Annotated in this window: 61 protein-coding genes and 1 tRNA gene (2 of these 62 running past the window's edge); 48 read left to right on the forward strand and 14 right to left on the reverse strand. The window is 48.1% G+C overall.

The features are described from left to right. The 3 genes in view from MUB35_RS00280 to MUB35_RS00290 are tightly spaced (at most 17 nt apart) and all read right to left on the reverse strand, a layout consistent with a single transcriptional unit that may run on beyond the window. On the reverse strand, window positions 1-28 hold the 5' end (the start) of the coding sequence (locus MUB35_RS00280; RefSeq protein WP_103731598.1) for a V-type ATP synthase subunit I. Its footprint begins 1,922 nt before the window's first position; 28 of the gene's 1,950 nt are visible here — the first part of the coding sequence; it begins with the start codon at window positions 26-28; its stop codon lies beyond the left edge, outside the window. 17 nt (window positions 29-45) lie between these two features. Beyond that, window positions 46-1,086, reverse strand: a complete 1,041-nt coding sequence (locus MUB35_RS00285; RefSeq protein WP_033142693.1) for a V0D/AC39 family V-type ATPase subunit — start codon at window positions 1,084-1,086, stop codon at window positions 46-48. A 4-nt stretch (window positions 1,087-1,090) separates the two neighbouring features. Further along, a complete protein-coding gene (locus MUB35_RS00290; RefSeq protein WP_033142694.1) occupies window positions 1,091-1,402 on the reverse strand; it encodes a hypothetical protein in 312 nt (103 codons plus the stop codon). A gap of 258 nt (window positions 1,403-1,660) precedes the next feature. Here MUB35_RS00290 and trmB point away from each other — a divergent pair, with 258 nt between their 5' ends. From trmB to MUB35_RS00335, 9 genes are all read left to right on the forward strand, one after another. After that, window positions 1,661-2,314 carry a tRNA (guanosine(46)-N7)-methyltransferase TrmB gene (gene trmB / locus MUB35_RS00295; protein WP_244805674.1) on the forward strand — a complete coding sequence of 218 codons (654 nt, stop codon included), beginning with the start codon at window positions 1,661-1,663 and terminating at the stop codon, window positions 2,312-2,314. A gap of 79 nt (window positions 2,315-2,393) precedes the next feature. After that, a complete protein-coding gene (locus MUB35_RS00300) occupies window positions 2,394-2,537 on the forward strand; it encodes a hypothetical protein (RefSeq protein WP_156120879.1) in 144 nt (47 codons plus the stop codon). Between the two features lie 70 nt (window positions 2,538-2,607). Continuing rightward, on the forward strand, window positions 2,608-2,925 hold the full coding sequence (gene trxA, locus MUB35_RS00305) for a thioredoxin (RefSeq protein WP_018595538.1): 318 nt from the start codon (window positions 2,608-2,610) through the stop codon (window positions 2,923-2,925). Window positions 2,926-3,091: 166 nt separating this feature from the next. Beyond that, window positions 3,092-3,164: transfer RNA gene (locus tag MUB35_RS00310), tRNA-Lys, on the forward strand. A 159-nt stretch (window positions 3,165-3,323) separates the two neighbouring features. Continuing rightward, on the forward strand, window positions 3,324-4,118 hold the full coding sequence (locus MUB35_RS00315) for a SagB/ThcOx family dehydrogenase (RefSeq protein WP_054350433.1): 795 nt from the start codon (window positions 3,324-3,326) through the stop codon (window positions 4,116-4,118). A gap of 16 nt (window positions 4,119-4,134) precedes the next feature. Continuing rightward, window positions 4,135-4,680: a TetR/AcrR family transcriptional regulator C-terminal domain-containing protein gene (locus MUB35_RS00320; RefSeq protein WP_033142696.1), complete on the forward strand. Its 546-nt coding sequence runs from the start codon at window positions 4,135-4,137 to the stop codon at window positions 4,678-4,680. A gap of 136 nt (window positions 4,681-4,816) precedes the next feature. Beyond that, window positions 4,817-6,184 carry a radical SAM protein gene (locus MUB35_RS00325; protein ID WP_148391914.1) on the forward strand — a complete coding sequence of 456 codons (1,368 nt, stop codon included), beginning with the start codon at window positions 4,817-4,819 and terminating at the stop codon, window positions 6,182-6,184. Window positions 6,185-6,212: 28 nt separating this feature from the next. Further along, the gene (locus tag MUB35_RS00330) at window positions 6,213-7,184 is read left to right on the forward strand and encodes a lysylphosphatidylglycerol synthase transmembrane domain-containing protein (protein ID WP_186970988.1); all 972 of its coding nucleotides are present in this window, start codon (window positions 6,213-6,215) and stop codon (window positions 7,182-7,184) included. 94 nt (window positions 7,185-7,278) lie between these two features. After that, window positions 7,279-8,304, forward strand: coding sequence for an SDR family oxidoreductase (locus MUB35_RS00335; RefSeq protein ID WP_103731595.1), 1,026 nt, complete (start codon window positions 7,279-7,281; stop codon window positions 8,302-8,304). A 97-nt stretch (window positions 8,305-8,401) separates the two neighbouring features. Here MUB35_RS00335 and MUB35_RS00340 read toward each other — a convergent pair whose 3' ends face one another. Next, window positions 8,402-8,848, reverse strand: coding sequence for a GatB/YqeY domain-containing protein (locus tag MUB35_RS00340; RefSeq protein WP_033142700.1), 447 nt, complete (start codon window positions 8,846-8,848; stop codon window positions 8,402-8,404). Between the two features lie 357 nt (window positions 8,849-9,205). Further along, complete coding sequence (locus MUB35_RS00345; protein ID WP_033142726.1) at window positions 9,206-9,844, reverse strand: trimeric intracellular cation channel family protein; 639 nt, start codon at window positions 9,842-9,844, stop codon at window positions 9,206-9,208. A 214-nt stretch (window positions 9,845-10,058) separates the two neighbouring features. On the opposite strand from MUB35_RS00345, the gene MUB35_RS00350 reads away from it, so the two are divergent. From MUB35_RS00350 to MUB35_RS00360, 3 genes are all read left to right on the forward strand, one after another. Next, on the forward strand, window positions 10,059-11,243 hold the full coding sequence (locus tag MUB35_RS00350; RefSeq protein WP_186970987.1) for an ATP-binding protein: 1,185 nt from the start codon (window positions 10,059-10,061) through the stop codon (window positions 11,241-11,243). Window positions 11,244-11,427: 184 nt separating this feature from the next. Continuing rightward, complete coding sequence (locus MUB35_RS00355; protein WP_186970986.1) at window positions 11,428-11,979, forward strand: hypothetical protein; 552 nt, start codon at window positions 11,428-11,430, stop codon at window positions 11,977-11,979. 145 nt (window positions 11,980-12,124) lie between these two features. Further along, window positions 12,125-13,444, forward strand: a complete 1,320-nt coding sequence (locus MUB35_RS00360; protein WP_103731319.1) for a sodium-dependent transporter — start codon at window positions 12,125-12,127, stop codon at window positions 13,442-13,444. A gap of 57 nt (window positions 13,445-13,501) precedes the next feature. Here MUB35_RS00360 and MUB35_RS00365 read toward each other — a convergent pair whose 3' ends face one another. Next, window positions 13,502-15,103 (reverse strand): helix-turn-helix domain-containing protein, encoded by a 1,602-nt coding sequence (locus MUB35_RS00365; protein ID WP_103731320.1) that lies wholly within the window; start codon window positions 15,101-15,103, stop codon window positions 13,502-13,504. Beyond that, a complete protein-coding gene (locus MUB35_RS00370; RefSeq protein ID WP_186970985.1) occupies window positions 15,078-16,904 on the reverse strand; it encodes a sensor histidine kinase in 1,827 nt (608 codons plus the stop codon). The genes MUB35_RS00365 and MUB35_RS00370 overlap by 26 nt, the downstream gene beginning before the upstream one ends. A 192-nt stretch (window positions 16,905-17,096) precedes the next feature. On the opposite strand from MUB35_RS00370, the gene MUB35_RS00375 reads away from it, so the two are divergent. The 6 genes from MUB35_RS00375 to MUB35_RS00400 all read left to right on the forward strand — a co-directional run bounded on the left by MUB35_RS00375 (window position 17,097) and on the right by MUB35_RS00400 (window position 23,825). Further along, on the forward strand, window positions 17,097-18,362 hold the full coding sequence (locus MUB35_RS00375; RefSeq protein WP_207727851.1) for an ABC transporter substrate-binding protein: 1,266 nt from the start codon (window positions 17,097-17,099) through the stop codon (window positions 18,360-18,362). An 84-nt stretch (window positions 18,363-18,446) separates the two neighbouring features. Continuing rightward, window positions 18,447-19,304: a carbohydrate ABC transporter permease gene (locus MUB35_RS00380; protein ID WP_033142728.1), complete on the forward strand. Its 858-nt coding sequence runs from the start codon at window positions 18,447-18,449 to the stop codon at window positions 19,302-19,304. A 10-nt stretch (window positions 19,305-19,314) separates the two neighbouring features. After that, on the forward strand, window positions 19,315-20,169 hold the full coding sequence (locus MUB35_RS00385; protein ID WP_033142704.1) for a carbohydrate ABC transporter permease: 855 nt from the start codon (window positions 19,315-19,317) through the stop codon (window positions 20,167-20,169). A gap of 23 nt (window positions 20,170-20,192) precedes the next feature. After that, window positions 20,193-21,302, forward strand: a complete 1,110-nt coding sequence (locus MUB35_RS00390; protein ID WP_148391909.1) for a glycoside hydrolase family 172 protein — start codon at window positions 20,193-20,195, stop codon at window positions 21,300-21,302. Between the two features lie 10 nt (window positions 21,303-21,312). After that, window positions 21,313-22,548 carry an ABC transporter substrate-binding protein gene (locus MUB35_RS00395; protein WP_148391908.1) on the forward strand — a complete coding sequence of 412 codons (1,236 nt, stop codon included), beginning with the start codon at window positions 21,313-21,315 and terminating at the stop codon, window positions 22,546-22,548. Window positions 22,549-22,652: 104 nt separating this feature from the next. Continuing rightward, window positions 22,653-23,825, forward strand: a complete 1,173-nt coding sequence (locus tag MUB35_RS00400) for an NAD(P)-dependent malic enzyme (protein ID WP_186970984.1) — start codon at window positions 22,653-22,655, stop codon at window positions 23,823-23,825. 97 nt (window positions 23,826-23,922) lie between these two features. Here the strand turns inward: MUB35_RS00400 and MUB35_RS00405 are convergent, their stop codons facing one another. Then, a complete protein-coding gene (locus MUB35_RS00405) occupies window positions 23,923-24,984 on the reverse strand; it encodes an acyltransferase family protein (protein WP_186970983.1) in 1,062 nt (353 codons plus the stop codon). Window positions 24,985-25,190: 206 nt separating this feature from the next. On the opposite strand from MUB35_RS00405, the gene MUB35_RS00410 reads away from it, so the two are divergent. Further along, the gene (locus MUB35_RS00410) at window positions 25,191-26,582 is read left to right on the forward strand and encodes a CapA family protein (RefSeq protein ID WP_103731325.1); all 1,392 of its coding nucleotides are present in this window, start codon (window positions 25,191-25,193) and stop codon (window positions 26,580-26,582) included. 56 nt (window positions 26,583-26,638) lie between these two features. Here the strand turns inward: MUB35_RS00410 and MUB35_RS00415 are convergent, their stop codons facing one another. Further along, window positions 26,639-26,887, reverse strand: coding sequence for a hypothetical protein (locus tag MUB35_RS00415; RefSeq protein WP_033142708.1), 249 nt, complete (start codon window positions 26,885-26,887; stop codon window positions 26,639-26,641). A gap of 136 nt (window positions 26,888-27,023) precedes the next feature. On the opposite strand from MUB35_RS00415, the gene cysK reads away from it, so the two are divergent. The 3 genes from cysK to ybaK are packed head-to-tail and all read left to right on the forward strand — an operon-like array spanning window position 27,024 to window position 29,825. Next, on the forward strand, window positions 27,024-27,953 hold the full coding sequence (gene cysK / locus MUB35_RS00420) for a cysteine synthase A (protein WP_186970982.1): 930 nt from the start codon (window positions 27,024-27,026) through the stop codon (window positions 27,951-27,953). A gap of 20 nt (window positions 27,954-27,973) precedes the next feature. Then, window positions 27,974-29,317, forward strand: coding sequence for an MATE family efflux transporter (locus MUB35_RS00425; protein ID WP_054350441.1), 1,344 nt, complete (start codon window positions 27,974-27,976; stop codon window positions 29,315-29,317). 13 nt (window positions 29,318-29,330) lie between these two features. Then, a complete protein-coding gene (ybaK, locus tag MUB35_RS00430) occupies window positions 29,331-29,825 on the forward strand; it encodes a Cys-tRNA(Pro) deacylase (RefSeq protein WP_054350442.1) in 495 nt (164 codons plus the stop codon). A 95-nt stretch (window positions 29,826-29,920) separates the two neighbouring features. Here the strand turns inward: ybaK and MUB35_RS00435 are convergent, their stop codons facing one another. Next, window positions 29,921-30,535: a GDSL-type esterase/lipase family protein gene (locus MUB35_RS00435; RefSeq protein ID WP_033142712.1), complete on the reverse strand. Its 615-nt coding sequence runs from the start codon at window positions 30,533-30,535 to the stop codon at window positions 29,921-29,923. A gap of 265 nt (window positions 30,536-30,800) precedes the next feature. Between MUB35_RS00435 and MUB35_RS00440 the strand changes: the two genes are divergently transcribed. The 12 genes from MUB35_RS00440 (at window position 30,801) to MUB35_RS00495 (ending at window position 41,064) form a co-directional block, all read left to right on the forward strand. Beyond that, window positions 30,801-31,310 (forward strand): prepilin peptidase, encoded by a 510-nt coding sequence (locus tag MUB35_RS00440; RefSeq protein ID WP_186970981.1) that lies wholly within the window; start codon window positions 30,801-30,803, stop codon window positions 31,308-31,310. Then, window positions 31,307-32,314: a hypothetical protein gene (locus MUB35_RS00445; RefSeq protein WP_186970980.1), complete on the forward strand. Its 1,008-nt coding sequence runs from the start codon at window positions 31,307-31,309 to the stop codon at window positions 32,312-32,314. The genes MUB35_RS00440 and MUB35_RS00445 overlap by 4 nt, the downstream gene beginning before the upstream one ends. Further along, on the forward strand, window positions 32,298-33,491 hold the full coding sequence (locus MUB35_RS00450) for a CpaF family protein (RefSeq protein ID WP_244805675.1): 1,194 nt from the start codon (window positions 32,298-32,300) through the stop codon (window positions 33,489-33,491). The genes MUB35_RS00445 and MUB35_RS00450 overlap by 17 nt, the downstream gene beginning before the upstream one ends. After that, the gene (locus tag MUB35_RS00455; RefSeq protein WP_052099551.1) at window positions 33,481-34,218 is read left to right on the forward strand and encodes a type II secretion system F family protein; all 738 of its coding nucleotides are present in this window, start codon (window positions 33,481-33,483) and stop codon (window positions 34,216-34,218) included. The genes MUB35_RS00450 and MUB35_RS00455 overlap by 11 nt, the downstream gene beginning before the upstream one ends. After that, complete coding sequence (locus MUB35_RS00460) at window positions 34,208-35,443, forward strand: type II secretion system F family protein (protein WP_186970978.1); 1,236 nt, start codon at window positions 34,208-34,210, stop codon at window positions 35,441-35,443. The genes MUB35_RS00455 and MUB35_RS00460 overlap by 11 nt, the downstream gene beginning before the upstream one ends. A gap of 41 nt (window positions 35,444-35,484) precedes the next feature. Beyond that, the gene (locus tag MUB35_RS00465) at window positions 35,485-35,652 is read left to right on the forward strand and encodes a Flp1 family type IVb pilin (protein ID WP_033142075.1); all 168 of its coding nucleotides are present in this window, start codon (window positions 35,485-35,487) and stop codon (window positions 35,650-35,652) included. A gap of 10 nt (window positions 35,653-35,662) precedes the next feature. Next, window positions 35,663-37,069: a DUF5702 domain-containing protein gene (locus tag MUB35_RS00470; protein ID WP_186970977.1), complete on the forward strand. Its 1,407-nt coding sequence runs from the start codon at window positions 35,663-35,665 to the stop codon at window positions 37,067-37,069. 24 nt (window positions 37,070-37,093) lie between these two features. After that, entirely contained in the window at window positions 37,094-37,939 is an 846-nt protein-coding gene (locus tag MUB35_RS00475) for a hypothetical protein (protein ID WP_186970976.1), read from the forward strand. Then, a complete protein-coding gene (locus tag MUB35_RS00480; protein ID WP_186970975.1) occupies window positions 37,940-38,380 on the forward strand; it encodes a hypothetical protein in 441 nt (146 codons plus the stop codon). Window positions 38,381-38,392: 12 nt separating this feature from the next. Next, a complete protein-coding gene (locus tag MUB35_RS00485) occupies window positions 38,393-38,818 on the forward strand; it encodes a hypothetical protein (RefSeq protein ID WP_186970974.1) in 426 nt (141 codons plus the stop codon). Between the two features lie 61 nt (window positions 38,819-38,879). Further along, on the forward strand, window positions 38,880-40,253 hold the full coding sequence (locus MUB35_RS00490; protein ID WP_186970973.1) for a DUF6382 domain-containing protein: 1,374 nt from the start codon (window positions 38,880-38,882) through the stop codon (window positions 40,251-40,253). Between the two features lie 220 nt (window positions 40,254-40,473). Beyond that, window positions 40,474-41,064 carry a rhomboid family intramembrane serine protease gene (locus tag MUB35_RS00495; RefSeq protein WP_054350755.1) on the forward strand — a complete coding sequence of 197 codons (591 nt, stop codon included), beginning with the start codon at window positions 40,474-40,476 and terminating at the stop codon, window positions 41,062-41,064. A gap of 25 nt (window positions 41,065-41,089) precedes the next feature. Here MUB35_RS00495 and MUB35_RS00500 read toward each other — a convergent pair whose 3' ends face one another. Beyond that, complete coding sequence (locus MUB35_RS00500; protein ID WP_103732468.1) at window positions 41,090-41,815, reverse strand: sensor histidine kinase; 726 nt, start codon at window positions 41,813-41,815, stop codon at window positions 41,090-41,092. 160 nt (window positions 41,816-41,975) lie between these two features. On the opposite strand from MUB35_RS00500, the gene MUB35_RS00505 reads away from it, so the two are divergent. Together MUB35_RS00505 and MUB35_RS00510 are read left to right on the forward strand one after the other, a co-directional pair. Next, window positions 41,976-42,383, forward strand: coding sequence for an HIT family protein (locus MUB35_RS00505; RefSeq protein WP_033142069.1), 408 nt, complete (start codon window positions 41,976-41,978; stop codon window positions 42,381-42,383). Between the two features lie 20 nt (window positions 42,384-42,403). Next, window positions 42,404-42,961, forward strand: a complete 558-nt coding sequence (locus MUB35_RS00510; protein WP_033142068.1) for an RNA polymerase sigma factor — start codon at window positions 42,404-42,406, stop codon at window positions 42,959-42,961. A 1-nt stretch (window position 42,962) separates the two neighbouring features. On the opposite strand, the gene MUB35_RS00515 is transcribed toward MUB35_RS00510, so the two are convergent. Beyond that, window positions 42,963-44,030, reverse strand: coding sequence for an undecaprenyldiphospho-muramoylpentapeptide beta-N-acetylglucosaminyltransferase (locus MUB35_RS00515; RefSeq protein WP_054350461.1), 1,068 nt, complete (start codon window positions 44,028-44,030; stop codon window positions 42,963-42,965). 97 nt (window positions 44,031-44,127) lie between these two features. Here MUB35_RS00515 and MUB35_RS00520 point away from each other — a divergent pair, with 97 nt between their 5' ends. The 9 genes from MUB35_RS00520 to MUB35_RS00560 all read left to right on the forward strand — a co-directional run bounded on the left by MUB35_RS00520 (window position 44,128) and on the right by MUB35_RS00560 (window position 50,943). Then, window positions 44,128-45,081, forward strand: coding sequence for a DUF4367 domain-containing protein (locus MUB35_RS00520; RefSeq protein ID WP_186970972.1), 954 nt, complete (start codon window positions 44,128-44,130; stop codon window positions 45,079-45,081). A gap of 22 nt (window positions 45,082-45,103) precedes the next feature. Then, a complete protein-coding gene (locus MUB35_RS00525) occupies window positions 45,104-45,604 on the forward strand; it encodes a DUF6147 family protein (RefSeq protein WP_207727850.1) in 501 nt (166 codons plus the stop codon). 128 nt (window positions 45,605-45,732) lie between these two features. Beyond that, on the forward strand, window positions 45,733-47,340 hold the full coding sequence (locus MUB35_RS00530) for an MBL fold metallo-hydrolase RNA specificity domain-containing protein (protein ID WP_033142065.1): 1,608 nt from the start codon (window positions 45,733-45,735) through the stop codon (window positions 47,338-47,340). 194 nt (window positions 47,341-47,534) lie between these two features. Next, window positions 47,535-48,965: a type I glutamate--ammonia ligase gene (glnA, locus tag MUB35_RS00535; RefSeq protein ID WP_186970971.1), complete on the forward strand. Its 1,431-nt coding sequence runs from the start codon at window positions 47,535-47,537 to the stop codon at window positions 48,963-48,965. A 66-nt stretch (window positions 48,966-49,031) separates the two neighbouring features. After that, entirely contained in the window at window positions 49,032-49,304 is a 273-nt protein-coding gene (locus MUB35_RS00540; protein WP_054350464.1) for a DUF6171 family protein, read from the forward strand. A 15-nt stretch (window positions 49,305-49,319) separates the two neighbouring features. Further along, entirely contained in the window at window positions 49,320-49,703 is a 384-nt protein-coding gene (locus MUB35_RS00545) for a DUF6483 family protein (RefSeq protein ID WP_054350465.1), read from the forward strand. 85 nt (window positions 49,704-49,788) lie between these two features. Beyond that, on the forward strand, window positions 49,789-50,112 hold the full coding sequence (locus MUB35_RS00550; RefSeq protein WP_033142061.1) for a PadR family transcriptional regulator: 324 nt from the start codon (window positions 49,789-49,791) through the stop codon (window positions 50,110-50,112). Then, window positions 50,099-50,710, forward strand: a complete 612-nt coding sequence (locus MUB35_RS00555; protein WP_103731832.1) for a DUF1700 domain-containing protein — start codon at window positions 50,099-50,101, stop codon at window positions 50,708-50,710. The genes MUB35_RS00550 and MUB35_RS00555 overlap by 14 nt, the downstream gene beginning before the upstream one ends. After that, window positions 50,707-50,943 (forward strand): hypothetical protein, encoded by a 237-nt coding sequence (locus MUB35_RS00560; RefSeq protein ID WP_054350468.1) that lies wholly within the window; start codon window positions 50,707-50,709, stop codon window positions 50,941-50,943. The genes MUB35_RS00555 and MUB35_RS00560 overlap by 4 nt, the downstream gene beginning before the upstream one ends. Window positions 50,944-50,952: 9 nt before the next feature. On the opposite strand, the gene MUB35_RS00565 is transcribed toward MUB35_RS00560, so the two are convergent. Together MUB35_RS00565 and MUB35_RS00570 are read right to left on the reverse strand one after the other, a co-directional pair. Continuing rightward, the gene (locus MUB35_RS00565) at window positions 50,953-51,579 is read right to left on the reverse strand and encodes a response regulator (protein ID WP_054350469.1); all 627 of its coding nucleotides are present in this window, start codon (window positions 51,577-51,579) and stop codon (window positions 50,953-50,955) included. Between the two features lie 10 nt (window positions 51,580-51,589). Continuing rightward, a complete protein-coding gene (locus MUB35_RS00570) occupies window positions 51,590-52,675 on the reverse strand; it encodes a sensor histidine kinase (protein ID WP_186970970.1) in 1,086 nt (361 codons plus the stop codon). A 201-nt stretch (window positions 52,676-52,876) separates the two neighbouring features. Here MUB35_RS00570 and MUB35_RS00575 point away from each other — a divergent pair, with 201 nt between their 5' ends. The 3 genes in view from MUB35_RS00575 to MUB35_RS00585 are tightly spaced (at most 11 nt apart) and all read left to right on the forward strand, a layout consistent with a single transcriptional unit that may run on beyond the window. Continuing rightward, on the forward strand, window positions 52,877-53,809 hold the full coding sequence (locus tag MUB35_RS00575; protein ID WP_186970969.1) for an ABC transporter ATP-binding protein: 933 nt from the start codon (window positions 52,877-52,879) through the stop codon (window positions 53,807-53,809). 11 nt (window positions 53,810-53,820) lie between these two features. Further along, window positions 53,821-54,960 carry an ABC transporter permease gene (locus MUB35_RS00580; protein WP_033142055.1) on the forward strand — a complete coding sequence of 380 codons (1,140 nt, stop codon included), beginning with the start codon at window positions 53,821-53,823 and terminating at the stop codon, window positions 54,958-54,960. After that, window positions 54,947-55,017, forward strand: partial view of an ABC transporter permease gene (locus MUB35_RS00585; protein ID WP_244805676.1) — the start only. It continues 1,141 nt past the right edge of the window; only the first 71 of its 1,212 coding nucleotides appear in the window; it begins with the start codon at window positions 54,947-54,949; its stop codon lies beyond the right edge, outside the window. Before MUB35_RS00580 ends, MUB35_RS00585 begins: the two co-directional genes overlap by 14 nt.

A 55,017-nucleotide genomic window follows, 5' to 3' on the forward strand; every position in this document is an offset into this window, starting at 1 on the left:
TGCTCAAGAATTTCATTTTCTCAATCATGTCAATTACCTCCGAGGTTAGTTTTTGTGAATATAATCCAGCGTCTCAGCCGGGGACAGTCCGTAGCGGATACACTCTATGGCAGTGGTGAGCCGGTCTACTTCGTGTTCCTTGTGATAAAAATAGGAATAGATCATAATAACTGAGTGCGGATATTTTCTTGCTTCTGATTCCAGGATGTTCCTGAGATTCAGAGTGTAGTATTCTTCCAGGTTCTCCGGCGCAAGTTCCGGATAACGTTTTTTATAAGCAGTAGTATCCAGCACGCGGCGGAATTCTTCATTGTCCGCTGCCTCAACCAGTGCGGTGATCTCTTTGTGGGAGAGCTTATAGTGCACAGGTATGAGCAGTGCGTAGATATCAGCCGGGGCCATATGGTAATACCTGCGGGAACGATAGATCCACTGCAGGTTGAGCATATCGAATTTATTGCCGTAGGCTTTGATGATCTCTTGCAGATCTCTTTTTTTGAACAGCTTATCTTTCACTGACCAGATATTTGCAAAGTAATACTGGTCCAGCGCCATGCCGTAATCAAAAAGGAGCGGTGTATATTCTTCCCCGATTTTTGACAGAGGAGAGTAATATTCCGTACCTTTCAAACTGTTTACAAATTCTTCAATTGTATTTGCTTGGGTAAGCTTTTCCAAATCCAGTTTGGAATGCCGGTCAAAGAAATCTTTGAACAGCGACAGATCCAGCCCTTCCCGGGTCTTGTCAAACACCCTTCTGAGGCATTCCTTCATAACGGCGATCTCGTACCGCTTAAAGTACAGAGCCATAAAGGTGCGCTGGGAGGGATTGGCGAATTTGTAAATCTTAGCAAAGTTCTGATGGATCGTGTGGGTAAGCAGCTTTTCGATGTCACCCCTGTGGAGGGAGTTTTCATCCAGGTCAGTCCACAGTTCTTTGAATCCGGGCTGCTTTTTTAAGTAGGCAACCACCTGGGGAACAGATTCCAACTGAGAAATTTCCTGATACTGCTTTTCCGTCATGAGCTTGCTCTGCATGGCACGGATCTTGGTTGAAAGACCGCTGTAAGATAACAGGGTTCCCATAACATCACATCCTTAATATTTTGTCATACAGTTTCTGAGCCATCTCTTCGTGATGCGCTTCATAATACTTTTCCATTTTATGCAGGATTTCATCCGTCTCCGCCTTCTGGTTTTCCAGTTCTTTCTCCATGCTGACCTCCAGGTTCCTGCGGATGGACTCCAGTTCTTTGGCAGTCTGCCGGTCTACTTCCTCGTCAAAGGCTTTGATCTGGGCATCATTTTCTTCGGAAAGCCTTTTTTTCTGGACGGCAACGTCCTCCATGATCCGGGAAGCTGCGGCTTCTATTTCTGCCAGTTTGCTGATAACATCTTCCATAGATTTTCCTCCTTGTGTCTTCTTTATATCATACACCTTTTTCAGAAAAAATCCATAGAAATCTTCATAATTTTTAAGCTAATTTATACAAAAGATATAATTATTATGGTGGTTTTTCTCGTGTTTTTTGGCGAATTTTGCGGTAATCTTTGACAAAACAAAAAGTTTTCAGTTATACTGAAGGAAGGCGGAAAAAGCCGGCTCTGGGGCCGGCGTGCTTCGTCTGCAAGAAAGACAAGGAGAAAGGCTGGATATAAAATGCGTTTGAGAAACATACCCGGGGCAAAGGATGCCATTGCCGAGAGCGCTTATGTGATACAGAATCCTCAGGAAAATGCAGGAAAGTGGCATGAGATATTTCAAAACGGAAATCCTGTCCATATAGAGGTCGGCATGGGAAAAGGCCGTTTTATCATGGATATGGCGGCGAAAAATCCACACATTAATTATGTAGGGATTGAAATGTACGACAGCGTTCTTCTGCGGGCGCTCCAGAAAATGGAGGAGCGGGAAACAGAGGCAGAGGCGCTGAAAAATCTGTTTTTCATGAGAATGGATGCCAGGGAGCTGCCGCTTGTATTTAATCGGGGAGAAGTGGACAGAATATATTTAAACTTTTCCGATACGTGGCCCAAGGAGCGCCACGCAAAGAGAAGGCTCACTTCAAGGCAGTTTCTGGAGCGCTATGATGCTGTTTTGGCAGAGGGCGGCACAGTGGAGTTCAAGACAGACAACAGAGACCTCTTTGATTTCTCTGTGGAGGAGGTAAAGGAAGCCGGCTGGAAACTATTGGCCTGCACCTATGACCTGCATCACGATGAGGAACTGAGCCGGGGAAATGTCATGACTGAGTACGAGGAGAAATTTTCCTCTATGGGGAATCCCATACACAAGCTGGTCACAGCCAGATAGGGATGCAGAAGCCGGGTTTCGGTCCGGGATTTTCGTCATATGATATAGAGAAGCAGTTTTACCTGAAAGGAAGTATCCTATGGCGAAGAAGAAAAACATGCAGAACTCCCTCTTTGAATGGGCATATACAAACAGGAAAGCGGGCAGCAAAACTGCTGATATTTTAAAATCAGTCGGAGAAGTGGAGAAGCTTTTAAGTTCAGCTGGAAAGAAGAAAAAGTGATCTAATGGGGAAAAACAGTAAAAACTACTATAAGAAAGCGTAAGAGCGCTTAACCGGAAAGGAGAAAATCATGGTTGAAGTGATTACGGAACAGAATTTTGACAAGGTTGTGATGGGGGCGGATCTTCCTGTACTGGTGGATTTTTATGCAACCTGGTGCGGCCCGTGCAAACAGATGGCACCTGTGATCGAGGAGCTGTCAGAGGATCTGGAGGGCAAAGCCCTCTTCGGCAAGGTCAATGTGGATGAAAATATCAATCTCGCGCAGAGATATAAAATCATGCAGGTCCCGACCTTTCTGTTCGTCAAGGACGGTAAGGTGATGAGCCGGGAGACCGGTGGAATCAGCAAGGAAGAACTGGCAGAGGAACTTGGGGTGTGGCTGTAAAGCCGCCCCCGGCCTGCGGCCGGCAGTCGAAAAAAGGCAGAAAATGCGTTAACGAACTGCAGTGTTACATGTATATGATAAAAAACATAAAAAAATGTAAAAAAGATACTTGCATTTTTCCAGTATATCGCTTATAATATGTCTTGCGTTACAAAATAAAGCGTATGCGCCTTTAGCTCAGTTGGTAGAGCAGTAGACTCTTAATCTATTTGTCCAGGGTTCGAGTCCCTGAAGGCGCACTAAAAAGCACTGTTTTTGCAGAGTTGGAGCTGCGGGGACGGTGCTTTTCTTTTCGTGTTCTGCCCAGCGCTGCGTAGAGTCCGGGTTTGGAAACGGATTGTGCAGATGCAGGATCTTTGTTATAATATAGAGCAAAAAGGACTGGGAGGATGATGGGTATGAAGGATGAGACAAAATATAAGATCATGCAGAACCGGGAACTGCTGAAAGCCTACAATGTTTCCGATGTCAATGCTGAGGCCACAGACCAGGAACAGAAGCTTGCGGCAGCGCCTTATGTGAAGGATAAAAGGGGCGGAGAGACCATAACTCTCACAACGGATTTTGACGGCATTGCAGGCAGTATGGACCTGTACGGGCTTCTTAAGAACAGGGTGAGCCGGAGAAAATACAGCAGTGAGGCGCTCACGTTAAGAGAACTGTCTTTTCTTTTATGGGCAACCCAGGGGATCCGGAAAGTGGTGGGGAAGAATAACTTTGCCACATTCCGTAATGTTCCGTCAGCCGGTTCCCGCCATGCCTTTGAGACCTACCTGTTTGTCAGTCATGTGGACGGGCTTGACAAGGGGATTTACCATTATCTTCCCATGGAACATGCGCTGGAAGTGTGGGATGGGAGGCAGGATTTTGAGGAAGAACTGACCCATGCGCTCTGCGGGCAGCGATTTGCGGCGTCTGCGCCTGTGACTTTTGTATGGAGCGCGGTTCCATACCGGATGGAGTGGCGGTATGGGCTGAAGGCTCATAAGTATATCCTTCTGGACGCAGGGCATGTGTGTGAGAATCTGTACCTGGCATGTGAGGCTGTCGGCTGCGGAACCTGTGCTATCGGCGCCTATGACCAGGATGCCCTTGACGAGCTTCTGGGCTTTGCCCCGGGGCCCTCCGCGGAGACTGATTATGAATGTGCCGTGTATGCGGCAGGTGTGGGTAAGGCTGTGACGGAGGAGTAGGCAAAGGGGGAGTTTTATGTCGGAATCGTATATTACCAAAAATGCCCTGGCTGCGTCCATGAAAAAGCTTATGGAGGAACGGGATTTTTCCAAAGTGACTGTGGCTGATATCTGTGAAGGCTGCGGGATGAACCGGAAGAGCTTTTATTACCATTTTAAAGACAAATATGAGCTGGTGAACTGGATCTTTTATGAGGAGTTCCTGAAAAACATGGATGTGAGCCGCTATAAGACATCGCGCGATATCCTGGAAGATCTGTGCAAATATTTTTACAGGGAGAGAACCTTTTATGAAAATGCGCTGATGGTGGAGGGACAGAATTCTTTCAGGGAATACCTGTTTGAGAGCATGCTCCCGGTGATCAAAACCCAGACAAAAGATCTGTTCCGGGACAGAGAATACAATCTGTTTTTTGTGTATTTCTTTTACGAGGCGTTTTTGGCTGCTATTATAAGCTGGCTGCGTGACGGTGAGAAGATACCGCCGGATGAGTTTCTGAGACAGCTTCATGCCATCCTCATAACGCTGGCAGAAAATTTCATAGAGGAGAGCAGAGAGTGAGAGCGGGCCTGATAAGGCCTGCTTTTTTTAGACATTTTTCGCTGGGTGTCCCAAAATGTGACAGTGTGAAAATTGTGGCCAATGACGGATAATTACCGGGGCCATATAATCATATTCATACAAGGAGGGATTATGTATGAGTAAAATAACACACGCAGCTACAAGAGCGGCTTTCGGAACTGCCATTGACGGAGTTCTGAAGTATGTCAGCAGGGACAGGAAAGAACATATGATGAAGCTGGTGGACCTGTCTGAGAAATTTTTGGGAGACACCTTCCGCCAGCAGACTTATGATGGTGCCAGAAACCTGATTCTGGAGGATGGGAAGTGGATGCAGTTCATTGACAGGGCACTGAGCGAGCTGGACCCTCATGTGCTGAAGACGACTGCGCTGAATCTGGGATTTGAGGCGGGATTTGCAGGGTTTAAGAAGACCAGGGAGCTTTCAGAGAAGCTGGATACCAACATACCCTGGATCATTCTCATGGACCCCACAAGCGCCTGCAATCTCCACTGTACGGGGTGCTGGGCCGCAGAGTACGGCAATAAACTGAATCTGACATTTGAGGATATGGACAGCATTATCACCCAGGGAAAAGAACTGGGGATCTATTTCTATATGATGACAGGCGGGGAACCGCTGGTGCGCAGAAAGGATATTATCCGTCTGTGCGAAAAGCACAGTGACTGTGCATTCCACGCTTTTACAAACGCCACGCTGATAGACGAGGAATTGTGCAGGGAAATGCAGAGGGTAGGGAACCTGTCTCTGTCTATCAGCCTGGAGGGATTTGAGGAGGTCAACGACGGAAGAAGAGGACAGGGTATCTACAAAAAAGTGCTGGATGCCATGGATCTGCTGAAAGCCCACGGGCTTATCTTCGGAACCTCTATCTGTTATACCAGGAACAATGTGGACGTGGTAAGCTCAGATGAGTTTTTGGATCTGATCATTGAAAAGGGCTGCCGTTTCACCTGGTATTTCCACTATATGCCGGTTGGAAATGACGCAGCCACAGAACTGCTCCCCACTCGGGAACAGAGGGAATATATGTACCACAGGGTACGCGAGATTCGAGCAAAAGAGGGAGGGAAACCTATTTTTGCCATGGACTTCCAGAATGACGGCGGGTATGTGGGAGGCTGCATCGCAGGGGGAAGGTTCTACTGCCACATCAATCCCAACGGAGATATGGAACCCTGTGTGTTTATCCATTATTCGGATGCCAATATACACAATAACACCCTGCTTGAATGTTTTCAGCAGCCCATTTTCCGGGCTTACCGCCGGGGCCAGCCTTTCAATGAAAATCACCTGCGCCCCTGCCCCATGCTGGAAAATCCGGAATGCTTAAAAGCCATGGTTGAAGAAACAGGCGCCAGATCCACAGACCTGCAGTCCCCGGAGAGCGCGGAGCATCTGTGCGAAAAATGTATGCCTTATGCAAAGGATTGGAAGGATAAGGCAGACGAACTGTGGGAGAACAGGAAAAGCAGAGGTTAATCAGGCGAAATTGCAAGTGGTGAGGCAAATGGCAAAAAGAAAATATATAAAATATGGCATAGTGGTTTTGATAACAGCTCTGCTGGTGTTTTATTTTCGTGATTCCTGGGGAGAAACTGCCCGGGAGATCATGCATACTCCCTTAAAAAATGTTCTGGCCGTCACGGGTCTCTCCACTTGCTTTTTCTTAATAGATGGGAGAATCATACAAATGCTGGCAGGGCGCACAAAACAGGAATTCTCTGTGCGGCAGGGAATCGGCTGTGCCTTCTACTGCGCACTTTTCAGGATGGTTACGTTCGGAAGCGGTACAGCCGTGGCCGAGGTGTTTTATCTGAACAAGAAAAAAGTATTGCCCGCAAAGGCCAGTTCCGCTGCGGTCGTGCAGTACACGGCCCAGAGAATCGCAGTCGGAGTCTACGGCACTGCGGGCTTTCTTTTCCTCTCCCTGAAGAACAGGCAGCTCCTGGGAAAATACCATACATATCTTACTGCCGGAATCGGAATCTGCATTCTGATCGCAGCCGTGCTGCTGACCATCAGTGTATCGAAAACCGCAGCAGGATGTATCTTTCAAGCAGCGGATAGAGCAGCCGCAAAACACCCCAAATGGAAGGAAAAGCTTGAAAAAGCCAGAGAGCAGACGGAAATTCTCCAACAGGAAACAAGAGATCTGTTTCTCTATGACAGAAAAAGACTGGCTGAAATTTTTCTATGCAGTCTTGCGAAAATGACATGCTGGTATCTGATTCCCTGTGTCATGCTCTGCGGACAGAACGGAATTTCCTTTGACACAGTGCTGCCTCTGACTGCAGTTTCTTACATGCTGTCAGGCGTGATTCCCGTGCCTGGGGGCTTTGGGTCTGTGGAAGGCATATTTTATCTTCTTTTTTCACCTCTGACCGGACAGGGAGCGGTATTGTCTGCCATTCTCATATTCCGCTTCGCGGTGACATTTTTTCCGGCCCTTATAGGTGCCTTCGTCTTTTTTACCGAGTAATGCTTGTGTGCCGCGGTTTCCCGGGATATAATAAAACTTACAGACCGGGTGTACATCAAACCGGTAATTTTATGATTCGGGAGGACAAAGAGAGATGAGAGTGCTATTTATCGGAGGCACCGGAACCATCAGCATGGCGATTACCAGAAGGCTGCTGACAGAGGGACACAAAGTGTACCTGCTGAACCGGGGAACACGAAACGGGGAGCTGCCTCCGGGAGCCATCGGGCTTACGGGAGATATTGAGGATGAGGAGCAGATAGGCAGGCTTACAGAGGGCATGAAATTTGACGTGGTGGCAGACTTCATAGCATTTGTGCCGGAGCACGTAGAGCGTGATTACAGGATGTTTAAGGGAAGGACCGGACAGTATATATTCATAAGCTCCGCGTCCGCATACCAGAAGCCCCCTTCTGACTACAGAATGACAGAGGGAACCCCGCTTGCCAACCCAAAATGGCAGTATTCCAGGGACAAGATCGCCTGCGAGGCGTTTCTTATGGAGAAATACAGGGAAGAAGGATTTCCCGTGACCATAGTACGTCCAAGCCATACTTATGACGAGCGCAGCATCCCTATGGGACTTCACGGCGACAACGGAAGCTACCAGGTAGTCAAACGGATCAAAGAGGGAAAACCGGTGCTGATACCGGGAGACGGAACATCACTTTGGACGGTTACCCACAACTCCGATTTTGCAAAAGGCTTTGTGGGCCTTATGGGAAACATCCATGCCATTGGCGAGGCAGTTCAGATCACCTCAGATGAGACTCTGACCTGGAACCAGATCTATCAGACAGTTGCGGACGCACTGGGCGTACCGCTTCATCCGGTGCGCGTCTCCAGTGATTTCCTGGATGCCTGCAGCGATTACGACTTCAACGGCAGCATGATGGGGGATAAATCCAACTCCGTGGTATTTCTAAATGACAAACTGAAACGCCTGGTACCCGGCTTCACAGCCGTAAAACGCTTCGACCAGGGTGTCCGGGAAAGCCTTGCCTACATTGCATCCCATCCGGAATGCCAGAAAGAGGACCCGGAATTTGACGCCTTTTGTGACCGGGTAGTGGAAGCCCTGGAACGTGCAAAAGACTACGTGAGAAAAGGAATCTCATAAAACAAGGGACAGACATACCGGATAATTGTAAAATCACCGGTACGTCTGTCCCATTTTCTTCCTGATCCATAACCATTCGGCCGCCTGAACAGCTGCCTTAATTCATCATACTTCCCAACACCTGGTTCACCAGCTTGCCGTCTGCGATTCCCTTTACTTTCGGCATCAGGACCTTCATGATCTTTCCTTTATCCTTACCGGTAGGAGCCTCAATCTCCAGCTCTTTCAACACACCGGCGATCACTTCCCTGATCTCCTCCTCGTTCAGCATTTTCGGAGCAAATTCTTCATAGACAGCAATACGCTTTGTACACTCATCAATAATTTCACTTCTATCTGCAGGAGTCATTTCCAGAGTTTCTTTTGTCTGTTTGATCTCTTTTAACACCACTTCATTCTCTTCCGCCTCAGTCAGGTCTTCTCTCTTATCAATGGCTTTATTTTTCAGAGCTGACAGCAGCATGGACAAAGAATCCTTACGTTCTTTCTCACCGGCTTTCATAGCAGCGACCATGGCTTTTCTTACTTCATCAATTTTACTCATTGTCGGAATCTCCTTTTCATTTTTTATAACGCGCAAAACCTATCGCGTTCCCGTCCAATAGTATACCACTATCATTTCCCTCTTTCCACATTTTTATTTATAATGTCAGACGATGAGAATCGTCAAGATGTTTTTATCTTTTTATCTTTTATACCTCCCGCAGATGGTGTCAGGGATGTCGGGGCGGTGTCTTCCTTTGACAGACATTGCGGCAGTGAACCGGAAAATCCACCGTTTACGGAAACTTAGGCGCGACGGCTCTTCCGGAGCGTCTTAGTTGCAGTTAACGGTTAGTTGGAGGTGAACGGAGCTGGCTGTCAAAGGAAGACACCGCCCCGGCATCCCGTCCGCCCTTCTTCATCTAACCCGCAGCAAATTCCACCTAAAATAAGCCGCCAGCAGCCGAATCACCACCGTAACGATCAACCCCAAAATAACCCCCGCCGGCTCCCCCATAGAATCCCTGCACACAACACATACAATCCCGCCGGCAATAGAAGCACACGCATAAATCTCCCTTACCAGAATATAAGGCGTCTCCCCTGCCATAATATCCCTCAGCACGCCCCCGCCGACACCTGTGAGCACACCCACAAACACAAAAAAGAACGTATTATTATCCGTCACCACACTGGCTGCTGCCTGAATCCCCACCACCGTGAAAATCCCCAGCCCCAGAGTATCACACAGCATCATCACGTTATCATAATACTTATTCTTAGCCCTTGATTTAAGAATCTCCGGATTCGTATAAGTAATAGCAAAAAGCAATGTAGAAGTCAGTATGGCAAAAAGCACATACACCGGCTTGGCAAATGCGGTAGGCGGAGTGATTCCCAATATAATATCCCGCATCATACCACCGCCCACCGCCGTGGTAGCTCCCAGAATATTAACCCCGAAGATATCCATTTTTTTCTCAATGGCGATCATTGCCCCTGATGAGGCGAAAGCCACTGTGCCTATTATTTCCAGTACAAAGATAAAGGTATCCATATTTTCCCCTTTGAAATATATTTTATTATCCATTATACGATAAACATATAAAAAAATCGTCAGAAACGGACATAATATTATACGGAAATATAAAAAGTACACGTTTACCATTTTCTTTGATCTTCGCAGATATATTTATATAAAATATAATAAAATGTGTAAAAATGAATAAAATATGTTATAATTATAATAATTTATATTATGAGGTGATAATATGAGATTAAAAGCAGAAAATGTATTTAAACCGGGGGCATATCCGGAATATACATATGTATCCAGAAACTATGAAAATACCGGCATATCGTATGAGCTGCGTTTAAAGCAGGCGTTAAGGACGGCGGGATGCCTGACTTCCCTGATCGGCCCTTCTAAAATGGGAAAGACGATATTATGTGAAACGGTGATTGGCTTTGATAATATTGTTGAAGTTTCCGGTGCTGATTTTAATAATAATGCTGACTTTTGGGCCACTGTAGCAGCAAAAGTAGAGCTGCCTTATTTGGGTGAGATCACAACAGAGAGAGAGATGAAGGAAGGAGAAGCGAAAGAAACAGACAGTAAAAGCGAAAGATATGTACTATCTAAGGATAAAGTCATTCAATATTATAAAGACCATGATAAAGTGCTGGTAATTGATGATTTCCATTATGCGTCTAAGGAAATGCAGATGATAATGGCACAGCAGCTGAAAGATGCCATCAGAAGAGAATTGAAGGTGGTGGTGGTTTCCCTGCCGCATAGGTCAGATGACGCAATACGGCAGAATGCTGATCTGTCAGGAAGACTGAGCTTGATCAATATTGAGGCGTGGAAAAAAGAAGATCTGAAGGAAATCGCACTAAAAGGCTTTAAACAGCTCAATATTAAAATAACAGATGAAGTTGCTGACCGGCTGGCTGTTGAATGTCTGACTTCACCACAGCTAATGCAGTATATCTGTCTGAGTATCTGTACATTGCTGGAGGATAAAAATGAAGACACAGTAAATAAAAATATTCTGGAAACAGCATATAGATTTACAACAGTTAATTTTAATTATTATGATGTAGTGAATGTAATGTCTAAAGGACCGAATACACGAGGAAAGAAAAGAAATAAATATAAAACTGTGACAGGAAGAGAATTGGATCTATATGGATTGATCGTAGAATCGTTAGCGAAAAATCCCCCTGTTATGGAGCTGGATTTTGACGCAGTTTATGACAGAATAGTAAAATTGATTCCGGAGAAAGAAGGTAGACCGGATAAACAGTCAGTGAAAACCCATTTGAATAATCTGCATCTTATACTGAAAGAGAAAGAAGAGATATACAAAGCCATTGACTGGAAAGACGGCAAGGTTTATATTTTGGATCCGCTGTTTTTATTTTATCTGCGATGGGGAAGAATAGGTGAATAATTTGTTAAAGGATTATATAGAAGCGCTGAAAGGGATAGATACAATAGAGAAATATGAGTTATTTATCCCGAAGTTGAATGAAATGCTGCAGCAGGAGGCTTATAATGCTGAGATTATCCGGGCAGTCCGAAACAGGGAAACGTATATGTCCAATAGGTTTTCAAAGGAATCCGCTACAGATAATATGCTGAAAGCAAAAGAGAAACTGATATTCTATTTGAACAGTATTTTGTCGGAAAACGATGAAAGTCCATCACAGACGGTTCAATTTTATATTGAAAAGTATTTAAATAATTTTTATTCGTTTTTAGAGGCATTGAGGGAAGTAAGCCCACACAAAAGAGCATCGCTAAAAGCAGAAAATCTGCAGGAAATACGAATAGAAAATGAATATGATCTGCAGCATTTACTATTCGCAGCTCTGAAACCGTTATGTTTGGATGCCAGGAAAGAAGTGACCGAGGATTCAGGAGTCGGAGCCGTAAGAAGTGATATAAAAATCCCTTCTGTCAACACTGTCATTGAAGCAAAATGTACAAGGAAGACAATGAATCTAAAGAAGCTGACAGAGGAAATAGAAGCTGACATTGTACATTATGATGCTGATTATATATATTTTTACATTTATGACAGAGAAAAAATTATAAAAGATAAGTATACTTTTGAAATAAACTTTAACCGAAACTTTGATGGCAAAGTAGTAAGAGCTGTTATATTACAACCTGTGCATATGTAAAGAGGTACAGAATTGTGTCAGATGATTTGACTTTTCCTCCTGTCTTTGATACATTAAAGCTACATACTTCAAAAAGCTAACGCATCAACCGGTCAGGGGACAAAAGCTGGCTGCCCCGGTACCGGATCACACGGAGGAAAAGAAAATGCAGAAACACAATAACGGCAGCTTCACCAATTCCCTGGGCTTTGTACTGGCCTGTGTGGGCTCTGCGGTGGGGCTTGGGAATATATGGATGTTCCCATACAGACTGGGAGAATACGGAGGCGCGGCTTTTCTGATCCCGTATCTCTTCTTTATCTGCCTGTTCGGTTTTGTCGGCCTGTCGGCTGAGTTTGCCATAGGGCGCCGGGCGGGAACAGGTACCCTTGGCTCTTACGAATACTGCTGGGAATCCAGAAAGAAGGGAAAGATCGGAAAGGTACTGGGCTGGATTCCGCTGTTAGGTTCTCTGGGGATCGCCATCGGCTATTCCATCATCATCGGCTGGGTGCTCCGCTTCCTGGCAGGCTCTGTGACAAATACAGTGCTCACAGAGGATTCCGCAGAATTTTTCGGACAGGTAACAGCCAATATGAAAAACCTGCCCTGGCATGTTCTTGTCATTGCCATTACCGTGATCATCCTGATCACCGGAGCGGTGAATCAGATTGAGAGGGCGAATAAGATTCTGATGCCCCTGTTTTTCATCCTTTTTGCCATTCTGGCGGTGAGAGTGTTCTTCCTGCCGGGGTCCCATGAGGGGTACCGTTTCCTGTTCGTGCCCAAATGGGAGGCGCTGGCGAAGGTGGATACCTGGGTCATGGCTATGGGACAGGCGTTTTTCTCATTGTCTATCACAGGTTCGGGCATGATCGTTTACGGCTCCTACCTGAGCAAAAAGGAAGATATCCCCAAATCTTCCATACAGACAGCAGTCTTTGATACCATTGCGGCCATGCTGGCAGCCCTGGCTATCATGCCGGCTGTGTTTGCCTTCGGGATCGAGCCATCCGCAGGTCCGTCCCTGATGTTCATTACGATACCGAATATCTTCAAGCAGATGCCCATGGGCCGGCTTTTTGCCGTGATCTTCTTCCTCTCCGTCTGCTTTGCGGGTATCACATCCCTCATCAATATGTTTGAGGCGGTGATCGAGAGCTGGCAGCAGAAGTTCGGTCTGCAGAGGACAAAAGCAGTTGCCCTCTGCGGCGGTGTTGCACTTGCAGTAGGGCTGCTTCTGGAGGAGGAGTCTAAGGTGGGGCACTGGATGGATTTTATCACCATCATCATCGTGCCGTTCGGAGCCGTGCTGGGAGCTGTTTCCATCTACTATGTCCTTGGATTTGACAAGATTAGGGAAGAGCTGGAGGAGGGCAGGAAAAAGCCCCTTCCGAAAGCCTTTAAAGTGGCTGCAAAGTATCTGTACGTGCCCCTGGCAGTCATCGTATTTATACTGGGCCTCATCTATAAAGGAATCGGATGACGCTCCTGTCATAATGTAAAATTATAGTAACTGTTCAGCTGGCTGAGTAGTTACAAATTATATTCCGGAATGTTGTTCTCTGTACGCGGAGGGCGACATTCCGATTTTCTTTTTAAAGCTGTTGCTGAAATAATACTGGTTGGCATATCCGCACCGGCTGCTGATCTCCTTCAGAGACAGGGTGGAATTTTTCAGGTACTGGCAGGCCGCTTCTATTCTGAGGGCAGTGATGGTGTCGCTGATACTCTGCCCATACACTTTTTTAAAGAGGGCGCTGAGATAAGCAGGGCTTACATTGGCATGTCCGGCAATGTCACCTAAGCAGAGGGTATTGTCCTCATAATTTTCCCTGATGTAGCAGAGAACCAGCTCACAGACCTGGTCATGGTAGGTCTGCAGCGAGGTGTCCAGCTTCTCGCATACCTGGAGACAGAGATGGTTCATCCATTTGAAAAATTCTTCGTAAGTGTGAAACAGTTCAAAGTGGTTGTAAACGGAAATAATGTCATTTTCCAGGTCACCGGTGTCAATGTTCAGCTCATACAAGAATTTCAGGATACGGCCCAGAAGGGAGTAGATCCTTATGAACACTATATTCTTGGTCTGGTATTTCAGTGACACCTCCTGAAAGAATCCTCTGAGCCACTCTTCAATGGCAGGGGCGTTTTTCTGACAGAGGAGGCGGATCAGCTCCTCCTCCTTTGACTCGGAGAAAGAGAAGAGGCTGAACTCCCGTCCGAGAGCCTCCCGGGCATCAAAAATATTTTTATGAGGAAAGAAAAACCGGTATTTCAGCGCATGGGAGGCATTTTCGTAGGAGATATGCAGATCCCAGAAATCCTCCACCACAGTGCCGATGCCCACGTTCAGGGAGAACACCCCTTCCCGGTACTTCTCCATCAGGCCTGCAACAGCCTTGTGGGCGGCCTGAAGGAAATGCCCGGGACTGTTGGTGTTCTGGGCAAGTATGGCGATGATGCCGTTAAATTCCTTCACAAAATAAACCTGCCCGAAGCCTTTGCACTGTTCTCCTAACAGATCGCAGACATTTAAGAGCTCGATCTGGTACTGAGTGATGCCCAGCCCGTCTTCCGCCTGGGAGGCGTTTTCTACCTCCAGCTTCAGCACATTAAAACAGGAAAAGTCAAGGTTTAAGTTCAGGTATCCCGGATAGCGCCCCAGATGTCCGGCCGCGTCCTTGCCGGAATAGTGAAGAAGGTCCGAAAAGAATTTTTCCGTCATCAGAGGGCGGCTCTGCTCCACAAGCTCCCGGTTGTGCTGCTCCCTGTCAATGGCAGTGAAGGCGTTGCGTATTTTCTCTGTCAGGTAGCCGTAGTCCAGAGGTTTTTCAATATAGTCGCAGACACCCAGGCGGATGGCGCGTTTGGCGTACTCGAATTTGTCATAGGCACTGATGAGAATGATCTTCACCAGGGGATTGACGGACAGGGCAAGGCTGCTCATGGAAATGCCGTCCAGGTTGGGCATCTCAATATCCGAGATGATCAGGTCCACAGGGGCGCGCCGCATAGATTCAATGGCGGAATCCCCGTTGTTCTCCACATGGACCACCTCCGCATCCAGAAGCTCCCAGTCTATATTTCTTACAATGCCCTCTGCGGAGAGCGCATTGTCATCCACAATCATTACTTTCTTCATCGCTGTCCTCCATCTGTTCAAATGTGATCACAATTTCAGTCCCCTCGTTGAGTCGGCTGTCCACCCGGACGGTTCCGTTGTCGAAGGAGGGACTGGAGAGTCTCTTGTTTACGTTTCCAATGCCGAAATGTTTCTGATAGTCAACCGTCCTGTTTTCCAGTGTGGCGCGCAGATCCTCAAGCTGCCTGGGGGCAATGCCGGCTCCGTTGTCGGTTATGGTGATGATGACCGTATCATCCCCGTAAGAGACATCCAGGGAAATGTGCACACAGGGGGTCTGCCGGGAAATGCCGTGCTGGATACTGTTTTCCAGGAAAGGCTGCAGGGTAAAGCGGCATATAAGGAAGTTCTGGATGCCGTCCTCCGCCCGGATCTCCCAGCTCAGGCTGTCCCCGTGGCACAGCTTTTCCATTTCCAGATACAGACGCGCGATCTCAAGCTCATCCCGGATGGCGATCAGATCCCCGGACTTGCGCAGGGTGAGCCTGTAAAAGCGGGTCAGGTCTGTGATCATCTCATCCGCGGTCTTAAGGCGGTCCAGGCTGATGCAGGTCTTGATGGAACCCAGAATGTTGTAGAGAAAATGCGGGTTGATCTGAGACTGGAGAAGCTGGTATTTCAGCCGTTCCTCTGACAGGGAGAGTTCCAGGATGGAATCCATGTTCTGATTCAGGGATGCCTGCATGTTCTGGAAGGTGATCCCCAGCCGGTCTATCTCGTCATAGGAGGAGGGAGACTTTGCCGCGGAAACCAGCTCCGGTACCGGGGAAGGGGTATTCTTTCCGAGATGAAAGGATTCCATGGCAAGGGAAAGCCTCTTCAGCCGTTTGGTCAGATTGCCTGAGATCATAATGATGACAAGGACCGTAAGCGGCAGGGATACCAGCAGGGTAAATACAAGGGTCTTTAACAGAATCTGTGTGTTTTTCCGTATGTAGCTGCCGGGAATCTCCGTAACGTGATACCAGCCGTTGTCCAGCCTGGCAGTGTGGTAATTGATATCCCCGGCCTTTTGTGTTTCCGCCTCATCCCGGGAGATCAGGTCCAGGGTATCCTGATCCAGGACCGTGCCGCAGAGGGACGCATCGCTGTGTGCCATGATGGTGCCGTCCTCCGCTGCCAGATAGCTTGTGATATCCGTATCACTGAATGTGTCCGCAAGGGCATCGGAGAACTCAGCCGGGTCTATGAGGATCGTGTAGGCATACTCTGTGGCTCCCGTTCCCTGGTTGCGCAGGAGGCGGCAGCAGACGATCACATCCCTGGCTGTATAGCCGTCTGACAGGATGAAAGGGATCTGCATATCCGGATGATAGAACCAGATAGAATCCGTTCCGGGATTGAGCCGTTTCTGCCGGGGGATACGGAAGCTCTCCAGATCCTCCAGAGGGTAAAAATAAAGCCCCTCCCCTGCCCCTGTCTGCTCCCGGGGCAGAAATATGGAAATATGGTAATAGCCGAATGTAGTCTTGAACATGGAGATATCATTTCTCACGCTGCCGAACACAGACAGGGACTGTGTGGATGAGCTGTCCGTCTGTGACAGGGTATACATATCATACTGAATGGAATCCGCCACATTTTCCGTCTGCCGTATGCGGTCATTCATCTGTACATTGAGCTGGTCATCCGCCAGGAGGGCAGAGCTCATGATCTTATCCTCAGCAATCTGATAGGTCACATGGTAGAAGATAAAACCAAGGGTGCCCAGGGGCAGCAGGGTGCAGACCAGAAAGGCCAGCAGCAGTTTTGCCCGGAAATGGGAAAAGACGGACCGTATTCTGTCAGAAATTTTTTTCATACCTGACTCCTTCTTCATATATTTTAATGGTTCCCATTATAAAACACGGATAATCCCCATTTCAACAGAGATAAAAATAATATAAACGAATCAAAAAATATTGTATTTTGAAAAACAGATATCTTTGGTATTTTTATGCTATCAAAAAACAATGCAGACGGCACGAAAGAGAATGCCGGAAATGGAGGAATTATGAAAAAGACAGTTAGTATTCTACTTACAACAGCTTTGGCAGCCGGTATGCTGGCAGGCTGCGGCGGCAATTCCAGCGAGACGAAAGGGGAGGGCAGCAGCGCAAAAAAAGGGGATTATGACCTGACCCTCTACAGCATCAACACCACAGACCCCGACTTTGACGACTGGCTGAAAAATGTGGAGGATGCCACAGGGCTGAAGATCAATGTCATTGCAGCTCCTACGGATTCCGACACCCGCCAGCAGAAGATAACCACCATACTCTCCACAGGCGACAGCAGCGTGGATATCATTGAGATCAACGATGAGATGAGCGCTTCATTCAAGAATTCCGGCTGGCTGGAAGGCTTAAACGACACAGTTATGACAGAGGATATCCGCGGCGAATTTCCCCAGGGCTACCTGGAGGATATGATCACAGATAAAGACGGAAATATTATCGGTGTGCCGGGCTACTCCGGATATCTGGCTTTCTGGGTGAACCAGGAGATCATGGATGAAGTGGGCATTGCATCCATTGACACAAAAGAGGATTTTGTGAAATACATGGAAGCTGTCTCAGGGGACGGCAGATACGGCTACGGCGGTTCCTGGGAGAAGACCTATGTCTTCAATGAGATTGCCCAGTTTGTCAACATGTTCGGCGGTGATTATTTCGATTGGACCAACCCTGCCAACAAAGAGGCGATCCAGTTCCTGCATGACATGGTGCAGAACGGACAGACACCCATTGACCAGATCGCTGACAAATACGAGCAGATGAATCCAAAGGCCAATGACGGCAAATACGGAAGCTGGTTCATGTGGGGCCTGGGAACAGACTATGAGAAGGCAGATATGCTGGGCGCAGACAAGATCCATATGGCAATGGTACCGGATTTCAGCGGAAAAGGCCAGCGTGCCATCTTCACGGATTCCTGGAGCTATGTTCTGAACAAAGCATCCGAGAACAAAGAGGCAGCAGTCAAATTCCTGGAATATATGGCGAATGAGGGCGGTATGGAAGCCTCCTACAAGGCATTTGACCGTTATCCCGCCAGAGCTGACGTGGCTGCGAAGGTGGTTCCGGACACAGATCCTGCAAAGGAAATGTACAGCAGATACGCAGAGGAATGCAATGTGGCAGGACGTCCCATGCTTCCCCAGACCATGGAATTCATCACAGATATGGGAACTATTTACCAGTCCTGCATGAAGGATGAGATCACAGTGGACGATTTCTGTAAGAAAGCACAGGAGCTTGTGGATAAATACAGTAAATAATGTCAGGCACAGGCACCGCAGCGGATCCCATCCCGCGGTGCCTTTTTGAGAGGAGGAAGCCAATTGACCATCAGTAAGAAATCAATGAAATGGATACCGTGGATTCTGATCCTGCCGGTTATCCTGATCCGTGGGTTCACAACCCTGTACCCCATCGGGGCAACCCTGAAAAACAGCCTGTTTGACATTAAGGTGCTGTCAGGTGTCAATGAATTTGTAGGACTCAGCAATTATATCAATGTGTTTAAAGACCCCAAGATCATTTCCTCGATCAGTTTTACCGTGATCTTCGTAGTAGTATCCATGGTCTTCCATGTTGTGCTGGGAGTGGCGCTGGCTCTTATCCTGAACATGAAGTTTAAGGGGCGCCGGTTTTTGCGGACGATCGTGCTGATTCCCTGGGCCATGCCCGCTGTCGTGATCGGTATGGCAGCCAAATGGGGATTTAACAATGACTATGGTATGATCAATGATTTTATCCGCCGGTTCGTGTCGGATTTCCAGTTTAACTGGCTGATCAATACAGGGTCCGCCAGGGCTGCGGTGATCGCCATGGACCTGTGGAAGGATCTGCCGTTCTTTGCCATACTGGTGCTTTCCGGCCTGCAGTTTATTTCCGGGGATATCTATGAGGCAGCCAAGGTGGACGGGGCAAACGGCATACAGAGCTTTTTTAGGATCACGCTTCCTCTGATCACACGCAATGTGATCACCCTGTGTATTCCCTTTACTCTGTGGAGGCTGACCACCTTTGATCTGGTGTATGCCATGACATCAGGAGGACCGGGGGAGGATACGTCCCTGATCGCTTACCGGATCACCATGGAGGCGTTCACCAACCTGAACGTGGGGTACGCGGCAACGCTGGCGGTGATGCTGTTCCTTGTGATGGCGCTGTTTTCCTGGTTCAATATAAAGGTTATGAACAGGATGTCTGATTAGGAGGATGAACATGAGAGATACCAAGAAATACAGAATTTACAGAGGCTGCGTGACAGCCGGCAGATGGCTGCTGTTTGCAGTCGTGGCTTTCCTCATACTCTTTCCGGTGTACTGGATATTTATTTCATCCATCACACCGCCGGGTGAGCTGTTCCAGACACCCATTCAGTATCTGCCAAAACATCCCACGCTGGAAAGCTATCAATTTTTGATTGAAAATGTAGGATTACTTGCTAAAATAGGAAATACAGTATTGATCGTAGGTGTGACACTGGTTGTCAGCACAGTGCTGTGCGCCATGGCTGCCTATGGTTTTTCAAGGTTCCAGTCAAAGGCTGTCAGCATCGCGTTCGCGTTCATCATTGCGACCATGCTGATTCCTGAAGTGGTGACTGCAAGACCTTTATATGAGTTCATGCGGAAGGTTGGGCTTTATGATACATATCCGGGGCTTATCATTCTCTATATCAGCGCTGTGATTCCCTTTACCGTGCTGATCCTCAGGAATTTTGTGTCGGAGATACCGGTATCCTTGGAGGAGGCCGCGGCCATTGACGGGGCAAGCTTTTCCCAGAGACTCTTTTTAGTGGTCCTGCCGCTTATGAAGCCGGCCATTGCCACTGTATGCATTATCAACTTTATCACATGTCTGAACAACTTTTTTACACCGTTATACTATTCAAACGGCATCCAGGTGCTCTCCGTGGCCATTGTGCAGCTTCCCCTCCGGGACAATATGTACGGCGTACCGTGGGATCTGGTAAGTTCCATGGGATGGATCATTCTTCTGCCTATCATTCTATTTGTGGCAGTGTTTGAGAAACAGATCATGGATGGAATCATGGCAGGCGGAGTGAAAGCTTAGAGAAGGAACAGGGAGGAAAAAATATGTACGATTATTTGGGCGGAAGTCTGGGAACACTGGCTTATGCAAAGCACGGAAGGAGCAGGGCCATTAACGCGGAGAACCCCACAGGGGAAAAGGGAAAGGGCGGTATGGCGGCAAGCCATCTGGGAGCATCCAGAAAAGGCAGCCCGTGTCTGCACCATATCGGCAGCGGGGAGACGGTCACACTGGCTGAGATAGAAGGGCCGGGAGTGATCAATCATATCTGGGTCACAGTGACGGATAAGACGACGGAGGCGGACTGTTTTGTGCTCCGGGACCTGGTGCTGCGCATGTACTGGGATGATGAGACGGAGCCGTCTGTGGAAAGCCCTCTCGGAGATTTCTTCTGCTGCGGGTTCGGAAGGGAATGTATCGTCAATTCCGTTCCCATGGCAGTGGTGCCAAGCCGGGGGATGAACTGCTATTTCCAGATGCCTTTTGGCAGGAAGGCCAGGATCACCCTGGAGAACCAGCACGCAAACCCCATACCCGCCTTTTTCTACCAGGTGGATTACTGTCTCTATGATACGCTGCCTGAGGATATTGCGTATTTCCATGCCAGGTGGCGGCGGGAGAGGATGACCAGGCTGCAGGAGGATTACGTGATCCTGGATCAGGTGAAGGGAAAAGGCCACTATGTGGGTACGTATATGGCGCTGACTACACTGGAACGTTACTGGTGGGGGGAAGGGGAGATCAAGTTCTATCTGGATGGGGATGAGGAATATCCCACCATCTGCGGCACCGGGACGGAGGACTATTTCGGAGGCTCCTGGAGCTTTGCAAAGCAGGTGGACGGCAGGACGGTGGAGCAGAATTACTGCACCCCGTATCTGGGATATCCCTACTATTCCGCCCATGATACGGCAGTCCATAATCTTTACCACAATGATGACTGCCCGCCTATGAGAGGCTTCTACAGGTGGCATATTCAGGACCCCATCTGCTTTGAGGAGGATCTGCGGGTGACCATACAACAGATAGGTGTGGGCCACAGGGGATTGTTTGAGCGCCAGGACGATGTGGCAAGTGTGGCATACTGGTATCAGGCAGAGCCTCACAATCCTTTCCCTGCCCTGATGAAGAAAGAGGAGCGCTGGCCCAGATAAGGTGTAGAAGGTGAAAAAATATATATTGGGGATTTTATTGGGAGCAGGTATTTTATGCGCCGGGTGCGGCGGGAAGGACCATAAGGTACAGGAGGTACCTGCGGATGAAAAAGCGTACGGGGAAGAGATCACACTGATGCATCCGGACGCGGACAAGGCGGAATTCAGGCAGTATATAGAGGCGGCAGAGAAGGAGCTTGACATGAAGATCCATCTGCTTGCCAGTCCCATCAATGCGGATAACCGCCATGCCAGGATCTCTACCATCCTCTCATCCGGGGATGATTCGGTGGATGTGATCGCTGTGAATGATGAGATGATCAATGAATTTAAGTATCAGGGGTATCTGGAACCTCTGGGGGATGATGTGATGACAGAGGAAATCTGCACCTGTTACCCTCAGGACTATATGGAGAAAATCGCCATGGCGGAGGGGAAGGTGTATTCAGTCCCCTACATGATGGACCTTATGGTTTTCTGGGTCAATGAAAAGTTTCTGGACAAGGCAGGCATTGCGGCTGTGACAAGCCGCGGGGATTTTGAGAAGCTTCTGGACGGCAGATACGGGTATGGTAACTACGGGTACGGAAGCGCCTGGGAGACTACTTATGTCTACAATGAATTGTCACAGTTCATCAACATGTTCGGAGGGACATACGGGGACTGGAAGGATGAAAATACAAGACAAGCACTGGTGTTTTTACACGATATGGCCGAAGCGGACAAGACGCCCAGGGAGCAGCTTGTGGACCAGTATGAACAGATGGAGCAGAAATTCATACAGGGAAAGTACGGAGCCATTTTCATGTACAGCGGGGCCATGGACACCTTTTTAAGGGCAGGCGTGTACGGGAATGACAAAATCCATGCAGCGCCCATGCCTTTATTCAAAAAGAACGCCACAAATGTGGCAACATGGCAGTATGTGCTCAACAAGGCCTCTGTCCACAAGGAGGCGGCAAAGAAGTTTTTATCCTATGCGGCAGGGTATGAAGGAAGCGCTGCCTATGCGGAGCACATGAAGAAGCTGCCTGCACGTCTTGACATTATCCTGGAGGGAAATCTGGACATTCCGGACCTGGATATCCTGAAAAAATACGCGGAGGAGCTGGAACTTAAATCACGCCCCCTGTCGAAGACACCTATGAAGGACATTAAGGCCATAGGGGAACTTTTCCAGAAATATATCACGGATGAGATCAGCCTGGATGAATTCTGTCAGCGGGTAGAAAACGTGTTGCCCTGAGGCTTTTCTTATGCTAAAATAAAAGCGTACGCAGCCCGGGAAATTTCGCGGCTGCGGCTGTACAAGCAAACAACATGAGATTCCACAGGAAAAGGAGATAAATCATGAATGCAAAAGAATTCGCTTTAAAACAGCATGAGGATTGGAATGGCAAGATTGAAGTGATCAGCCGTGCAAAGCTGGAGACCCCGGAAGACCTGGCAGTGGCTTACACACCTGGTGTAGCTGAACCGTGCCTGAAGATCGCCGAGGATGTAGATTTATCCTATAAGTATACAAGACGCAACAATATGGTAGCAGTTGTGACCGACGGAAGCGCGGTTCTGGGTTTGGGCGACATCGGACCTGAGGCGGGTATGCCGGTTATGGAAGGAAAATGTGTGCTCTTTAAAGAATTTGGAGATGTGGACGCGTTTCCTTTATGTATCAGAAGCAACGATGTGGATGAGATTGTAAATACCGTCCGTCTGCTGGCAGGAAGCTTCGGCGGTGTGAACCTGGAAGACATCTCCGCGCCGCGCTGCTTTGAGATAGAGAGGAAGCTGAAGGAATGCTGTGATATCCCTATCTTCCATGATGACCAGCACGGCACAGCCGTTGTCACTGCTGCGGCAATGCTCAATGCTTTAAAGCTCACAGGCAGAAAACTGGAGGACATCAAGGTAGTCACATCAGGTGCGGGAGCAGCCGGAATCGCCATTATTAAGCTGCTGGTAAGCCTGGGACTGAAGACTGTCATCATGTGCGACAGAAAAGGCGCCATCTATGAAGGACGCGGCGACTTAAATGCCGAGAAAGAGGAGATGGCTAAGATCAGCAACCGCGGCATGGAAAAAGGCAGCCTGGCAGATGTACTGAAGGGCGCTGACGTATTTATCGGTGTCTCTGCGCCGGGAACTGTGACAGAGGAGATGGTTAAGACTATGGCTCCTGATCCGATTCTCTTCCCAATGGCAAACCCGGTACCGGAGATCATGCCGGACCTGGCAAAGGCAGCAGGAGCAGCCGTTGTGGGAACAGGAAGAAGCGATTTCCCCAACCAGATCAACAATGTTCTGGCATTCCCGGGTATCTTCCGCGGTGCGCTGGATGTGAGAGCAAAGGACATCAACGATGAAATGAAGGTGGCAGCAGCGTATGCCATCGCCGGTCTTATCGACGAAAAAGAGCTGAACGCAGATTACATTATCCCGAATCCTTTTGACAAACGTGTGGCAAAGGCAGTTGCCGAGGCAGTGGCAAAAGCAGCCAGAGACACAGGTGTGAGCAGAATCTAAATCACGTTCTGCAGGATTTTTATCATCATGAAGCAAAGAGCTGCATTTCCGGCATCCGTATGGATATGGGAAATGCAGCTCTTTTCTGCGCATGTGATCACGCGGAGAGTCCTTTTTTTATCTTTCTGCCGAAACCGGCAGATTTTCCTGTAAAATGCCCCGAATTCTTTCCTGATCCGTCTCCGAAGAAGGAGGGAACAGGAAAGGAGGAAACCTTTGTCACGAAACGGTTCGGCCCGTCCATGGACAGAAGCCATGAGAGCGTCAGGCAAAAAACGATCAGCAGAATGCCCTGCCAGATCTCCGACACGGATTCCAAAAGCGGCGTGGCGCTCAGCACACTGTATACAAGGCCATGGAACAGATAGATAGGCATGGTACGCTGCCCGAGTCTGGAATAGCCGTGGGGTTTCCTGGAGATTATGGTGCTTATGAGGAAAACGGCCAGGAAGGACACACCATAGCAGGCCAGCCTTACCAGAATCCCTTCCCCGTACCCTGTGTCCATCTCCTCGTAGGAATATCTTCCGTAAAAGATTTTCGGTGTCAGGTGCACCCGGAAAGTAAGGACAAGGGCCAGGCAGCCTCCCAGATAGAGGGAAAACACGGCCAGCAGCCTGCCGGCTTTTTCTTTAATCTTCTCAAACCAATCCCTTTCAAAATGGTATCCCGCCAGGAAGAAGGGGAAGAATACCAGGATCCTGGGAATACTGAAAAAGTTATCAAGCTCCGTCATCCCCACCAGCAGTCCTGCAGTGACAGCGATAAATATGTGCCCCGGGATCTTTTTCAGATAAGGGGTAACCAAGCGCCAGAAAAACAGGGCCATAATGTACCACAGGGAGAATTTCGGTCTTGCAAAGTACAGACCCGTTTCCTTATGTATGATGAAAACATATAAAAAATAATAGATGAGTTCATAGACAAAATAGGGTATGACCAGCTTCTGCACCAGCTTTCCAAAGCTGATCTCTCTCTTGGAAAAGTAGCCGGATATAAAAATAAAGGCCGGCATGTGGAAGGAAAAGATCATCCATTTCAGTCCTGATAAAAACACATTATTGTCATAACACGGTTCTATAAAATGCCCCACTACTACCAGAACAATGAGAAGGGCTTTGTAATTATCGAAAAAGTAATCACGGTTTTTGGTTGACATAATAACACCTCTGACCTTTACAGATAAGATTCACAGTCTCGTTTTGTATGATACACCGTATGGAAAACAGGTGCAAATAGAAATTTGGGCCTTTTTTCCACTCACTGTTGGATAAATTTACATAGAAATAGAATTGTGTTTTACAGAATATTTGTTATAATGGTTGTATACTTTCCAAATCGAATCAGGCAGAAAAGGGTGAATATATGAACGAAGACGAAAAAAGAGAAATCGAGAGAAAGAAAAGAATTCAGGCCCGTGAAGCAAGACGACGTCAGCAGGTGATGAAGCAGAGAATGATTCTTGCGGGGGCTGCTGTTTTAATATTGCTGGTGATCATTGTGAGTGCTGCAGTCGGCAGCCACAAGAAAAAAGTAAAGCAGGAAGAGGAGATCAAAGCTGCTCAGCAGAAAAAAGCGGAGGAAGAGGCTAAGAAAGCGGAAGCGGACAGTGAACTGCATTTCCTGGCGGTGGGAGACAATATCCTGCAGGATGCCCTGCTTGAAGCGGGAAAAGAAAATGAGGAGAACTGGAATTACGATTCTCTGTATGAGAAGGTGGCAGGAGATATCCAGGCAGCCGATCTGGCAGCGGTCAGCCAGGAGACACCTCTGGTCAATGACCACAAGGATGTGTCGGGAAGCGGGCTTATGGGAACACCCCTTGAAGCAGGTGACGCGCTGGCGAAGGCCGGATTTGACATTGTGACACAGGCAACCAACCATGCATTTGATAAGGGGAAGCCGGGGATCTTAAATTCTGCTGCATTCTGGCAGACCCAGCATTCCGATATCCAGCTTCTTGGCATCCATGCGGATGAGGCGGATGCGGAGAACCGTGTGAAAGTCATTGAGAAGAAGAACATGAAGATCGCTGTGATGAACTACACGTACGGGGTGGATGAGGAGGCTGGTTTTTCTGAGGCGGATTCCTTTATGATTGATGTCTACTCTGAGGACAAAGTAAAGGCAGATGTGGAAAAAGCAAAAGGAGAAGCTGATTTTGTCATGGTATTTCTCCATGCGGGAGCTGAGTATTCAGAGGAATTTTCCGATACGGCAAAGCAGAGGATAGATTTCCTGGCAGAGCAGGGAGTGGACGCGGTGATCTGCAGCAATCCCCATGTTCTGCAGTCTTACGGCATGATGCCGCGGCAGGATGGAAAAGAGATGCTGGTTTACAGCTCGCTGGGCAATTTTGTTTCCGCGGATAATCAGGTCAAAGGTCTCATCGGAGGTATGGCGGACATTACCCTGAAAAAGGACGGCAAGACCGGGGAAGTGACAGTCAGTGATTATAAGATGATACCGCTTGTGATGCACTATGACAGTGAAAAGAAAAACTGTGCGGTGTATAAGGTTTCAGATTACACAGAGGACCTGGCAAAAGCACATGGCATCCATCAGGAGACAGAGGAGACTTTTACTCTTGACAGCATCCGGGAGCTGGCAGCCAAGTATGAGGCCCCGCAGGCGTTTTCCCTGTCCGGGCAGACCGGTTCTGACGGAACAGAGACGGAAATAAAAGGAAAAGGCGTATCAGATAAAGATACGGACAATAAAGAGGACAGCACTTCAGGTGAGAAAGATAAAACCTGAACTTAGGGCGGAGATGTGTAAAGATACACAGCTCCGCCCTTTATACGGGAAACGGATCATTCTTCCGTATATTGTTCAGGAGAGAAGGGATAGACCTCTTTATAGGATTCCAGCTCTGCCTGGCTGGTGGGCGGTTTGTACATCAGCCCTGTCATCTCCATGGCTGCCTGACCGTCCAGGTCATCGGAGGAGCTGGATTCCACATGGTAGGTATCCCTGCTGCCTCCCTTTCCTCCATTGCCGCTTCCCTGGCCTTTTCCGCCTTTGCCGCCGCCTCTGTGGCAGTTTTCAGAATTATCTTTCATTTCGCACATCTCCTTTCACCGTTTCTCTTAGTATGTGCGAAAAACACGGGAAAATGCATTGACAAACAAAACAGGCATAGTCTATGCTTTTATCTGATGAAGAGAAACGGAAAAAATGTTAAGGAGTGGTCCCAATATGGAAAATATTAAAAAAAGCGCCGCGCAGCTTATTGGCAATACGCCTCTTATGGAGCTGTGTAATTATGAAAAAAAATATGAACTGCAGGCGCGGGTAATCGCGAAACTGGAGTACTTCAACCCGGCGGGCAGCGCAAAGGACAGAGTTGCCCTGAGCATGATCGAAGAGGCAGAGCGGGAAGGAAAGTTAAAGCCCGGAGCCACGATTATAGAGCCGACTTCGGGTAATACGGGTATAGGCATTGCCTCCGTAGCTGCCGCCAAGGGCTACCGCGCGATTCTCACCATGCCGGAGACCATGAGTGTGGAGCGGCAGAAGCTGCTTAAGGCTTACGGAGCTACAGTGGTTCTCACAGACGGCAGCAAAGGGATGCAGGGCAGCATCGAGAAGGCAGAGGAGCTTAGGAAGAGCATTCCCGGCTCTGTCATTATGGGGCAATTTGACAATGAGGCCAATCCGGCAGCCCACGAGGTATCCACAGGACCGGAGATTTACAGGGATACAGACGGGAAAGTGGACATCTTTGTAGCCACGGTGGGAACAGGGGGAACCCTGACCGGCACAGGCAGATATCTGAAAAAGCAGAATCCCGCTGTTCAGATCGTTGCGGTTGAACCTGCGGAATCCCCGCTTTTATCAGGAGGGCAGGCCGGGGCGCACGGCATTCAGGGTATCGGGGCTAATTTTATTCCCGCTATTCTGGACAGGGATATTTATGATGAGGTGATCTGTGTCACCACAGAGGACGCCTATAAAACAGGCAATGACATTGCAAAGTGCGAGGGAATTCTTGTGGGAATCTCCTCCGGCGCTGCTGTGTGGGCAGCCGCACAACTGGCAAAGCGCCCTGAAAATGCAGGAAAAAATATAGTGGTTCTGCTTCCGGATACGGGAGACCACTATTTATCCACAGCCATGTATGACTAAAGTAAAGGACTGACTAAAATATGAAACAGACAGAAAATATCATGGGAACGAAAAAGGTCCTCCCTCTTCTCGTTTCCATGTCCATACCGCCCATGGTATCCATGATGATCCAGGCGCTTTACAATATTGTAGACAGCATGTATGTGGCAAGGGTCAGCGAGGATGCTCTGACGGCAGTCTCCCTGGCCTATCCCCTTCAGAATCTGATCCTGGCAGTATCCGTGGGCTTTGGCATCGGCCTGAACGCCTGCGTTGCCAGGTCGCTTGGGGCGAAGAACGTGGAGGAGACGGAGGCCACCGCAGCCCACGGCATTGTGCTGACAGGCGTGCACAGTGTTCTTTTTATACTGATTGGCCTTTTATTGGTCAAACCTTTTATAGGAATGTTCACTGACAATGCCCGGATTTATAAGATGAGCTGTGAGTATGCAGGCATTGTGCTCTGCTTTTCTTTCGGAAGCATGTATCATCTCTTTGCGGAGAAGATCTTCCAGTCCGTGGGAAATATGGTATTTCCCATGTTCTTTCAGGCCATCGGTGCAGTGTTAAATATTATCCTGGACCCGATTATGATCTTCGGCCTGCTGGGATTCCCCGCCATGGGCGTGAAGGGGGCGGCTGTTGCCACTGTCACGGCACAGATCACGGCCGGAATCATCGCCATGGTCTGCTATCTGAAGAAATGCACCCAGGTAAAACTGGACTTTCACGGCTTTCATTTTGACCGGGAGATTGTAAAGAAGATATATATGGTTGGTATTCCCTCTGCCATTATGATCTCCATGCCTTCCCTGCTTGTGGGGGCGCTGAACTGCATACTGGCGGCATTTTCGGGGACAGCCATCGCTGCGTTTGGGCTTTACATTAAGATCCAGTCCTTTGTGTACATGCCGGCCAACGGCGTTGTGCAGGGAATGCGCCCCATTATGAGTTATAACTACGGCGCGGGCAGCAGAAAGAGGATGATGGAGACACTGAAAAGCAGCCTGCAGGTGGCAGGGGCCATTATGCTTCTGGGAACCGTACTTTTTCTGGCCTGCCCCGGGTGGATCATGAAGCTGTTTGACGCCGGGGATGAGATGATGCGGCTGGGGGTTCCCATGCTGCGGATCATCAGCCTTGGTTTTGTGGTGTCCACAGTGGGATGCGTGCTCTCCGGTTCTTTTGAAGCGCTGGGACAGGGCCTCCATTCTCTTCTCATATCCATGCTGAGGCAGCTTGTGATCATTGTGCCGCTGTCTGCTCTGTTCTGCAGAATATGGGGCATATACGGCGTATGGGTGACCTTTCCGCTGGCAGAGCTCATTGCAGCCGCGGCCGCAGTGGTTCTATTTAAAAGGTTCATGAAGAAACTAAAAGTTTAGGAGGGCAGTCAAAATGGCAAAAAACAAGGACAAAGAAGTGAAGACAAATGCCATGAGAATCCTGGATAAGAATAAAATTTCCTATGAGACCATCACCTACGAGTGCGACGAGTTCATAGACGGTCTGCACACGGCAGAGAAGACCGGCGCCCCCGTGGAGCAGTCCTTTAAAACCCTGGTGGCGCAGGGGAAAAGTAAGGAATACTATGTACTGGTCATCCCCATCGCGGAGGAAGTGGACTTAAAAGCAGCGGCCAGAGTGCTGGGAGAAAAGTCCATTGAGATGATCCATGTAAAAGACATCACAGCAGTGACGGGATATGTTAGGGGCGGATGCAGCCCCCTTGGCATGAAAAAGAAGTATAAGACCATCATCCAGGAGAGTGCAGAGAAATACAGTGAGATCTATGTGAGCGGCGGAAGGATCGGCTCCACCATAAAGGTAAACCCGGTGGATTTGGCCCGGGCAGCCGGGGCGGAGTTTGCCGCGTTTACGGTAAAAGAGTAAAAAAATAGAACTGTTGCGGAATATTGAAGCACCTGTATGGATGGGGTTTCAACATTCCGCGACAGTTCTTTTGCATTTGAGCAAAGGAGCAACGCTTACAATTTAAAAGCATTTCTGACGATTTCCGCCAGAATCTTCTGTCCGAGGACGGTCAGGTGGATGCCGTCTGTGGTGATGGCGTCGTAACCGTGCTTCTCGATTTCCTGTTCCAGAGGCTTCTGCAGCGGGATGAAATGCGCACTGTAATTTCTGGCAAGCTTGCGGATATTTTTGGACATTTTGTGCTGCCAGGGAACCCAGTCATCGTATTTTCCCTGTTTCGGAAAAATAAACGGTTCCAGTGTGATAACTGCTGCTGTGGTCTCTCTGGACAGATCAAACAGCATTTCGTGGTAAGCCCGGATACTGTCCTCCAGCATATAGAGCTTCTCCTGCTCTGAGACATCAGCCTGTACAATAAGGCCCACATCATTGATCCCTACCAGGATGCTTACATAATCCGGGTGGTAGGAAATGCAGTCCCTCTGCAGTACACCGGCAATTCGTTCTGTGATATTGCCGTCCACACCCTTATTCAAAACCCGCCAGTTGGGGTCAGTTCCTGTAATATAGGCCGCGAACTCGCTGACATATCCGTCTCCCAGAGGATTGTCAGATGTCATTCTGCCGGCATCGGTAATGCTGTCTCCTAAAAATACAATGATACCCATAGCGATTCTCCTTCGGCATATAACCATTTTCAGGCCATCTGATTGTATAATATACTATTTTAACTGAAAATGACCGTTATTGCAAATAGTAATTTTGTGAAGGGTTGCCAAAAAGACGTTTTGGTTATTTTTTCTATGGACAAGAGGTGCCGGGAAGTATATAATCATTTTCAAGCTAAGTCGTTAGCTTTTCTGTTTTAATCAGCCGTTCGGCAGATGGATTCCACGTTGATCACAAAAGTAAATAGTGAAGAGAGGTGTTTTTATGTCTTTAGAGACAGGTATGGCACTGTTTTTTTCCGCCGGGGCAGTCTGCACGGATTTATTCCTGGAAAAAGTGCCGAACAGATGGATCGTTCTGGGGCTTGCGGCAGGCGCAGTATGCCAGGGGCTGCTGCACGGCGCAGGCGGAATCCCATTTTATCTGGGCGGGGTATTCCTGCCTCTGGTTCTGCTGTTTCCGCTGTTCTGCTTCCGTATGATGGGGGCGGGTGACATCAAGCTTATGGCTGTCATGGGCGGAATCCTGGGAAGCTGCGGTATCCTGAAAGGGATGTTCTGTGCCTTTATTCTGGGCGCTGTTTTATCTTTGGCATTTCTTATTTCCTGCGGGAATCTGCAGGAGCGTTTTTCTTATTTTTTCCACTATCTGAAAGTTTGTAAAGAGAAGCATTGCCCTGTACCATACAGGAGGCAGGGCGCGCAGGCGGAGAATCTGCACTTTACCGTGCCGATACTCTTGGGAATCATGCTGTATGCGGGAGGTTTTTGTTGAGAAAGAAGATATTGGCAGTCTGCGATGAGGAGGCGTCTTATGCCTGCAGCTTCACCGCATGGCTGGAGAGTAAGGGGCACTATCCCTTTGAGTTTATTGCTTTTACCGGGGCGGATAAGGTCTGCAGCTATGCCAGGCAGCATTCTGTGGAGCTGCTGCTGGTTGCGGAGGGGACCATGTGCCCTGAGATCAGGGAGCTGCCTGTGGGCAGGCTTGTGATTTTGGACGAGGAGAACGGCACAGCGCCGGAAGAGCTGCCCGCTGTGTCAAAGTACCAGTCCTGCAAAAGAATCATGCAGGAGGTAACAGCCCTCTATGGGGAGGAAGTACGGTCAGAGGAAAGCGGGGCTTCTCCGGGAAGGAAGATGCACATTCTGGGAGTCTATTCCCCTCTGGGCCGGACGGGCAAAACTTCTTATGCGCTTGCGCTGGGCCAGATACTGGCAGTACGGTATTCTGTTCTCTTTCTGAACCTTGAAGCCTACTCCGGTTTTGAGGACCTGCTTTCCTGCAGCTTTGAGCGGAACCTGGGAGATTTATTTTACTGCATAAGGCAGAAGAAAGGCCAGCCCGCAGTACAGCTTGCCGCAATGGTGCGGGAGGCCGGGGGTATGCACTATGTTCCTCCGGTCACCATCCCGGAGGATGTGGAACAGGTGACACAGGAAGAGTGGCAGGTCCTGTTCGAGGAGCTGAGACTTTACAGCACATATCAGGTGCTTCTCCTTGATTTTGGCACAGGGGTCAGCCGGGCGTCAGGGCTGCTGGATGAATGCAGCAGGATCTATATGCCTGTTCTGCAGGACCGGATTTCCGCGGCGAAGCTTGCCCAGTATGAGACATGGCTGAAAACTGCGGGAAGAGAGGATGTACTGGAAAAGACAAAGAGGGTCTTCCTGCCGCCGGTGGACGGGGAAGGGGAGATGCCGTGGCCGGAGTGCCTTACCTCCGGAAGATTCGGAGATTATGTGAGAAAGCAGGTGCAGGATGGAGGCATTTTCTGAGCTTAGGAGCCGTCTGATGGAAAGGCTGGACAGCATGTGGGAGAGCACGGATGAAGAGGTGATGGAGCTTATTGACAGCCTGATCATGGAGGAGGGAAGAATGCTGGGCCTGAACCTTGGGCAGAAAAGCGCACTGCGGCAGGAACTGTTCTGCTCCGTCCGGAAACTGGATGTCCTGCAGGAGCTATTGGAGGATCCCGGTGTTACGGAGATCATGGTGAATGGCTGGCAGCACATTTTTGTGGAGCGGGAGGGAAAGCTCTCCCCCTGGGGGAAACATTTTACATCCCCGGAAAAACTGGATGTTGTGATACAGCAGATCGCCGGAAGGTGCAACCGGGTCATCAATACCCTGCACCCTATTGTGGATGCCAGACTGGAGAACGGTTCCAGGGTCAATGCGGTCATAGCACCCGCGGCGCTGAACGGCCCGATCCTCACCATCCGCCAGTTTCCGGAGGAGCCTGTCACTATGGAGCGGCTGCTGTCCCTGGGAAGTGTGACCGAGGAGGCACTTAGGCTGCTGATCCCTCTGGTGCAGGCCAAGTACACGATCCTCATCGGAGGGGGAACCGGGGCAGGGAAGACAACTATGCTGAATGCACTGTCCGCCTTCATTCCCGGGGATGAGAGGATCATAACCATTGAGGACAACGCGGAGCTGCAGATACAGGGGATTCCCAATCTGGTCAGGCTGGAGTGCAGGGCAGCCAACATTGAAGAGTCGCAGGAGATTTCCATGGCAGACCTTCTCAAGACCGCACTCAGAATGCGGCCTGACAGGATCATTGTGGGCGAGGTGAGAAGCGACGCGGAGGAACTGCTGCAGGCTGTCAATGTGGGGGCTGAGGGCAGCATGTCAACCATCCACGCCAATAGCTGCCGCGATATGGTCACAAGGCTGGAGACATTGGTTCTCATGGGAATCAATCTTCCGCTTCCGGCTGTCAGGAGGCAGATCGCGGCGGGGTTTGATCTGTTTGTCCACCTTGGCAGGCTCAGGGATAAGAGCCGCAGGCTGCTGGAAATCTGCGAGGTAGACGGGATGAATGAGGATGAAGTGCTGCTGCACCCCCTGTTTCTGTATGAGGAGGATCAGGGCCTGGTGCAGAAAGGGAAGCTGAAACACAGGGAAAAATTAGAAAGGGCGGGGATCATACTTGAAGATGGACTATGAACACTACAAACTGACAATTCTGGAATGGGCCAGATATCTGGGGGAGAGCGTACTTATCTGTGTGGTGATAGATGCGCTCTGCTACCAGAGCCTTATCACCTTTTTATTCATGCTGCCCATTCCTTTCTGGTATATCAGGCAGAGGAAACGCCAGCTTCTGATGCTGCGGCGCAGGAGGCTTCACCATCAGTTCAGGGATGCACTCAACGCTCTGGGAGCCGGTATCTCAGCGGGTTATTCACTGGAAAACGCGGTTCTGGAGGCGGGAAAGGACATGAACCGCATATACGGTCCCGACAGGGAGATCTCAAGAGAGATGGCGTACATGGCAGCGCAGATGCGTGTCAGTGTTCCCGTGGAGAAGCTGTTTTATGATTTGGGGAGCAGAAGCCAGGTAGAAGATATCCGCAGCTTTTCCGAAATCCTGGCACAATCCAAACGCATGGGCGGCAATATGCGGGAGACTATACAGAACTGTGTCAGTATCATGGAGGACAAGATTGACGTGAAAAAAGAGATTGACGCCATGCTGGCCGCAAGGAAAATGGAGCAGAACATGATGAGTTTCATGCCTGTGGGAATCATCCTCTATATGCGCCTGACATCGCCAGGATTTATGGATGTCCTGTATCACAATGCGGCAGGGGTCTGTATCATGACGATTTGTCTTGGCTGCTACGCAGCCGCATTTATCTGGGGCAGGAGGATTGTGGAGATTGAAGTCTGAAAAAATCTTTTCCGGAGAGAGAAAGGTCCTGGCTGCCGGAATCGCCATGGTCCTTCTTGCAAACGCCGCCGGACTTACCCTGTACATCCTGGAAAAGAGGTCAGGTGACAGGGAAAACACGGAGTATCTGGAACGGCGTGAATTCGGTCAGGGGGATTATGAGGAGAAGCTGACTGTAAAGTCAGAGAAGGGAAACCAGGATATCACAGTACAGGTCCGCGAAAAGGAGTATGGAGAGGAAGAGGCAGAAGAAATCATTGAGCAGGTAAAAGAGGAGATGGACGCTCTGATTCGGGGAGAAAACAAGAGCCTGAACAAAGTGCAGCATCCGCTTTATCTGCCGGACCGCAGCCCTGATTTCCCGGTAAATCTGTCCTGGAGCACAGACGCGCCTGAGATATTGGATTGGGAAGGGAAGATAGGGGAAAATGCTGCAGAAGGAGGCACCGGCGTGAAGCTTACCTGCGACCTGAGTCTGGGGGAGGCAGAGGGGCGGTGGGAGAAAGAAGTCACCGTTTACCCGGAGCTGGTATCCCATAAGATAAAACTGGAAAGGGAGATACAGAGGGCAGTGGATGCGCAGAATCCGGCCTCCGGGGATAAGGTAAAACTCCCAAAAGAAGTGGATGGAACCAAGGTCATTTTTCGGAAAGAACAGAGCGGAAACGGATTGCTCATATCCTTGTTCGGCACCTTGCTGGGCCTGCTGATCCTGCCGCTGTACAGAGAAAAAGAAAAGGAAAATGAGAGAAAGAAAAAGGCCGAAATGCAGGCAGATTACCCCGATATCGTGAGCAGAATACTGCTGTTTCTGCAGGCCGGTCTGACCGTGCACAGTGCCATGGAGAAGATCGCAAAAGACTATATAAATACCTGCAGAATATACGGCAGAAAGAGGCGTCCGGCGTATGAAGAACTGGTGGAAACCTACCGCGAAATGGAGGGCGGAATGGCAGAGGTTCAGGCATATGAACGGTTTGGAAACCGCTGTGATTCACCGGAATATAAGGTCCTTTCCGTGCTTCTTGTCCAGAATCTGAAGAAGGGAAACCGGGGAGTTCTGGCACTTCTTGAGCGGGAGTCTGCAGCCGCTATAGAGGAGCGGAAACGAAAGGCGAAAATATGCGGTGAACAGGCGTCTGCAAAGCTTTTGGGGCCTATGTTCATACAGCTTGCGCTGGTGATGGCACTGGTTATGATTCCCGCTTTTTTAAGCTTTTACTAGAGCATAACAGAGTGAAAATATGTGGAAAGGAGGTGATAAATATGAAGGTATTCAGGGAGTTTTATGAGGATGAATCAGGGATCACGGTGATTGAAATTGTGCTCGTGTTAGTGGTTCTTATAGGGCTTGTCATCATCTTTAAAAAGCAGCTTACCAGTCTGATACAGAGTATTCTGTCCAAGATCACAAGCCAGAGCAACAGTATTTAGAGAGGTTGTTATGAGACAAAAGGGAAGTATGACCATTGCCATGTGTATGATGCTCTCTGTCATGCTTGGAATCGTGGCGGCAGGCATAGAGCTCTGCAGAGAACAGTATGCCCGGGTACAGGCCGTGAATGCGGCAGATACGGGACTGTATTCTGTATTCTCCGAGTATGAGAGGGATCTTCTGGAGGAGTACGATTTATTTTTTCTGGACAGCGGTTACGGCAGAGGAGCCATTGATGCATACCATATGGTACAGCAGATGGAAAACTCCATGGCTCTTACTTTAAAAAGGGGCATCCGGGGAAGCAGGCAGGAGAGCTGTTCCATTACAGGATACAGACTGGCCACAGATAATGCGGGGGAGGCATTCTGTGCGCAGGCGGCAGAAGCTGTCAGGGAACATCTGGGCACAGCTGCTGTCAAACGCCTGAAGGAGTATTTAGGCAATACCAAAGAGGTGATAGAACAGCAGCAGGCGCAAAAGGATGCCGGTGCGCCTCCTATGCCTGAGGCGCAGACACCGGAGGAAACCGCACAGGAGAATACGGATGCGCCGCAGATCACCCCGGAAAATAATCCCCTGGAAATCATCAAACGAATACGGTCCATGGGGATTCTGGGTCTGGTTCTTCCGGATGATGCAGTGATTTCCGAAAAGGAAGCAGATGTTTCCGTTTTCACTTCAAACCGAAATCTGCAGAAAGGCATGGGAGATATAAAAGGCCGGGAATCCGGGGGAGCTGATAAACTTTTCCTTCAGGCGTATGCCATGAATAAGCTTGGAACCTACAGGGAACCGGGAAATCCGGGAGCCCTTGACTACCAGGTGGAGTACATTGTGGGAGGCAGAGGCAGCGACAGGGAGAACCTGAAGAAGACGGTAAACAGGATTTTACTGCTACGGGAGGCAGCGAATGCGGCGTACCTCTATACAGACCCGGAGAAGCGGGCACAGTCCGGTGCGCTGGCTGCGTCCCTGTGTACTGCGCTGCTGATACCGGAGGGTGCTTTCGTTGTGGAAAAACTGCTGCTTCTGGGATGGGCTTACGGAGAAAGTCTTCTGGATGTACGTCAGCTCATGGCAGGCGGAAAAGTCCCCCTGGTTAAGACCGGTGCAGGCTGGCAGTTGGAGCTTTCCAATATCGGACAGATATTTACCATGCTGCAGGAGGGACAGGCAAAGAATACTTCCGGGCTGGATTATAACGATTACCTGCAGATACTGTTGTTTGCATCCTCGGGACACAGACTGGCATTCCGCTGCATGGATATGATAGAGCAGAATATACGGCTCAAACCCGGAAAAGAAAACTTCCGTATAGACTCCTGCATGGAATGTCTGGAGATGGAAACCCGTTTTTTAAGCCCATCGGGAAACCAATGGACAGCAGTCAGAAACTACGGATACGATATGTAAAAAGCAGAAAAGGGAGGGGAGCAGATGCCCGATGTAAAAGACAGACAAAGATGTAATAGAAAGGATTGGTACTCTCTTCAGCAAAAAGGCAGTCTGACACTGGAAAGCGCGGCAGTGCTCCCCCTCTACTTTCTGGCAATGGTGATGCTGGTCAGTATGATAGATATTTTCCGGATACAGACAATTCTGGTATCTTCTCTGAGTCAGAGTGCCAAGGAGCTGGGGATGTATGCCTACAGCATAGACGGGGAGAGCAGATCACCGGTTGGTGCCGTGACAGACGCGGCATGTATTGTTTATGCTTCAGCGGAGGTTCAGAAGAGAGTAAAAGGCGAGAACCTCACGGGAATTGTGGGAAAACAGGCAGGGATTACACTGCTGGGGTCATCATACAGGGATGGCATCGTAACATTGAAAGCAAATTATCTGTACAAAAGCCCTGTGTCGCTCTTTCCGGTTTTTCCGGTGAAGATAGAAGCTGCCGCCGCCGCACAGGCCTGGCTGGGATATAACGGGAACAAATACGGCAATACGGATGACAGTCCCGGCGGGGAGATGGTATATGTGACAGACTATGAAAGTGTATATCACACATCAGCGGACTGTACCCATATAAAACTGGCGGTAAAGCACGTGGGGATGCAGAGTGCAGTACAGGGAAGAAACGAGTATGGGGATAAATACTACCCCTGTGAAAAGTGTATGAGAGGACATGAGAAGGATGGGTTTGTATACATTACAGACAAGGGGAACCGTTACCACAGTGACAGCGCATGCGGCGGCCTTTCCCGCCATGTGCGGTTCATGAAAAAATCCGAGGCGGACAACAGAAATCTCTGTTCACGCTGCGGACAAAAACAGGGGGATTAGATGACAGAAAAGATAACAGCAGGTATTTTTCTTGCATTTATGGGGTGGGAAGATTCGAGAGGGAAAACGGTTTCTATCCGGAAGATTCTTTTATTTTTTGCGGGCAGCCTTATCTGTACAGCCTTAAAAATAAAAGAAGTTCCGGGGGAACTGTGGGATGTGTCACGGGATGTTATGCTGGGCAGTCTGCCCGGTATCTCTCTTTTGCTCTGTGGGAAACTATCCGGCTGGGCTGTGGGCAGCGCAGATGGAATCATTGTATTGGTGCTTGGAATCTATCTGGGCTTCTGGCAGGTTTTAAGTGTACTGTCGGGCGCGTTTTTAACGGCTGTTATGGCTGCCGGATTCTTACTGGCAGTGAAGAAAAAAGACAGGAAGTATGAGATACCGTTTATTCCCTTTTTATTTGCCGGGATGATGTTTAGCATTATCACAGGATGATACAGGAGAGATATGGATAGAAAAGACAGAAAAAAATTCGTATGCAGGGGGAGTTATACGCTGGAAGCGGCCTGCATCAGCGGTGTTTGGATGCTGACAGTGTTTGCGGTTCTGCTGTTGCTGACAGGAACCATAAAAAGAGGAGTATACACAGCAAAGGCATATGAGGCGGCTGTGGCAGGCAGCACGGAGGCTGTGCGCAGGCAGGGAGACGGGTTGGAAACTGCCCAGGAACGGCTTGCAGGTGAAAACGGAAATTATTCTGTAAACGGCAGCAAAAGGGAGATTACAGTCAATTATGAGGAATATGTGAAATATCCTTTTGCAGGTCTGCAGTGGCATATACAGGGCAATGCAAAAAGTAAAGTGATCCGCCCGGTGTCCTTTATCGGGAAGGTGAGAAGTGTGAGAAAATGGAAGGAAGAACTGATGGATTAAGCGGCGAGTTCCGGATGAAACAGAAAAAAGTACGGTTGTTCCGGGAAAAGGGGGAAAGAAAATGCAGGCAGAGTACAGAAGAGAGATGAATCACAGCTATCTGGTACTGAAGGCAGGCGGTACAGTAAATCCGCAGGGATATGAGATAAAAATGCTTCTTCATAACCAGCCGCCGGGACTGCTTCCCCTCTCTGTGCGTTATATAGACGGAGAACCCCTGTTTTATTATGAGGTGACATCCAGACAAAGCATCTTTGTGATGTATGAGGCGAAGAAGTTCGGAAGGGGGGATTTGGAACAGATATTCCGGGCCGCCGCGAACATAATGGAGGGATTGGAGGAATACCTGCTGGATGTAGGAACAATACTGTTCAATCCCAAATATATTTATATGGATACAGAACGGCAGCACCTTTATTTTTGCTGCTTTCCTGCAGAACGGAATCAGGAACAGAGCGGCATATTAGAGCTTACAGAATACATCCTTCCGAAAATAGACCATAAGGATGCAGGTGCCGTTGTTCTGGGATATGGAGTATACCGGGAGAGTGTGGAGACCGGAACGGGAGCAGATGAGATCCGCAGAGAACTTAGGAAAGTATCCCGGGAATCTGTAAAAGAAGAGGAGTACAGGGAGAAAAGGGTGTGCGCAGAGCAGGAGTTCAGTGGAGAGCCGGTGATGACAGAGGAGAAGAGAAAACAGGCTCTGGATGCCTTTTTTGAGGAGGAGGAAGACGTGGAGGAAAAACATCCGCTTTTAAATGCCGTGGGGTGTATTTTTACACTGACGGCAGCAGCCATATGTGTCTATCTGCTTCTTCATTATGAGATTGCCAATGCGCTGCAGGTCTGCATAGGAATAGCAGTGGCGGCATCGGCTGCCGCTGTGGCTTTCGTTATGTTCCGGCTGAAGAACAAAAGGGAAGAGAAAAAGAAGCAGAAGCATGAGTTGGACCGGTTAGAAGCATGGGGATGGGAGCGGGATACCGAATATGAAAGAGAAGAGGAGAGGAATACGGAAAAACAGGAAGATAACGGCAAAAAAGAGAAGGATATAAAGCCGGACGATTTTGAGTCCTGCGGACCGACGATTCTTCTCTCAGCGGGGAAACGAAATGATGAAAATGCGTGTTTGCTCTGGGAGGAGGAGGGAAATCAAAAGCGGTTTGTGCTTGATAAAGAGATTGAGATCATTGGAAAGCTAACAGCAGCGGCGGATATATGTCTGAGACATCCTGCGGTAAGCAGGATACATGGCAGAATACGCAGAGAAGAAAATGATTTTTTTATATCGGATTTAAATTCAAAGAACGGTACCCTTTTAAATGACAGAATCCTGGAACCGGAGCAGGAATATTTGCTGCATAATGGTGACAAGATAAGTATTGCGGGAACGGAGTTACAGTATCTTAATTTTCAGAATAAGAGGGCCTGAATGGCTTATTTTAAACTGCACAATTGGAAGTATATGGTTGCGTTAACCTGGGAAAGAGCTTATAATGAAGCTATGTCCTGCAGGCAGGGAGTGATGAGTGGTTTGTGGTTATCGCAGGGCTGAGAACTATATCAGATAAGAAGAAAAAGGCAGGTAGTGCATGGTGGATTACAGTTACTGGAACCAGAGGCCGGAATCCGATTTCAGACGGTTTTTAAGGATGCGGAAGAGTGTTTTGATGAACACGATCATGATAGCGGTCAATGTTCTGGTGTTTCTGTTGACTGAAATAACAGGGTCATCACTGGACAGCAGGCATCTTATAAACTGGGGAGCTGCGTATACACCCTTCATAGAACAAGGGCATGAATATTACCGGCTTTTCACCTGTATGTTTCTTCATTTCGGACTGGCTCATCTGGGGAATAATATGTTGGTGCTTGCATTTCTCGGTGACAGCCTGGAAAGGGAAGTTGGCAGAATACGCTATCTTCTTATTTATCTGATTGGCGGAATCGGTGCCAGCTATATTTCTTATTACACAGAGATAAGAGGAGGGGAGGCGGTAGTCTCCGCAGGTGCTTCCGGAGCGGTGTTTGCCGTGATTGGAGCACTGATTTATGTGGTGATGAGAAATAGAGGAAGACTGGGGAACTTTACAACAAGGCAGTTGGTATTCCTGGCTGCGCTTACACTTTATCACGGATTTACAAGTGCAGGAGTAGATAATGCAGCTCACTTTGGCGGGCTTTTATGTGGATTTGCTCTTGGGATCATTCTTTATCACGGAAAGAAAAGGCTGCCTTCATAGTGAAAGGCAGCACATTTTTGTGTGATTAGCTGATGGGAAGAACTACTTTGAATGTGGTACCTTCACCGGATTTTGATTTGAAGGAAATAGTGCCTTTGTGAGCGCTGACGATGCGCCTGCAGATAGGCAGACCGAGACCGGTACCTTCCTGTTTATGCGTGATAAACGGCTCAAACAGGTCGTCCTGATATTCAGAAGGAATACCGTTACCGGTATCCGATACCGTGAAGATGATGGATTCGCCGTCTGACTGTATGGCGCAGTAAATATGTCCTTCTGTTTCAATCGCGTCTGACGCGTTTCTTATCAGGTTGAGAAAAAGTTGACGAAGTTTAATACCGTCAGCTTTTATAACGGGTATTGGAGATAGTTTCTGCAAATCTATAGTGATATGCCGTTCATTCAAAGCCGGGGTCACAGATTCAATTACTTCGCAGAATGTATTATATATGTTGGAATTCTGCAGATTCAGTTTTTCAGAGTTATTGAAGGCGGATAATTCATTGAGAAGTGATTTTAGAAAATCCATATTCTCCATGATTTTTTGCCAGTAGTTATCCTGTATAAGTTCAGGATGCCGTCCTTCCAGTAGCTGCATAAAGCTGTTAATCAAAGTGACAGGATTTCTTATTTCATGAGAAACCTGGGAAAGCATAAACTGATGCTTCATTTTTAATTGCTGATAAAGCATCTTATAATCAGCAGTTTCGGGCATCCTGGTGCTCTGGTCAGTGCCGGATTGTATCGTCATTAGGTGTCCCCCCTGTTCTTTCTTTACGTTGATAGTGTAGCACTGTTACTGCCAAATATCAAATAATTTCATAACCTAAAAAGCGCCAAAAAACGACAAACTAATGACAGAATGCCGTCGAAATGAGCCGGCAAAAGCAGCACAGAAAGGAGAAATAAATATGTCGGATTGTATTTTTTGTAAGATTGCAAACGGCGAGATTCCGTCTGCAACGCTCTATGAGGATGAGGACTTCCGGGTCATACTGGATCTGGGACCAGCAAACAAAGGACATGCTTTAGTTCTGCCGAAACAGCACTATGCCAATCTCTATGAAATTCCGGATGAACTGGCAGGTAAAGCGATGGTGCTTGCAAAGAAAATAATCACCAGAATGAGGGATGTTCTCGGCTGCGATGGTTACAATGTTGTGCAGAACAACGGGGAAGCAGCGGGCCAGACTGTTTTTCATTTCCATATCCATCTGATTCCGCGCAGCGTTGGGGACAATGCTGGGATTACATGGACGCCGGGCGAATTAACAGAGGAGGATAAGCAGGAAATCCTTGAGAAGTTTTCAATGGATTAGACTTCAGGAAAAGGGTTGAGATGACAGAAGAAAAATTTCGTGAAATCTTTCGTCAATATTATCGTTTAGTTATGAAAGCGGCATACTGCGTTTTATTTGATGCAGACCTTTCACAGGATATCTGCCAGGAAACATTTCTAAAGTTTCTGGAAAAGGTGGACACTGTGGATAAAACACGTTATGCGGAGTGGCTTACAGTCTGTGCAAGAAGAAAGGCAATTGACTTTTGCAAGAAAGCCTATCAGGTACATGAAGTAGTTACGGCTGACCGTGCCGAAAAAGAAGATACGGATAAAATGGCACAAAGGAGTGACAGCGGAGGAAAGCGCACCGGATTTTATAATGATGATATGGCGCAGATGATGGTGCACAAAGAATTTACCGGTACGATTCTGAATTCTTTAAAAGCAAAGAATACGGACTGGTATGAGATTATGGTAAGAACACATGTCATGGGAGAAAACGATGAAGAGATTGCCTGCGCTCTTGGTATCACCATAGGAAATGTGCGTACCAAGAGACACAGGATGATGGAATGGCTGAAGCAGAGATTTCAGTCAGAATATGAATCACTATGATTTATTTGTTCACGGCCTGTTCAAAAAGCCGGACGATTTCTTCAATAGAATCTGTCAGCTTGCTTTTTGACATGGCATCCGCATAAGAGGCGCGGTTTTTATAGAGGGAGTGAATGGTCTCAAGGAGTTTTTCATTTGTGATCTCTTCCTCTTCCAGAACTACACTGTAGCCCATACGTTCAAAAGAACGGGCATTCAGTATCTGGTCACCGCGGCTTGCACGGGCAGAGAGCGGAATCAGGAGATTGGGCTTTTTCAATGCACTCAGTTCACAGATGGCATTGGCGCCGGCTCTTGAAATGACAACATCCGCAAGGGCAAACAGATCGGCAAGCTCCTTTTTGATATATTCATACTGTACATAGCCTTTTGTGTTTTTTAATGATTCGTCCAGTTTTCCTTTGCCGCACAGATGGATCACCTGGAAAGTTTTAAGCAGTTCAGGAAGGACTGCACGGACGGCATCATTAACGGCTGCAGCGCCAAGACTTCCTCCAATGATCATAATAACCGGTTTGTCTTTTGTAAAACCGGTAAATTCCAGAGCCCTTTCGGGGCTTCCTTCCAGCAGTTCCTGCCGTATAGGAGTTCCGGTCAGCACAGCCTTGTCGGCTGGCAGTTCAGACACGGTCTCAGGAAAGTTGCAGCACACTTTTGTGGCAAAAGGAATGGATATTTTATTAGCCAGACCGGGTGTCATGTCAGATTCGTGGATAAAAGTGGGAATTTTCCTCCTGCTCGCCGCGATCACCACAGGCACGGTAACAAAACCGCCTTTGGAAAAGACAACATCGGGTTTTAACTGCTTCATAAGTTTTTTAGCTTCCGCAAAGCCTTTCATAACTTTGAATGGGTCAGTAAAGTTTTTGACATCAAAATAGCGTCTTAATTTACCGGATGCAATCCCATAGTAAGGGATGCCCATTTCTTCTATCAGTTTTTTTTCGATTCCTTCATAGGAACCGATGTAAGAAATGGTATAACCAAGTTCCTTTAGGCGGGGAATCATTGCAATATTGGGGGTAACGTGTCCGGCAGTACCGCCGCCGGTAAGTACGATATGTTTCATGGTGTCCTCCTGCTCATTCAAAATAATAGTTAAAAACAAATACTATAAGATAATATGATACACTTGTCAGGAAAAGTCAAGGAAAGATAGGAGTTTCATGAGTAAATTGGACGAAAAGCAAATTGAAAAAACACATAAGTCTGCGGCAGGCCAGGAAGACAAAGCGTTTGAGGAATGGGTCAGCCAAAGAGTCCTTGATGAAACCGCAGAGATGATAAACGGGTTAGAAAACGACCCGGACTTAGATGATTTTGAGCCCTCCGAGGAACTGTTCCAAAAGATAGTCGGAATAGCAAAGGAAAGGGGCCTCCTGGCCGAAGATGATGAGACAACTGAAGACGAGGCAGATGAGATTGTTGAGAAAATAGAACTTTCAGAGATTGTAAAAGAAGAAAACGTAACAACAGAAGACGAAACTTTCCAAAAGTTAGAAAATATGTCTGCTAAAAAAGGTATACTCTATTTTAAACATAAACGCTTTGTAATGAAATGGGCGGCTATGATTGCAGTCACTCTTGTCGGTATTTTTGGAATATCAATGAGTAGCCAAGCAAATAGAGCATTTGTAATGCAGAAAATGGATGAAATTTTTGGAAATGATGTTAACACAAAATTAAATAATACAGGTGATACTATTCCGAGTAGTGTCAACGAGGAGGAAGACAGGAAAAGTATAGAGACATTTTTAAATGTTAAAGTACCAGCATTTTATTACTTACCTGACGGAACTACATATGATACATACCACTTAGATAAAGATGCACATGCGGCATATATGAGATATAAATATCAAAATAAATATCTATATTTTCAAATACTGGAAAATCACAGTGAATCTAGTGGGATTTATCGCAATGACCAGGGAACAATGGTTGATTATTTGTCAAATGAATGGTGTAACTCTAAAATTGAACTTTGGAAAATTGAGGAGGAAGGAGATGAGATGCCAGTTTATCTGGCGCAGTGGGACTATAAAAACTCTTATTTTTGCATTAGTGGAAAAATACAAGAAAATGATATGAGACAAATTATAGAAAATATGATTTATTAATTTAGAAGGGAATTGTATAATAATGAAAAAAGTTATTCAAGCATTAAAAAAATTTATTAAACCGGTTATAATTGGTATGTTGGTTATTAGTATGACATCAGCAAGTGTTAGTGCAGAAGGGCTAGATGAGTTAGGGAAGATAGTTGATGGTTCAGAATTGACAAATAAAGACAGTGCTGAAGATATACAGGGGACATTAACAAGAGGTAATATTTTAAACCAGGGAATTGCTAAAATTACTAATTTGGGAAATGGAAGAGTTAATGTATATGGCTCCGCAACTTGTTTCGTTACGTGTGATAAAATCAATGTAAAATTAACTTTGCAAAGATATTCTGGTGGAGCATGGTATAATGTTGAAATGTATGATGATACTGCCTATAATTCAGCTACATTAACAAAAAGCTATAATGTGAGTGTTTCGAAGGGATACTACTATAGGGTAAAAGGTGCATGTGTGGCACAAAAAGGTGGTACAACGGAGTCAAAATTACCTACAACAGATGGCATTTGGATTGGATAATATTGGTTTCTAGAGATATCCTGAAGTATTATTTTATTAAATAATCTGAAAAGTTCTATTAAACTCCCCCCCTTTACGGTATAATGAAAGTAACCATACTTTTATATAACCGCAAAGGGGGTTCTTTTATGAAACTGACTTTTATAGGTGCGACTCATGAGGTTACGGGAAGTTGTTATTTCCTGGAGGCGGCGGGGAAGAAGTTTTTGGTGGACTGTGGAATGGAGCAGGGGCCGGATCAGTATGAAAACCAGGAGATTCCGGTGGCATTGTCCGAGGTGGATTTTGCACTGCTGACCCATGCTCACATTGACCATTCCGGCAATTTCCCGCTGGCTTATGCAAAAGGATTCCGGGGACCTATTTATGCGACAAATGCTACCTGCGACTTGTGTGACATCATGCTTCGTGACAGTGCGCATATTCAGATGTTTGAGGCTGAGTGGCGTAATCGCAAGGGACAGAGAAACGGACAGCCTGATTTTGTACCGGCGTATACCATGGAGGATGCTCTGAATGTGATCAAACAGTTTGTGGGGTGTGAATACAGCAGAAAAATCCAGATTGCAGACGGTATACAGGTAAGATTTGTGGATGCCGGGCATCTTCTGGGGTCCTCAAGTATTGAGATTTGGATAACAGAGGAGGGCGTGGAGAAGAAAATCGTGTTCTCCGGAGACATCGGCAACCTGGACCAGCCGCTTATAAAGGATCCGGAATATCTGGACAGTGCGGATTACGTGGTCATGGAATCCACCTATGGGGACAGGAGTCACGGCGAACGGCCGGACTACGCCAGGGAATTGGTGAAAATTCTGAAAAGAACCTTTGACAAGAACGGAAACGTGGTGGTGCCTTCCTTTGCTGTGGGCAGAACTCAGGAGATGCTGTATTTCCTCAGACGAATCAAAGAGGAGAATATGCTTCCGGAATACCCGTATTTTGATGTCTATGTGGATAGCCCCCTGGCTGTCCAGGCTACCAATATTTTTAAGGAGCATTATACAGACTGCTACGACGAGGAGGCTATGGCGCTTATCGAGAAAGGTATCAACCCCATTGCATTTCCGGGGCTGAAACTCTCCATAACCAGTGACGAATCAAGAGCCATCAATATGGATGACAGCCATAAGGTCATCCTGTCAGCCAGCGGCATGTGTGACGCGGGACGTATCAAGCATCATCTGAAACATAATCTCTGGAGGCGCGAATCCACCATTGTATTTGTGGGATACCAGGCAGTCGGCACGCTGGGACGCGCGCTGCTGGAGGGGGCCACGGATGTGAGGCTGTTCGGTGAGGAAATCCATGTCTGTGCCGATATCGTGAAGCTTCCGGGAATCAGCGGCCATGCGGATGACGCGGGGCTGATGCGCTGGGCGTCCTCCTTCAAGGAGAAGCCAAAGCGTGTCTTCGTGACACACGGGGATGACCAGGTATGCGATCTGTTTGCGGAAAGACTGAAAAATGAGCTGGGATACGATGCCATGGCGCCCTTCAGCGGCACAGAATTTGATATGCTGGCGAATGAATTTGAGAAGGAAACGGTTGGAATTGTCATCAAACACGCCAAGGAGAAGGCAAAAGCCCGCAAGGCTTCCGGTGTTTATGCAAGACTTCTTGCAGCAGGACAGCGGTTAATGACGGTTATCCGTCATAATGAGGGCGGCGCAAATAAGGACCTGGCGAAGTTTGCAGATCAGATCAATTCCATGTGTGATAAGTGGGACCGCTGACTGCCGGGAAGCGGCGATAAAACTATTGTAACTGTTCAGTACCCTCACAGTTACGAGCAAAAATCCATGCAGAATCGCCTTCGGCGATGGGATTTTTGCCTGGCTGCTGAACGTGTTCTTACGGTCAGCGCAGTAAATGCGCAGACCTGCTGAATAGTTACAAACTATTTTACAAAAAGAATGGGGGATTTAAAATGAAAACAAGTGAAGACGTGAGAAAACTGTGTGAGGAAAAGCAGATCCGTATGATAGACTTTAAAATGACGGATTTAAACGGACGCTGGCGTCATGTGACAATTCCGGTGGAACGTTTTGATGATGACATTTTCGTCTATGGAATCGGTTTTGACGGTTCTAATTACGGTTATGCTCCTATAGAAAAAAGTGATATGGTATTTATTCCGGACCCGGATACTGCCACAGTGGACCCATTTGCCGAGATTCCCACACTGACTATGTGCGGAAATGTCTGCACCATAGGGGAGGATGAGAATCGGCCTTTTGACCAGTATCCCAGGAATGTGGCCCTCAAAGCAGTGGAATACATGAAGGAAGAGCAGATTGCTGACCGTATGGTGATTGGGCCGGAGTTTGAATTTTATCTGCTGGACCATGTGAGTTATAATGTGACACCACAGAAGTGCAGTTACAGTATTGACACCAGGCAGGCGGAGTGGAACAGCGGCATAGACAACGGACAGAACAGCGGCTATCAGGTTCCGTATCAGGGTGGCTACCACGCGGCAGCTCCCCAGGATGTGGGATATAATCTCAGAAGTAAAATGTGTATGCTTCTTGAGGACTGGGGCGTAAAGGTAAAATATCATCACCATGAGGTGGGCGGCCCGGGCCAGATGGAGATTGAGGTAGAGCTGGGCGATATGGTGGATATGGCAGATAAGACCATGATCGTAAAATATGTTCTGAAAAATGCAGCAGCCGCAGAAGGCAGAACCGTTACCTTCATGCCGAAACCCATTTACAAAGAGGCCGGAAACGGTATGCACGTGCATATGCTGCTCATGAAGGACGGGACACCCATTTTCTACGACAAAGACGGATATTCAGGACTGAGTGATACAGCGCACTATTTTATCGGCGGTCTGCTCAGACATATTGCGTCCCTGTGCGCGTTTACCAACCCCTCTACCAACTCTTTCAAACGCCTCGTACCCGGTTATGAAGCGCCTGTGACCATCGGATATGCAACATCGAACAGAAGTGCTGTCATCCGTATTCCGGCTTATGCCAAGAAACCGGAGGCCAAGAGGTTTGAACTGCGCAACCCGGATGCCACAGCAAATCCGTATTATGCCTATTCCGCCATCCTCATGGCAGGACTGGACGGAATCAGGAATAAGATAGACCCCCGTGAGCACGGATGGGGACCTTTTGACTGCAACCTGTATTCCCTGTCCCCTGAGGAGCAGAAGAAGATACAGAGTCTGCCCCGTTCCATGGGAGAGGCCCTGGACGCTCTGGAGAATGACCACGATTACCTGACAGCAGGCGGTGTCTTCCCTCAGCGTCTCATTGATATCTGGCTGGAAAGGAAGAGGAAGGAGCTGCAGGAGATCGAGCAGATTCCAAGCCCCTCAGAATTTAAATATTATTATGATCTGTAAATAGACAGCATCACAGGCGGGATCCCGTTAAAATCCCGCCTGTGATAAAGGAGACGGAGGTACAGCATGGAGAACACGGGTAACCAGCCCAGGCGCTTCTGCAGAAAATGCCTTCTTCAGGACATGGATGAAGGACAGTATTTTGATGACATGCGCAGATACATAGATAATCTGGATGAAGACCTGAAGGTATCTTCACAGTTCTATGATGAGCGGCTTGCCTTCTGCAGAAAATGTGATAACTTAATAAGCGGAATGTGCAGAGTCTGCGGCTGTTTTGTGGAGATGCGCGCTGTTATGAAGAAGAACGGTTGTCCGGGGATTCCGAAGAAATGGTGAGAAGGAGGAGCCAGCATGAAGTTTGAAGAAGATTATGTCATGAGAATGATAAAGGATATGGTGAAAGCATTGGCCTGTGTTGTTTTCGGAAAGAGATTTACGGAATATGAAGTGGAGGAGGAAAAAGCCGACGACACGGATTTTCTCTACCGTGACATTATTGAGATGGCAGACAGGGGAAAGATCAACGAGGCGGAAAACATACTTCTCACGGATATGGACCGGACGGACAAAAGATACATGGAAATGGCCATGAGCTTTTATCTTCATATCAACAAATACACAGATGAGTTTCTGTCAGCCAACGGCTACAGCCGCCAGGAAATCCTGGACGGGGTGGAGGCATTGGCTGAGGCAAACGGCATCAAAGGACTGGACGGACTGTCTGACGGATTATAAGTCAGATCGTCCGTTTTTTTGTGCATATACCACTTGACACATTATACTATGTAATGTATAGTATAATGCATAAGGAGGCGATACCATGGACACACAGCTAAAAAAAGGTTTTCTGGAATTTTGTGTTCTTGCTGCACTATACAGATCGGATTCCTACGGATACCAGATCATAAAAGACATATCCGTTTGTATTGAGATATCAGAATCGACGCTGTATCCCATATTAAAGCGTCTGGAGGCAAACGGATGCCTGGAGACATATTCTGTGGAGCACAATAGCCGACTGCGCAAGTATTACAGGATAACAGAGACAGGGAAAGAACATATCCAGGAGTTTTTAAATGACTGGCAGCAGGTAACAGACATATATGAATTTGTGAAGGGAGCGGTTGAACATGAAGAAGGATGAATTTTTAAGCAGTCTCGAACGGCTGCTGCGGAGCTTGAAAAGGGAGGAACGGAACAGATTCCTGTCCTACTACGCGGAAATGATCGAGGATTACATGGAGGACGGATGTGAGGAGGAGGATGCCGTACAGCGGATCGGAAGTCCCGGTGAGATTGCACAGGAAATCCTCTCTGACAGGGAGACGCAGCCGGCACGGCCCACACCCACATGGATGAAAATAGGTGTGATCGTTCTGCTGATACTTGGCTCACCTCTCTGGGGAAGCCTGGTCCTGGTTGCTATCTGCTGCGCACTGGCTGTTGTGATCATGGTAATGAGTGCCTATGTGATTATCTGGTGTATTCCCTTTATATTCGGGGTATTTTCTGTATCCAGTCTGGTACTGGCTGTAGTCAGTACGGTGGGTTCCGTGATAATAATGTTCCGGGACACAGCCACCGGTACGGTGCAGATGGGAGTCGGAATCCTGCTTGCAGGCATCTTTTTGGTGACAGCACTGCTTACCTTGGAACTGGGCAAGAGATTTGTAGGTGTAACGAAAAAATTCAGCAGATGGCTTGCAGGTCTGTATCAGAAAAGGAGAGGTGTCAGAGCATGAATATAAAATCATTAAAAAGTAAAATCCTTCTGGCCGGCATTATTTTCATGCTGGTCGGTACCACAGTAGGACTGATCGGTCTCGGTATGACCGGATTTGAACCGGATAGACTGATGAAATGGAAAGAGGGCAGATGGTACCAGACCGTTAATTATACAGACGATAACTTCTGGATCGGTATCAGACTCAAGGACGGGAGTTTCTACATCACCAGTTATACTGCTTTTGACTGACAGAGATAATCAGTTATCCATATTTTTATAGTAAAACACGGCAAGCTGTGTCCTGTCACGCAGGCTCAGCTTGTCCAATATCGCACTCAGATAATTCCGCACAGTGCCCTCACTGAGATAGAGGCTCTGTGCGATTTCTTTGTTATTCAGGCCTTTTGCCACCAGCTCTATGACATCCATTTCCCTGTCAAGAATCCCGTATTTGCCAAGATCTGTTCTCTGCGGCTTTCCCATCATTTTAGGGATTTTCGTGACGATCTCGCTGCCGAACACACTCTGTCCGGACATGACAGAGCGCAGGGCAGGGGCAATGGTCTCAATATCCTGTTTTATCAGATACCCCTTGGCACCGATACGCAGCGCGCGGATAATATATTCGTCGTCGGAGAAGGTGGTCAGAAAAAGAATCCTGGCATCCGGGTGCTTTTCCAGTATCTCCGCGCCGGCGTCCAGCCCGGAGCAGCATCCCATCTGAATGTCCATGAGCAGAATGTCGGGCTGTATTTCTTCATACAGGCGGACGGCCTCCTCCCCGCTGCTGCCGGAGGCGCACACCTCTATGCCCGGTTCTGCCTGCAGGATCGTTTTCAGCGAAATGCAGACAAAGGGATCGTCGTCAACAATAATAATTCTCATAAATAACACCTCACATCTGATTTTTCATGGTATGTCCCTGTTTGGGAATGGAAATAAAAATGCGGAAACCGTTCTGAACCTCTGTCCTGAAAATGCCGTGAAGATCTTCCACCCGCTCCCTCATATTCATAAGCCCGATTCCCCCGGACCCTGCCGCTGCCGTCTGTGTTCCGTTATCCCGGATGATAACCTGATAGAATCCGGGATGTTCCAGTACAGACAGAGAGGCCTCCGTAGCATTGCTGTGCCGGGAGATATTGGACAGTGCCTCCCGGACAATGGCGATAATACAGTATTTCAGTTCCTTCCGTTCAATCTCGGCATTGTAATTCAGGGTTACAGGACAGAAAGTGAATTCCTCTGCCAGCCGGGTGAGTACCATGCGCAGGTCCACAGATTCCTCATGCAGATTGTGGACGCTGCTGCGCACATTGTTCATGGCATCATCCAGTGTGGATTTGACAGCAGTAAGCTGCGCGGCCAGCTCCTTCTGTTCCTTCCATATAACCTGCATGGCACTGATCTGGAAGAGGGAGCGTGTCAGGAGGTGCCCCACATTGTCATGGATTTCCCGGGCGATCCTGTTTCGCTCTGTCAGAGTCGCAAGCTGGATCTCATACTCCTGCTTTTCCAGAAGCTCCTTGTTTTTCTGTTCCAGATGCAGAGATTCCTCCCGGGTGCTGTCCTGGGAGAGATGGAACTGTGCCATCATATTTTCATATTCCATGGTCAGCCGGGACAGATACAGCGCCAGCACCCCTGTGAACAGAAAGAGGAAAAATGCCGGCAGTGTGAAGTTATGAAAATGATACAGGTATAAAGGCACCCATGCGAACCGCAGGTACCATTTCCCGGATCTCTCACAGTCGTAGAAAAACAGCGGGAGAAACAATGCCAGTTCAGGAAGGAAGAGGGAGAGCACAAGACACCCGCCGCAGAGATATTCCAGCGGCCGTTCCCTGTCAAAATAGGAAATGAGGGCAGATACGCTGACGGATAAAAGCAGCAGGGAGATAAGGGAAATATCCACAGGCTGCCCGATGAGATTCATGGTACAGAATAAGAAAATAAAACACTTGTTCAACAGCTCTCTCATATATCCCCCTCCTCTTTGCAGACCCGCTCACTTCTGTGCTTGTATTTAGAGTGTATCACAGGAATGGGCAAAAAGTAAGGTGCAGCAGGAAGAAATGACAAATGTCATGTACAGAGGCCTGTATTCATGACAACGCTCACTGTCCCCGGCAGCAGATACCTGTTAGAATGAAGTCAGATAAGAAAAAGGGAGGATTAACCTATGATCATAGAAGTGAACAATCTCGTAAAACGATATAAAGACCTGGTAGCCCTGGACCATTTTGAGCTTCATGTTGAACAGGGTGAGATATACGGCCTGCTCGGGCCAAACGGCAGCGGCAAGACTACAGCGATCAACTGTATGCTGTCTCTGCTGAAATACGACAGAGGGGAGATCCGGCTTTTCGGTGAACCCATGGCACCGGATAACCGGGCAGTAAAGCAGCGGATCGGCGTTGTCATGCAAAATGTGGCGGTTTTCAGCGAACTGACTGTATATGAAAATATAGATTATTTCTGCGGCATGTATGTCCCTGAAAAGACAAAGCGGAAAGCCCTGGTCGAGGAAGCTCTGGAATTTACGGATCTGAAAGACTTCAGAAAGTTTCTGCCCAGAAAGTTAAGCGGCGGTCTTTTAAGGCGTCTGAACATTGCATGCGGCATAGCACACAAGCCGGAGCTGATCTTTATGGATGAGCCGACAGTGGCCGTTGCCCCCCAGAGCAGAAACAGCATTCTGGAAGGCATCAAAAAGCTGAATAAGAACGGTGCTACCATTATTTACACCACACATTACATGGAAGAGGTGGAGCAGATCTGTTCCCGCATCATGATCATGGATAAGGGCAGGGAAATCGCCTCCGGCACAAAGGAGGAGCTGAAAGGCCTCATCCGCACAGGGGAGAAGATAACTGTGGAGGTGTCCGAGCTGGCACCGGATATCCTGGAAAAAATCCGGAAAGCAGAGGGGGTCCTTAACGCGGAATATGAGGGAAATCTTCTGCAGGTACAGTGTGAGAGCGGCGGTCACAGCCTTATTACGCTGCTGGATATCCTCAAAAAGAATGAAATCTATTTCGGCAGAATATTCTCAGAGCCGCCGACCTTAAATGATGTCTTTCTGGAAATCACGGGAAAAGAGCTGAGGGATTAGGAGGGATATATATGTTCTGGAATATTTACAGCAAACGTTTACTGAGCTGCTTACGGAACAAAGACCAGCTTATATGGATTTGGGCCTTTCCGCTGATTCTGGCCACTCTGTTTTATTTTACCCTGTCATCCGTGGGGGAGGCAGATAATCTGAAAGCCATACCCACAGGTGTGGTCACAGACGCGGCATATGAGGCGGACCCCATGTTCGGCCAGGTGCTTGATCAGGTGGGCAGCGGGGAGGATGCGCTTCTTAACATAACGGAATACACCCGGGAGAATGAGGCGGACAGAGACCTGGAGACAGGCAAGATCGCCGGATATATCCTGCTTCAGGACAATACCCCGAAGCTTATGGTAAAGCAAGACGGAATGAACCAGACCATACTGAAGAGCTTTTTGGACCGCTATGTGCAGACAGAGGGAAATATAAAGGCGATCATGGAGAAAAATCCGGACTACAATCTTAACTGGGAGGAGATCATGGGCGGGGCTTCCCTGACAGAGAATATGTCACTCTCCTCACAGCCTTATTCCCCCATCCTGAATCCTTACTACGGCCTGATAGCAATGGTATGCATGTACGGTGGGATGCAGGGCCTTATGAGCATCACCTATCTGCAGGGGAACCTCTCCCCTCTCGGAGCCAGACGTATGATGGCGCCTCTTAGCAGGATCCGGGTGATCTTCTGTGATATGACAGGAAGCATAACTGTGCATATGATGAGCCTGCTGTTTCTTCTGTTTTACATTACAGTGATTCTGAAGGTGGACTTTGGAAACAAGCTGCCGCTTCTTGTTCTGACCTGTTTTGTTGGCTCCATTCTGGGCGTAGCATTCGGCACGGCGGTCAGTTGTCTGTCAAAGCTGGGAGAGAGCATGAAGGTGGGCATACTGGTATCTGTTACCATGCTCTGCTGCTTCGGTGCAGGTATGATGGAATCCAGTATGAAGTACCTGATAGACCAGAAGTTTCCGGTCATCTCCTGGCTGAACCCTGCAGCGAGAATTTCGGATGCATTATACTGTCTGTATTATTTTGACGACTATCAGAGATACGGTCAGAATATAGCGGTGATCATGGCTATGTCGGCTGTTCTGCTGCTGTTGTCAGGCGTATCATTAAGGAGGCAGAGTTATGAGAGTATTTAAGGCGTGTCTTTTGGTAATAAAGCGCAGAATGGTTACATTTGCCACCTATTTCGCTAT

The sequence above is a fragment of the Blautia sp. NSJ-175 genome, from assembly GCF_022867815.1.
Lineage (GTDB): Bacteria > Bacillota > Clostridia > Lachnospirales > Lachnospiraceae > Blautia > Blautia celeris.

What these genes read in the sequence shown, in the direction of transcription:
- MUB35_RS00330 (WP_186970988.1), top strand. Translation starts at nt 6,213, where the DNA reads ATGGCAAAAAGAAAATATATAAAATATGGCATAGTGGTTTTGATAACA.
- MUB35_RS00435 (WP_033142712.1), bottom strand. Translation starts at nt 30,535, where the DNA reads ATGGGTATCATTGTATTTTTAGGAGACAGCATTACCGATGCCGGCAGA.
- MUB35_RS00525 (WP_207727850.1), top strand. Translation starts at nt 45,104, where the DNA reads ATGAAAAAAGTTATTCAAGCATTAAAAAAATTTATTAAACCGGTTATA.
- MUB35_RS00360 (WP_103731319.1), top strand. Translation starts at nt 12,125, where the DNA reads ATGCAGAAACACAATAACGGCAGCTTCACCAATTCCCTGGGCTTTGTA.
- MUB35_RS00375 (WP_207727851.1), top strand. Translation starts at nt 17,097, where the DNA reads ATGAAAAAGACAGTTAGTATTCTACTTACAACAGCTTTGGCAGCCGGT.
- MUB35_RS00440 (WP_186970981.1), top strand. Translation starts at nt 30,801, where the DNA reads ATGTCTTTAGAGACAGGTATGGCACTGTTTTTTTCCGCCGGGGCAGTC.
- MUB35_RS00465 (WP_033142075.1), top strand. Translation starts at nt 35,485, where the DNA reads ATGAAGGTATTCAGGGAGTTTTATGAGGATGAATCAGGGATCACGGTG.
- MUB35_RS00565 (WP_054350469.1), bottom strand. Translation starts at nt 51,579, where the DNA reads ATGAGAATTATTATTGTTGACGACGATCCCTTTGTCTGCATTTCGCTG.
- MUB35_RS00550 (WP_033142061.1), top strand. Translation starts at nt 49,789, where the DNA reads ATGGACACACAGCTAAAAAAAGGTTTTCTGGAATTTTGTGTTCTTGCT.
- MUB35_RS00400 (WP_186970984.1), top strand. Translation starts at nt 22,653, where the DNA reads ATGAATGCAAAAGAATTCGCTTTAAAACAGCATGAGGATTGGAATGGC.
- glnA (WP_186970971.1), top strand. Translation starts at nt 47,535, where the DNA reads ATGAAAACAAGTGAAGACGTGAGAAAACTGTGTGAGGAAAAGCAGATC.
- cysK (WP_186970982.1), top strand. Translation starts at nt 27,024, where the DNA reads ATGGAAAATATTAAAAAAAGCGCCGCGCAGCTTATTGGCAATACGCCT.
- MUB35_RS00520 (WP_186970972.1), top strand. Translation starts at nt 44,128, where the DNA reads ATGAGTAAATTGGACGAAAAGCAAATTGAAAAAACACATAAGTCTGCG.
- MUB35_RS00390 (WP_148391909.1), top strand. Translation starts at nt 20,193, where the DNA reads ATGTACGATTATTTGGGCGGAAGTCTGGGAACACTGGCTTATGCAAAG.
- MUB35_RS00575 (WP_186970969.1), top strand. Translation starts at nt 52,877, where the DNA reads ATGATCATAGAAGTGAACAATCTCGTAAAACGATATAAAGACCTGGTA.
- MUB35_RS00370 (WP_186970985.1), bottom strand. Translation starts at nt 16,904, where the DNA reads ATGAAAAAAATTTCTGACAGAATACGGTCCGTCTTTTCCCATTTCCGG.
- MUB35_RS00385 (WP_033142704.1), top strand. Translation starts at nt 19,315, where the DNA reads ATGAGAGATACCAAGAAATACAGAATTTACAGAGGCTGCGTGACAGCC.
- trmB (WP_244805674.1), top strand. Translation starts at nt 1,661, where the DNA reads ATGCGTTTGAGAAACATACCCGGGGCAAAGGATGCCATTGCCGAGAGC.
- MUB35_RS00320 (WP_033142696.1), top strand. Translation starts at nt 4,135, where the DNA reads ATGTCGGAATCGTATATTACCAAAAATGCCCTGGCTGCGTCCATGAAA.
- MUB35_RS00510 (WP_033142068.1), top strand. Translation starts at nt 42,404, where the DNA reads ATGACAGAAGAAAAATTTCGTGAAATCTTTCGTCAATATTATCGTTTA.
- MUB35_RS00470 (WP_186970977.1), top strand. Translation starts at nt 35,663, where the DNA reads ATGAGACAAAAGGGAAGTATGACCATTGCCATGTGTATGATGCTCTCT.
- MUB35_RS00340 (WP_033142700.1), bottom strand. Translation starts at nt 8,848, where the DNA reads ATGAGTAAAATTGATGAAGTAAGAAAAGCCATGGTCGCTGCTATGAAA.
- MUB35_RS00485 (WP_186970974.1), top strand. Translation starts at nt 38,393, where the DNA reads ATGGATAGAAAAGACAGAAAAAAATTCGTATGCAGGGGGAGTTATACG.
- MUB35_RS00475 (WP_186970976.1), top strand. Translation starts at nt 37,094, where the DNA reads ATGCCCGATGTAAAAGACAGACAAAGATGTAATAGAAAGGATTGGTAC.
- MUB35_RS00570 (WP_186970970.1), bottom strand. Translation starts at nt 52,675, where the DNA reads ATGAGAGAGCTGTTGAACAAGTGTTTTATTTTCTTATTCTGTACCATG.
- MUB35_RS00380 (WP_033142728.1), top strand. Translation starts at nt 18,447, where the DNA reads ATGAAATGGATACCGTGGATTCTGATCCTGCCGGTTATCCTGATCCGT.
- MUB35_RS00290 (WP_033142694.1), bottom strand. Translation starts at nt 1,402, where the DNA reads ATGGAAGATGTTATCAGCAAACTGGCAGAAATAGAAGCCGCAGCTTCC.
- MUB35_RS00350 (WP_186970987.1), top strand. Translation starts at nt 10,059, where the DNA reads ATGAGATTAAAAGCAGAAAATGTATTTAAACCGGGGGCATATCCGGAA.
- MUB35_RS00530 (WP_033142065.1), top strand. Translation starts at nt 45,733, where the DNA reads ATGAAACTGACTTTTATAGGTGCGACTCATGAGGTTACGGGAAGTTGT.
- MUB35_RS00555 (WP_103731832.1), top strand. Translation starts at nt 50,099, where the DNA reads ATGAAGAAGGATGAATTTTTAAGCAGTCTCGAACGGCTGCTGCGGAGC.
- MUB35_RS00540 (WP_054350464.1), top strand. Translation starts at nt 49,032, where the DNA reads ATGGAGAACACGGGTAACCAGCCCAGGCGCTTCTGCAGAAAATGCCTT.
- MUB35_RS00480 (WP_186970975.1), top strand. Translation starts at nt 37,940, where the DNA reads ATGACAGAAAAGATAACAGCAGGTATTTTTCTTGCATTTATGGGGTGG.
- MUB35_RS00425 (WP_054350441.1), top strand. Translation starts at nt 27,974, where the DNA reads ATGAAACAGACAGAAAATATCATGGGAACGAAAAAGGTCCTCCCTCTT.
- MUB35_RS00495 (WP_054350755.1), top strand. Translation starts at nt 40,474, where the DNA reads ATGCGGAAGAGTGTTTTGATGAACACGATCATGATAGCGGTCAATGTT.
- MUB35_RS00410 (WP_103731325.1), top strand. Translation starts at nt 25,191, where the DNA reads ATGAACGAAGACGAAAAAAGAGAAATCGAGAGAAAGAAAAGAATTCAG.
- MUB35_RS00315 (WP_054350433.1), top strand. Translation starts at nt 3,324, where the DNA reads ATGAAGGATGAGACAAAATATAAGATCATGCAGAACCGGGAACTGCTG.
- MUB35_RS00415 (WP_033142708.1), bottom strand. Translation starts at nt 26,887, where the DNA reads ATGAAAGATAATTCTGAAAACTGCCACAGAGGCGGCGGCAAAGGCGGA.
- MUB35_RS00300 (WP_156120879.1), top strand. Translation starts at nt 2,394, where the DNA reads ATGGCGAAGAAGAAAAACATGCAGAACTCCCTCTTTGAATGGGCATAT.
- MUB35_RS00325 (WP_148391914.1), top strand. Translation starts at nt 4,817, where the DNA reads ATGAGTAAAATAACACACGCAGCTACAAGAGCGGCTTTCGGAACTGCC.
- MUB35_RS00515 (WP_054350461.1), bottom strand. Translation starts at nt 44,030, where the DNA reads ATGAAACATATCGTACTTACCGGCGGCGGTACTGCCGGACACGTTACC.
- MUB35_RS00505 (WP_033142069.1), top strand. Translation starts at nt 41,976, where the DNA reads ATGTCGGATTGTATTTTTTGTAAGATTGCAAACGGCGAGATTCCGTCT.
- MUB35_RS00405 (WP_186970983.1), bottom strand. Translation starts at nt 24,984, where the DNA reads ATGTCAACCAAAAACCGTGATTACTTTTTCGATAATTACAAAGCCCTT.
- MUB35_RS00545 (WP_054350465.1), top strand. Translation starts at nt 49,320, where the DNA reads ATGAAGTTTGAAGAAGATTATGTCATGAGAATGATAAAGGATATGGTG.
- MUB35_RS00335 (WP_103731595.1), top strand. Translation starts at nt 7,279, where the DNA reads ATGAGAGTGCTATTTATCGGAGGCACCGGAACCATCAGCATGGCGATT.
- trxA (WP_018595538.1), top strand. Translation starts at nt 2,608, where the DNA reads ATGGTTGAAGTGATTACGGAACAGAATTTTGACAAGGTTGTGATGGGG.
- MUB35_RS00345 (WP_033142726.1), bottom strand. Translation starts at nt 9,844, where the DNA reads ATGGATACCTTTATCTTTGTACTGGAAATAATAGGCACAGTGGCTTTC.
- ybaK (WP_054350442.1), top strand. Translation starts at nt 29,331, where the DNA reads ATGGCAAAAAACAAGGACAAAGAAGTGAAGACAAATGCCATGAGAATC.
- MUB35_RS00450 (WP_244805675.1), top strand. Translation starts at nt 32,298, where the DNA reads ATGGAGGCATTTTCTGAGCTTAGGAGCCGTCTGATGGAAAGGCTGGAC.
- MUB35_RS00580 (WP_033142055.1), top strand. Translation starts at nt 53,821, where the DNA reads ATGTTCTGGAATATTTACAGCAAACGTTTACTGAGCTGCTTACGGAAC.
- MUB35_RS00285 (WP_033142693.1), bottom strand. Translation starts at nt 1,086, where the DNA reads ATGGGAACCCTGTTATCTTACAGCGGTCTTTCAACCAAGATCCGTGCC.
- MUB35_RS00365 (WP_103731320.1), bottom strand. Translation starts at nt 15,103, where the DNA reads ATGAAGAAAGTAATGATTGTGGATGACAATGCGCTCTCCGCAGAGGGC.
- MUB35_RS00490 (WP_186970973.1), top strand. Translation starts at nt 38,880, where the DNA reads ATGCAGGCAGAGTACAGAAGAGAGATGAATCACAGCTATCTGGTACTG.
- MUB35_RS00455 (WP_052099551.1), top strand. Translation starts at nt 33,481, where the DNA reads ATGGACTATGAACACTACAAACTGACAATTCTGGAATGGGCCAGATAT.
- MUB35_RS00355 (WP_186970986.1), top strand. Translation starts at nt 11,428, where the DNA reads ATGCTGAAAGCAAAAGAGAAACTGATATTCTATTTGAACAGTATTTTG.
- MUB35_RS00560 (WP_054350468.1), top strand. Translation starts at nt 50,707, where the DNA reads ATGAATATAAAATCATTAAAAAGTAAAATCCTTCTGGCCGGCATTATT.
- MUB35_RS00500 (WP_103732468.1), bottom strand. Translation starts at nt 41,815, where the DNA reads ATGACGATACAATCCGGCACTGACCAGAGCACCAGGATGCCCGAAACT.